Raw genomic sequence first — 57,671 nt, forward strand, 5'->3', positions numbered from 1 at the left:
ATTCCGAACCCGGAAGCTAAGCCTCACAGCGCCGATGGTACTGCAGGGGGGACCCTGTGGGAGAGTAGGACGCCGCCGAACAATCATTCAGAAGAACCCCCATCCGGAATCCGGATGGGGGTTCTTCGCGTTTCCGGGTCGTCTACCGCGAAAAAATCTTGGCCGGTGATGTCGAGAACCCGTGGCCTGCTCCGTCTCCGGGGTGAACGGCGGCCACAATGGGTCGCACCAGCACCGAGGGAGAAGCACGATGGCCAAGTACCTGCTGCTCAAGCACTACCGGGGCGCTCCGACGGCGGTCAACTGCGTGCCGATGGACCAGTGGACGCCGGAGGAGGTCACTGCGCACATCAAGTACATGCAGGACTTCGCGGCCCGGCTGGAGAAGACCGGCGAGTTCGTCGACGGCCAGGCGCTCGCGCCGGAGGGAACGTGGGTCCGGTACGACGGCGAGGGGCGTCCGCCGGTCACCGACGGTCCGTTCGCCGAGACCAAGGACCTCATCGCCGGCTGGATGGTGATCGACGTCGACAGCTACGAGCGCGCCGTCGAGCTGGCCGGCGAACTGTCGGCCGCCCCCGGAGCCGGGGGCAAGCCGATCCACGAGTGGCTGGAGCTTCGTCCGTTCCTGACCACGCCGCCGAGCATCACAGATTGACGTCGTGACGTCTCCGCTGAACGAGGTTCTGATCCGGAGCCTCACCCCGAGCGTGCTCGGCATCCTCGTCCGCCGCGGAGCCGACTTCGCGGCGGCCGAGGACGCCGTGCAGGAGGCGTTGGTCGAGGCGGTTCGCGGCTGGGAGGCCGATCCGCCGAGGGACCCCAAGGGCTGGCTGGTCACCGTTGCCTGGCGCAAGTTCCTGGACGCGAGCCGGGCGGACTCCGCCCGCCGTCGGCGTGAGGACCTCGTCGACCAGGAGCCGGAGCCCGGGCCCGCGGCGGAGGTGGACGACACGCTCCAGCTCTACTTCCTCTGCGCCCACCCGTCGTTGACGCCGTCGTCCGCGGTCGCGCTCACGCTGCGGGCGATCGGCGGGCTGACCACCCGCCAGATCGCCCAGGCCTACCTGGTGCCCGAGGCGACCATGGCGCAGCGGATCAGCCGCGCCAAGCGCACGGTCTCCGGCGTGGGTTTCGAGCAGCCGGGCGACGTCGCCACCGTGCTTCGGGTCCTCTACCTGGTCTTCAACGAGGGCTACTCCGGTGACATCGACCTCGCCGCCGAGGCCATCCGACTCACCCGGCAGCTCGCGGCGGCGATCGACCACCCCGAGGTGGCGGGCCTGCTCGCGCTGATGCTGCTTCACCATGCCCGGCGAGCCGGGCGGATCGCGCCGGACGGAAGCCTGGTGCCGCTCGCCGAGCAGGACCGCGGCCGGTGGGACACCGGGTTGATCGCCGAGGGCGTCGGGATCCTGCAAGCGGCCCTGGCCCGCGATCGGCTGGGCGAGTTCCAGGCCCAGGCCGCCGTCGCGGCGCTGCACGCCGACGCGCCCACCGCCGAGGAGACTGACTGGGTGCAGATCGTGGAGTGGTACGACGAGCTCGTGCGGCTGACCGACAGCCCGGTCGCGCGGCTCAACCGCGCGGTCGCGGTCGGCGAGGCCGACGGGGCGCGCGCCGGGCTGGCGGCGCTCGGGGAGTTGGACGACTCGCTGCCCCGCTACACCGCGGTGTCGGCGTACCTCCACGAGCGCGACGGCGATCTGGTGACGGCGGCCCGGTTGTACGCCGAGGCGGCGCACAAGGCGTCCAGCCTTGCCGAGCGCGATCACCTGACGCGCCAGGCCGCTCGGCTGAACGCCGGCCGCAACGGCTGAGTCAGCCGATCAGCCGACTGATCGGGTCAACTCACAGCCGGCCGGCGGCCTTCAGCGCCAGGTAGGTGTCCGCCAGCGCCGGGGCGATCCGGCTCGGCGGGGCGTCGAGGACGGTGACGCCGTGGCGGGTGAGCCGGTCGGCGGTGGCGCGGCGGTCGGCGCGGGTCTGCTCGGCGGCGGCGGCGCCGTAGACGGCCTCCAGGGTGCCGCGCCCGGCGGCGAGGACGTCCAGGTGCGGGTCGGCGACCGAGGCGAGGACGACCTCGTGGCGCTTGGTGAGCAGCGGCAGCAGCGGGCGCAGGCCGTCCTCGACGGGCGCCGCGTCCAGGCCGGTGAGCAGGACGATCAGCGAGCGGTGCGGCGTCATCCTGAGCGCCGTGGAGACCAGCGAGCGCATGTCGGTCTCGTGCAGCGCGGGCTCCAGGACGGCCATCGCGTTGGTGAAGGCGGGCAGGATCTCGTTCGCCGAGCTGCCGACCACGGCCGCGCGCTTGCGGGCGTCGTGGGCGAGCAGGTCGACCCGGTCGCCGGCGCGGGTGGCGAGCGCGGTGAGCAGCAGGGCGGCGTCGAGGGCGGCGTCCAGGCGGGGCGCGTCGCCGACCCGGCCGGCCGAGGTGCGGCCGGTGTCGAGGACGACGAGGATGTGCCGGTCGCGTTCGGGCCGCCAGGTGCGGACGGCGACGGTGTGGCGGCGGGCGCTGGCGCGCCAGTCGATGGAGCGGACGTCGTCGCCGGGCAGGTACTCCCGCAGTGAGTCGAACTCGGTGCCCTGGCCGCGGGTCAGTACCGAGGTGCGGCCGTCGAGTTCGCGCAGTCGGGCGAGTCGGGAGGGCAGGTGCTTGCGGCTGGTGAACGGGGGGAGCGCGCGGACCGTCCAGGGGACGTCGTGCGAGCCCTGGCGGGCGGCCAGGCCGAGCGGGCCGTGCGAACGGACCGTCACCCGGTGGGCGCGGTGGTCGCCGCGGCGGCTCGGGGTGAGCACGGAGATCGCCCGGCGGCGTTCGCCGGCGGGGACGGCGAGGGTGTGCCGGGAGGCCGTCTCGGCGGTGCCGGGGCACCAGGCGGAGGGGGCCCAGGCGTCGCGGACCAGGGCCCGGAGCGGCCGCCCGGCGGGGTTGGTGACGGTCAGTTCGACCGAGGCGCTCTCGCCGAGTCGGACGGTGGTGTCGCCGCCCCGGTCGATCCGCAGGCTACGGACGGGGGCGGCGAGCACCAGGTCGACCAGGACGGCGAGCAGGACCGCGCCGGTGACGAGTCCGATCCCGGCCCAGGAGGGCAGCAACAGGCCCACGACGAGCGCGCCGAGCGCGGCGAGCAGGGCGGTTCGCCCGGTGAGGGCCATGCGGATGCGCTCCTTCGGAAGCCCGTGGATTCGGGAGCCCGTCATTCCGGGTGCCCGTGGGCCGGAAGCCCCGGGACACCGACGGGCGGTGGATCTGAGGGCGGTGGGTCAGCGGGGGGCGGGCGTCTGCGCCAGGACGGCCTGGATGACGGAGTCGGCGGTGACGCCCTCCATCTCGGCCTCGGCGCGCAGCGCGACGCGGTGCCGCAGGGTGGGCAGGGCGAGCGCCTTGACGTCGTCCGGGGTGACGTAGTCGCGCCCGGCCAGCCAGGCCCAGGCGCGCGAGGCCGCGAGCAGGGCGGTGGCGCCGCGCGGGGAGACGCCGATGGACAGCGACGGGGACTGCCGGGTGGCGCGGCAGAGGTCGACGATGTAGGCGAGGACCTCGGGGGAGACGGTCAGCTCGGCGATCTGCGCGCGGGCGGCGGCCAGGTGCTCCGGCCCGGCGACCGGGCGGACGCCGGCGGCGGCGAGGTCGCGCGGGTCGAAGCCGGCGGCGTGCCGGGAGAGGACCTGGAACTCCTGGTCGCGGTCGGGCAGCGGCAGGATCAGCTTGAGCAGGAAGCGGTCCAGCTGGGCCTCGGGCAGCGGGTAGGTGCCCTCGTACTCGACCGGGTTCTGGGTCGCGGCGACCAGGAACGGAACGGGCAGCGCGCGCGGTTCGCCGTCCACGGTGACCTGCCGCTCCTCCATGGCCTCCAGCAGGGCGGCCTGGGTCTTCGGCGGGGTGCGGTTGATCTCGTCGGCGAGCAGCAGGTTGGTGAAGACCGGGCCGGGCTGGAAGGAGAACTCGGCGGTGCGGGCGTCGTAGACCAGCGAGCCGGTGACGTCGCCGGGCATCAGGTCGGGGGTGAACTGGATCCGCTTGGTCTCCAGGCTGAGCGCGGTGGACAGGGTGCGGATCAGCAGGGTCTTGGCGACGCCGGGGACGCCCTCCAGCAGCACGTGGCCGCCGCAGAGCAGTGCCACCACGAGGCCGGTGACGGCGGCGTCCTGGCCGACCACGGCCTTGCCGATCTCGGCGCGCAGGGCGGTCAGGGCCGCGCGCGGGTCGGTGGCGGGGATAGCGGGCGCCGTGGCGGGGGTGGCGGGTGCCGTGCCGGGGGTGATGCGGAGCTGGGCGGTTGCCTGTTCGGTCACGGGTTCCGTACCTGCCTTTCGAGGGCGTCGAGGTCGTCGGCGAGCCGCAGCAGCGCGGTGTCGTCGGTCGGGGGCGGGCCGTACAGCAGGGCCCGGACGTCCCCGGCGGGGTGTGCGGGGAGGCGGCCGGCCACGGCCGCGCAGAGGGCTTCGGGCTCGGGCGCGCCGGCCTGCAGCGGGACGCCCAGGACGGGGGCGAGGCGGTGGGCGGCGGCGCGGCGCAGGGCCTCGGCGGCCCGGCCGCGGGCCTTGGCCCGCCGGTAGAGGCGGGCGCGGCCTTCGGTGGTCTCGGCGGCGCGGACCACCACGGGCAGGTTCTCGCTGACCACCGGGCCGAGCCGGCGCCCGCGCCAGAGCGCGGCCAGGCCGGCGGCGATCGCGAGCTGGTAGAAGGCCCAGTGCCAGCCCTTGGGGATGTAGTCGTTGAAGTTCTTGTGGCGGGTGCCCTCGGCCAGCGGCGCGGAGTAGTCGGGAAGGTGCCAGGTGAGGCGGGGCTGCGAGCCGAGCAGGCCGAGCGCCAGCGAGGCGTTGCCGTCCTTGGCGAGTTCGCCGTTGGTCAGGAAGGTGCCGCTGCCCAGCACGATGACGTCGCCGTCCTCGGTCGGGGTGCTCACCAGCGGGTAGCCGTGGCCGTGCGAGTAGCAGCCCTCGCCGCGGCTGCCGCTGGTGTAGAGCATGCCGCCCATGGTGGCGCTGCCGGCCCGGACGGCCTCGGTGAGCGAGCAGCTCATGGGGGTGCTGCGGACGGGGGCGTACGGGACGCCGCCGTCCTCGTCGGAGGGGCGGATGCCGGGGACGAGCGCGGTGAGGGCGGCCGGGCCGGGGGCGATCAGGATCAGCCGCTTGTGCCCGGCGGCGGCGATGGCGCGCAGCTGGGCCTTGTCGAGCAGGTCGGGCTCGGGCAGCACCAGGGTGTCGGCGCCGCCGGTCGCGGCCGTGGGGTCGGTGGTGAGGTCGGTCTTGAGGCCCTGGTGTTCGAGCAGCGCGACCACGGCGTGGGTGCCGTCGGCATCGTAGGAGCGCGGGTCGGCCGGTGGGTAGCGGTGTCCCCGGCCGAGGGTGGCGATGCAGACGGCGCCGATCAGCAGGGCGACGAGGAAGACCAGGTACCAGCGGGCCCGGCGGAGCAGGCCGCGCCCGGTGGGGGCGAGGCTGGTCGGTGCGGGGGCGGCGGCGGGGGCAACGGGGGCGGTGCCGGTCATGCGGCTCCTCCGGTGGTCGGAGCCGGGGCGGAGGCCGTGACCGGGGCCTGGGCGAGGGCCGGGCGGGTGCGTTCCAGGGCCCGGTCGAGGTCCAGCAGCAGCTGGTACGCGGCCTGGTCGGCGGTCCGGTCGCCGTAGGCGATGTCGTCGAAGGTGCGGGCGGCCGCGGTCAGCGCGGCGGCGTGCTCGGGCAGGGCCCGGCCGGCCTCGGCGGCGGCCTCGTCGGCGGTGCGCCCGGGGCGGGTGTCGAGCAGGGTGCGTTCCTCCAGGGCCCGGACCAGCGCGCGCATCTGCTCGCGGACGGCCTCGGCCCAGCGCCCGGCGGCGGCGTGCCCGGCGGCGTCCGACCGGTACTGCGCGGCGCTGCGCGGGCCCTCGGTGCCGTACACGCCGAGGACGGTGCGGGCGGCGCGTTTGGGTGCGCCGAGGCGCCACCAGACGGCGGCGGCGATCAGTGCGGCGACGATCAGGAAGAGCACCAGTCCGGTGGTGCCGTCGGTGCCGTCGCCGGAGAGGCTGCCGAGCGCGTGGTTGATGCGGTCCCAGAACCAGTCGGTGACCCGTTCCAGGACGGACGGGTCGTTCTTGTGGTAGTCGGCGTTGAGCAGCTCCTCGCGGGCGGCGTCGCGGGCCGGGTCACGCGGAACGGTGACCGGGGCGCCGCCGGCGGCGAGGAGCTTGTCCCCCCAGATAGGCATCCGGCTCAGCGCCTCGCCGGGGTCTGGTCGGCCCGGCCGTTCCAGTCGGTGCCGCCCTGTTCGGGCAGGCCGGCGGCGCGGGCGAGCTCGATGTCCAGGGCCTCGCGGCGGATCCGCTGGTCGATGTAGACCAGCACGCCGACCGCGGCCATGAACGGGGTGGTGAGCGCGGAGGCGATGATCCCGGCGACGGCGACCACGACCAGCATGCCGATGGACTGTTTGCCCGGGTCCTCGAGGTTGTCGATGCTGCCGAAACCGAGCACCAGGCCGATGAACCGGGCCGGGATGAGCAGGGCCATCCCGATGACCACGGACAGCACCTTGCTCAGCAGGACGATGCCGAAGACCCGCCACCAGGAGCCGCGGACCAGCCGCCGCGAGCGGGACAGCGCCGTCACCACGCCCTGCTTCTCCAGCATCAGCGCGGGGGCGGCCAGGCTGTAGCGGATCAGCAGCCAGCCGGCGACCGGGACGGTCAGCAGGCCGACGAACGCCAGCAGGGCCTCCGTTCCGGGCGTGCCGGAGCCGCCGGCCCGGTAGCCGAGCAGCGGGGTGAAGCCGAGCAGCACCACGCCGGCGCTCATCAGGGTGGTGAGCACGGTGAGCCCGAGCAGCTGCAGCAGCCGGGGGCGGGCGTCGCGCCAGGCGTCCCCGGCGGTCACCGGCCGGCCGAGGACGGCCCGGCTGACCACCACGGTCAGCAGCGCGGTGGCGAGCGCGTTGAGCAGCAGCAGCACCGGCATCCGGGCCAGCAGGGTGAGCAGCTGGGTGGACGCTCCGGTCCTGCCGTTGACCAGCAGCTCGGAGGCGATCGCCCCGGCCTGGTCGACGACGGCGATGCCGAGCGAGAGGGTGAGGGCGGTGCGCCAGTGCCGGCGCACGGTGGTGACGGCTCCGTCGAGCAGTTCGCCGACGGAGAGCGGGCGCAGCGGGATGACCCCGGGCCGGGGGCTGCGCGGGGCGCTCCAGCCGTACGGGTTCGGGCCGCCGGGCGTCTGCCCGGCCGGGGCGGACTGTCCGGGCCGGGTGTTCCAGCCGGGGGCGGCCTGCGGTGGTGCCGACGGTCCGGGCACGGCGGCGGGCGCGTCGGCCGGGGGCCGGGTGCCGTCGCGGGGTGGCTCGGACGAGCTGGGCGAGGCCCAGCCCGGAGTGTCGGTCATCACTGCTCCTCGGAGGGCGTCACGGGCGCGGCTCCGGGCGGATCTTTCGCCCGCGCGCGGTGCCCATCGTGCCATGGGGCCCGAACAGGCCCCAGGGGTATCCGGTTGCTGATCGGCAACAGAGCTTTCCGGGAGGTGGGACGGCAGGTTCCGGACCGTTCGGAGGCGCTCCGGTGAGGGCTATTCGCCTGGTATGACCGGAATGCACCGGCGGGGGAGTTGGCCGTTGTGGAGCATTGGCACTGCTGTGCGGCAGGTCACAATCCGGTAATGAGAAGATGGACGCATGAAGGGACGCGTCCTCGTCGTTGATGACGACTCCGCACTGGCCGAGATGCTCGGCATTGTGCTGCGTGGTGAGGGTTTTGAGCCGTTTTTCGTCGCCGACGGGGACAAGGCGCTAGCCGCGTTCCGGGAGAGCAAGCCGGACCTGGTGCTGCTGGACCTGATGCTGCCCGGTCGGGACGGCATCGACGTGTGTCGGCAGATCCGGGCGGAGTCCGGGGTCCCGATCGTCATGCTGACCGCGAAGACCGACACGGTCGACGTCGTGGTGGGCCTGGAGTCCGGCGCCGACGACTACGTCACCAAGCCGTTCAAGCCCAAGGAACTGGTGGCCCGGGTGCGCGCCCGGCTGCGCCGCGCCGAGGAGCCGACCCCCGAGCAGCTGACCATCGGCGACCTGGTGATCGACGTGGCCGGCCACTCGGTGAAGCGGGACGGCCGCAGCATCCCGCTGACCCCGCTGGAGTTCGACCTGCTGGTCGCGCTGGCCCGTAAGCCCTGGCAGGTGTTCACTCGCGAGGTGCTGCTGGAGCAGGTCTGGGGCTACCGCCACGCGGCGGACACCCGCCTGGTCAACGTCCACGTCCAGCGACTGCGCTCCAAGATCGAGAAGGACCCGGAGCGCCCCGAGATCGTGGTGACCGTCCGCGGCGTCGGTTACAAGGCCGGACCCAGCTGACGTGACGGACCGGGTTGACGACACCCCGCCGGGTACCGCGACCGGCGGGGCGGGGGCCGTGCGCGGGGACGTGCTGAGTTCGACCACCCGCCGCCGTCGCGGCCCTTCCGGAGTCTTCGGCCTGATGAAGCGTCAGTTCCGCCGCCCCGTGCACCGGGTGTCCGCGCTGTACCGCCGCTCGATCCAGCTGCGCGTGGTCGCGGTCTCCCTGCTGGCCTCCATCGCGGTGGTCCTGGTGCTGGGCGTGGTCGTGGTGGCGCAGGTGCGCACCGGCCTGCTCGACACCAAGATCGACGCCGCCCGGGCGCAGGCCCGGATCGGCTTCCAGGTCGAGCAGAAGAAGATCGACGAGGCCCGCGACCTCAAGCTGCGCAACACCGCTGACCCGACCACCGAGGAGACCGGCACCTGGCTGCTGCGGCAGGTCAACGACCTGGCCGCGAGCGGGCAGACGGTCTACTCGGTGATCGCGATGGCCCCCGGCACCGGTGCCGTCGTCCCGGACACGGCAGGCTTCGCGCCGCGCTACTCGGGCGACATCCAGCCCAGCAGCGTCCCGGACACCCTGCGGGCCAAGCTCTTCGACGAGCCCGGCCAGATGTTCGACCAGCCGACCCGGATCCACCGCTCGCCCGAGAGCGGCGGCAAGAGCGAGCCCGGCTTGGCCCTCGGCATGCAGTTCGTCGGCCCGGCCGGGACCAGCTACCAGCTGTTCTACGTGTTCTCCTTCGGCCAGGAGACCGACACCCTCAACCTGATCACCGGCACCCTGGCGACCGCCGGCGTGTTCGTGGTGATCCTGATGGGCGGCATCGCCTGGGTGGTGGTGCGCCAGGTGGTCACCCCGGTGCGGATGGCCGCCGGCATCTCCGAGCGGCTCGCCGACGGGCACCTGGAGGAGCGGATGAAGGTGACCGGGACGGACGACATCGCCCGCCTCGGCGAGTCCTTCAACCGGATGGCCAACGCCCTCCAGGCGCAGATCCGCCAGCTGGAGGAGCTGTCCCGGGTCCAGCGGCGCTTCGTCTCGGACGTCTCGCACGAGCTGCGCACCCCGCTGACCACGGTCCGGATGGCCGCCGACCTGATCTACGACAGCCGCGAGGACCTGGACCCGATGGCGGCCCGCTCGGCGGAGCTGCTCCAGGGTCAGCTGGACCGCTTCGAGTCGCTGCTGGCCGACCTGCTGGAGATCAGCCGCTTCGACGCCGGCGCCGCGATCCTGGACGCCGAGCCGGTCGACCTGCGCGAGATCGTCGCCCGGGTGGTGGAGGCCGCCGACCCGCTGGCCCAGGCCAAGGGCAGCACGATCGTGATCCGCGGCGACGGCGAGCCGGTGCTGGCCGAGGTGGACTCCCGCCGGATCGAGCGCATCCTGCGCAACCTGGTGGTCAACGCGTTGGAGCACGGCGAGGGCCGCGACGTCGTGGTCCGGCTGGGCTCGGCCGACGGTGCGGTCGCGGTCGGCGTGCGCGACTACGGCATCGGCCTCAAGCCGGGCGAGGCGTCCCGGGTGTTCCACCGCTTCTGGCGGGCGGACCCGTCCCGGGTCCGCACCACCGGCGGCACCGGCCTCGGCCTGTCCATCGCGGTCGAGGACGCCCACCTGCACGGCGGCTGGCTCCAGGCCTGGGGCGAGCCCGGCGGCGGCTCGCACTTCCGGCTCACCCTGCCGCGCACCCGCGGCGGCGACATCAACCGGGCGCCGTTCCGGCTGGAGCCGGAGGACTCCCGCAACAACCGGGGCCTGGGCGCCTACGGCACGCCGTACCGGCGGGCGATCGCCCCGGCTGGCTCGACCGCGCTGTCCGCCGCCGAGGAGCAGGCGGAGGCGCCGGAGGGGCCCGGCAGCGGGTTGGGCAGCGGGCTCGGCGGGGTGCTGAACATCGGCCCCGGGCTGGGCCGCAACCGTCTGCCCGAGGGGCCGCGTGCGGACCCCTCGGACGTACGGACCGTGGGGGCCGGTTACGGCGCCACCGGCGCCCAGGTCATGGTGGACCCGACGCCTGGACGGCCGTCGGTGGCACAGCGGACGGCGGAGCCGGACGTGACGGGTGGGACGGACCTGGAGGGGTCGCAGCGTGCGAAGGACGAGCAGCAGGACTGAGCCGCGGCTCACGGCGGTGGCCGGCGCGGTGCTCGGCGCCCTGGTGGCGAGCGGCTGCGCGGCCATGCCGGACTCCGGCGGCATCACCAAGGTGGAGCTGTCCCAGGGCTCGGCCGACAAGAACCTGCAGGCCAGGATCTACCCGGTGGCGCCCGGCAAGGGTGCCAAGCCGCGTGAGCTGCTGACCGGGTTCCTGGACGCGGTGACGGCCGACGAGGGGTACGACACCGCGCGCAAGTACCTCACCGAGCGCGCCGCCGCGAGCTGGAACCCGGAGGCGGGCATCGAGGTGCTCGCCAGTACGACCATCAAGGAGCCCGGTCAGGCCGTCTCCGACGCCGACACCACGGTCTCCGAGACGGTGACCGGACAGATGGTCGCCAAGGTCGACGAGAAGCACTCGTACCTGCTGGTCGCCGGGCAGAACAACAACGGCTCCTCCGACTTCACCTTCGTTCGGGAGAAGGACGGCGAGTGGCGGATCGACACCCTGCCGCCGGGCGTGATCATGAACGAGGCCAACTTCCGGAACAGCTTCCGGCAGGTCGAGCGCTTCTTCTACACCGCTCCGGACCCGTCCTCCGGCAACGGCGGCCAGGAGGTACTGGTCGCTGACCCGATCTACCTGCGGCGCCGGATAGACCCGCTGACCGCGGCCGCCAAGGCGCTGGTCGCCGGACCCTCGAACTGGCTCTCGCCGGTGGTCCGGACGGCCTTCCCGGCCGGCGCCTCGGTCGACAAGGTCAGCATCGACGACAGCCGGGCGGCCCACGTACAGCTCGGCGGGGCGGACCTCGGCGAGCCGACGACCTGCCGCCGGATGGCCACCCAGCTCTTCTACACCCTCGCCGACCAGGGCAAGGGCCAGGTCGAGCGGCTGGAGCTGAAGGGCCAGCGCGGCTCCTGCACGGCCAGCCGCATCGACGCGCCCGCCACCGGCCCGGGCGCCCTGACCGCCCAGACGTCCGTCCAGTACTACCAGCGCTCCGACAACGGCGTCCTGATGGCGACCGACGACGGCCGCACCGGGGACCCGGTGCACGGCGTGCTCGGCAAGCCGCAGTCGAACCCGGCCGCCCAGCCGAGCTCCGTCGCGGTCAGCCGGGACGGCTCCTGGGCCGCCGCGATCAGTGCGGACGGCCACCAGCTCTACTCGGTGGCGCTGTCCGACAGCACCGTGGCGATGCCCGAGCCGCTGCTCAGCTCGCCGGTGAAGGCGGGCAGCAAGGACGAGGGCTTCGCCTCACCCAGCTGGGACGGCCGCGGCGACCTGTGGGTGGTGGACCGCAACCCGCAGGGCCCCCGGGTGGTCATGGCGCGCGGCAACAAGTCGTACACCGTGCCGGTCGAGGGGCTGACCGGGCAGACCGTGCAGGCGCTGCGGATCTCCTCCGACGGCACCCGGGTCGCCCTGGTGGTGAAGTCCCCGGGCGTGGCCACCAGCTCGCTGATGTTCGGCCTGGTGGTGCACGGCGGCACCACGGCGGCGCCGACCGCGAAGATCACCAAACTGCGCCCGACCGCGCCCTCGCTCACCGACGTGGCCTCGGTGTCCTGGGCGGAGAGCGACCAGCTGCTGGTGCTCGGCAACGAGGCGGACCGCCCCAAGCAGCTGTACTACATCAGCACCGACGGCTCGCAGAGCACGGACAGTCAGCTGCAGGGCGGCCTCGGCATGCTGAGCGTCTCGGCCTCGGAGTCCCGGGGGGACAGCCTGGTTCCGGCGCCGCCGGTGCTCGCGGTGGCCGAGGGCAAGGTCTACCGGCTGGTCAACAACCAGTGGCGGGAAGCCCAGTTGCTGGACAAGGCCCCCCGCTCCTTCTTCTACGCGGGCTGACGCGCGGCCAGGCGGACGGTTCGACGCGCGGCCGGGTGCGGGCCCCGGCCTGACGCACACCCCGGCGGATCAGCCCTCCGGCCGCACCGCGGTGGCCGCGACCGTGGCGGCCGCCCGGGCCGGCAGTCCGGCGTCGGCCAGCGCCCTGGCGGCCTCGGCCAGACTCGCCCCGGTCGTCACCAGGTCGTCCACCAGCACCGGCTGACGGCCGGCCAGGCCGCGCCGGGCGCGCGGCAGGACGGTGAGCGCCCCGTGCAGGTTGCGCCGCCGCTCGGCCGCGTTCAGCCCGGTCTGGTCGGCGACCGGACGGGCGTGCCGCAGCAGTGGTGCCGCCCGGGCGTCCAGGCCGGCCCGGCGCAGCGAGCGGGCGGCGGCCCCGGCCAGCCGCAGCGTCGGGTCGTGGCCGCGGGCGCGGACGGCCGCGCGGGCCGAGGGCATCGGGACCAGCAGCAACGGCGCGGCTCCGGCCCGGGCCCCCAGCGCGGAGCGCACCGCCCGTCCGAGCACCTCCCCGAGCGGCCCGGCCAGCCGCAGCGCGCCGCGCTCCTTGTGCACGAGCAGCAGCTGCCGGACCGGGTCGGTGTAGGGGGCGGCGGCGTGCGCCCAGGGCAGCAGGGTCGGGCCGGGGCGGGCGGTGGCCAGCGTGTGCCGGCAGGCCGGGCAGAGCTGGGTGCGCTCGGTGCCGCAGCCCGCGCAGTCGGCGGGGAGCAGCACGTCCAACAGTCCGGACAGTGCGTGGGCGAAGGATGTCCGGGCGGACGGCGGACGGGCGGGGGAGGGGGTCGGCGACACGGCTGCTCCTGGTGGCGGCAGGCACGGAGAGTCAGCAAAGGATGCGCCGTATGGGGGGTGTTGTCTAGGTATTTACCCATACTTCACTCGCAGGAGGGTAGACAGGGTGCAGCAGCTTGACCGCCTGCCCGCAGTATCGGGTCATACCCACCTCCTCGCCTGGGAGGCGAAATCCCCGCGTGAGGTGTTCGATAAGGCTCCAGGGGGTTTCAACCGTCCCTGATGGGGAGGAAGTGAGATGAGGGCCAGTCGTTTCCGCCGCTGGCGGCGGGGGCGGGGGCCGGCAGTGGATGGGCTGGTCCAGCTGGAGCTCAGTCCGGTCCGGTAGCACCCGGATCGGCGTCAGCACGAGGGATCGGAGTTCTGCGTGGACATCGTCGTCAAGGGCCGCAAGACCGAGGTGCCCAAGAGGTTCCGCGAGCACGTGGCCGAGAAGCTGGAGAAGGTCCAGAAGTTCGACGGCAAGGTGATCAGCCTCGACGTCGAGGTGTCCAAGGAGCACAACCCGCGGCAGGCCGACCGGTCCGACCGCGTGGAGATCACTCTCCGTACCCGGGGCCCGGTGATCCGGGCCGAAGCCGCCGCCGCCGACCCGTACGCGGCGCTCGACCTGGCGTCGGCGAAGCTCGACGCCCAGCTGCGCAAGTCCGCGGACCGGCGTCGGGTGCACAAGGGCGGCGCGAACGGCCGCACCCCCATCAGCGTCGCCGAGGCGACCGCGGCCCTGGCCGCGCTGCCGTCGACGACGGCGATGGAGGGCGAGACCAACGGAGCCGTCCGCAAGACCATGATGGGATCCCTGGAAGTGGAGGGCGAAGGCCCGCTGGTGGTCCGGGAGAAGACGCACTCGGCCGCCCCCATGGCGCTGGACCAGGCGCTCTACGAGATGGAGCTGGTCGGCCACGACTTCTACCTCTTCGTGGAGAAGGACAGCGGCCTGCCGAGCGTCGTGTACCGACGACACGGCTACCACTACGGTGTCATCCACGTGCAGCCCGACATGGCGGCCGGCGTGGCCAGCGGCGCGGGCGGTGCGATCGGTCGGTCCGACGACGAGGACTGACCGTCCGAGCAGTGATGGAGGGGTGACCCCGGCGGCAGCGGCCGCCGGGGTCACCGGCGTTCGGCGGCGGGGCGGGCCGCACGGCGGGGCGGGGCGGGCGCCGCGACGGGACGGGTTCGAACGGTGCTCGGACGCACTGGGGTCGCGGGGTCACCCGAAGCGGGGGAATCGGCGCCGGAGGGTGACCGTGGCGACGGCGGGGCGTGGAATGATTGGCGGACGACGACCCGCGAAGGGGGAGGAGCGGATGGGGGATCACTTCGGGCTGGGGCCCGGTGCGGGGCCGGTCACCGGAATGCCACCGGGGCCGGAGGAGGAGCCCGCGTACGAGCCGCGCCGGGGTGAGCCGATCCGCGTGCTGGTGGTGGACGACCACGCGCTGTTCCGCCGGGGGCTGGAGATCGTGCTCGCGGAGGAGCCGGACATCAAGGTCGTCGGCGAGGCCGGGGACGGCGCCGAGGCGGTGCTGAAGGCCGCCGACCTGCTGCCCGACATCATCCTCATGGACGTCCGGATGCCGCGTCGCAGCGGGATCGAGGCGTGCACGGCGATCAAGGACGTGGCGCCCAGCACCAAGATCATCATGCTGACGATAAGCGACGAGGAGGCCGACCTCTACGAGGCGATCAAGGCGGGGGCCACCGGCTACCTGCTCAAGGAGATCTCCACCGACGAGGTCGCCACCGCGATCCGCGCGGTGGCCGACGGGCAGTCGCAGATCAGCCCGTCGATGGCCTCCAAGCTGCTCACCGAGTTCAAGTCGATGATCCAGCGCCGCTCCGACGACCGGGACCTGGTGCCCGCGCCCCGGCTCACCGACCGGGAGCTGGAGGTGCTCAAGCTGGTGGCGACCGGGATGAACAACCGGGAGATCGCCAAGGAGCTGTTCATCAGCGAGAACACCGTGAAGAACCACGTGCGCAACATCCTGGAGAAGCTCCAGCTGCATTCCAGGATGGAGGCGGTGGTGTACGCGATGCGGGAGAAGATCCTCGAAATAGGGTGAGCCGGGGCCGCTACTCGGCGAGCAGCTTCTCCAGGGCCGGGCGCAGCCGCTCGTCGTGCAGCGCCCCGACCCGCACGGTGTCGCAGCCGACCCAGGCGGCGGCCTCGCGCAGGGCGGTGGCCAGCGCCTCGACGTGCCGGGCGCCGGATCCCCGGTCGCCGGTCAGCGAGACCTGGCGGGCGACCAGGGTGCGTCCCTCCCTCGCCGGGTCGACCCGGCCGACCAGGCGACCGCCGGTCAGCAGCGGCATCGCGAAGTAGCCGTGCACCCGCTTGTGCTTGGGGGTGTAGGCCTCCAGCCGGTGCGTCATGCCGAAGATCCGCTCGGTGCGGGCGCGGTCCCAGACCAGCGAGTCGAAGGGCGAGAGCAACGTGGTGCGGTGGCGCCCGCGCGGGGCGGTGGCCAGCGCGGCCGGGTCGGCCCAGGCGGCGGCGGTGCCGCCGTCCGGTCCCCAGCCGGCCACCTCGACCGGGACCAGCCCGCTGTCCTCGAGCACCGGGTCCAACTCCTCCGCGCGCAACCGGTGGTAGTCCAGCAGGTCGGTCCGGGTGGCCACGCCGAGCGCGGCGCCGGCCTGGGCGACCAGGGTGCGCACGCACTCCCGGTCGGACCGCTCCTGCCCGAACAGCGCGTCGGGGACGGCCTGTTCGGCCAGCGCGTAGACCCGCTTCCAGCTCCGGCGCTCGGTGCAGACCACGTCGCCGAAGGCCAGCGCCCGTTCGACCGCGATCTTGGTGTCGGACCAGTCCCACCACTCGGCGGTCCTCTTCGCCCCGCCGAGCTCGGTGGAGGTCAACGGCCCCTCGGCGCGCAGCTTGTCGAGCACGGCCCGGTACGTCTCGGGCGCGACCTGGTGGCCCCAGAGGTGGCCGCGGTCGCGGTAGCGGCGGCGCCGGAAGGCGAACAGCGGCCACTCCTCGACCGGCAGGATGCAGGCCGCGTGCGACCAGTACTCGAAGCTCGCGCCCGCGCCCCAGTACGCCGCCTCGACGGCCGGGCGGCCGACCGCGCCGAGGCGGGCGTACGGCACCAGCTCGTGCGAGCGGGCCAGTACCGAGATGGTGTCCAACTGGACGGCGCCCAGGTGCCGCAGCACCCCGCGGACCCCGGCGCGGCGGTCCGGTGCACCCAGCAGGCCCTGGGCGCGCAGGGCGATCCGGCGGGCGTCGTCGGCGCCCAGGACGGTGACGGGGGTGCGGTCGTCGGCTGCGGCGGTCATGCCGGCGAGCCTAGCCGGGGGTGCCGACAGCGGGCCCGGGCCGGGGCTCGGCCGGGCCCGGGGCCCAGCGCGGGTCCGCTCAGTCCGGGGCCGCTCAGTCCAGGTCGGACGGGAGCAGCGAGGCGACCCAGGAGTCCTGGAAGACGCCGCGCTGGTCGGCGTACGAGCGCAGGGTGCCCTCGTAGCGGTAGCCGACCCGCTCGGCGACGGCGCGGGAGCCGTCGTTGCCGACGTAGGCGAGCCACTGGAGGCGGCGCAGGCCGAGGTCGGTGAGGGCCCAGCGAGCGACCGCGCGGGCCGCCTCGACGGTGTAGCCGCGGCCGCGCTGCTCCTTCACCGTCCACCAGCCGACCGAGGCGGCGCTCGGGTCGGCGGCGAAGCGGGTGACCGCCTGGGCGCCGACCAGCCGCCCGGTGTCGCGTTCGACCACGCACCAGATGAACTCGCTGTCCTTGCCCAGGCCCTCGGGGGCCAGGGTGCGTACGAAGAACTCCGCGTCCTCGCGCCGGTACGGGACCGGCACGACCGTCCAGCGCTGGATCTCCTCGTCCTGGCAGGCGGCGAAGATCGCGTCGATGTCGGATTCCTGCGGGGCCCGCAGGACGAGGCGGTCGGTGGTGAGGGTCGTGAGTTCGCCGCGGGATTCTTCCATGAACGGATTATTTCGCCGATCGGGGAATGCCGGCATCCGAATACGCGGCCAACTCCCGGCCCCTTCGACCGTTTTGTCCCGGTGGACGGTGCTATCGGGCCATGTGCTCGGTCGGGTGACACGGGAATACCGTGCTGACGCACCTCCCGGCGCATTGGACTCCTCGCATACGATGGCCCGTGCGGTGGGGTGGACCCGCCGTGCAGTCGTCCAGTGCCAATACAGGCAAGGAGCCCGCTCAAGTGTCCGTCTTCGACAAGATCCTGCGCGCCGGCGAGGGCAAGATCCTTCGCAAGCTGCAGCGGATTGCTGCCCAGGTCAACTCCATCGAAGAGGACTTCGTCAACCTCACCGACGCCGAGCTGCGCGCGCTGACCGACGAGTACAAGCAGCGGCTCGTCGACGGCGAGTCGCTGGACGACATCCTCCCCGAGGCGTTCGCCACCGTCCGCGAGGCCGCCAAGCGCGTGCTCGGCCAGCGGCACTACGACGTCCAGCTGATGGGTGGCGCGGCCCTGCACTTCGGCTACGTCGCCGAGATGCGCACCGGTGAGGGCAAGACCCTCGTCGGCACCCTGCCCGCGTACCTGAACGCGCTGACCGGCAAGGGCGTTCACCTGATCACCGTCAACGACTACCTCGCCGAGCGCGACTCGGAGTGGATGGGCCGGGTGCACCGCTTCCTCGGCCTCGAAGTCGGCGTGATCCTGGGCAACATGACGCCGGCCGAGCGCAAGCGTCAGTACGCGATGGACATCACGTACGGCACGAACAACGAGTTCGGCTTCGACTACCTGCGCGACAACATGGCCTGGTCGAAGGACGAACTCGTCCAGCGCGGCCACAACTTCGCGGTGGTCGACGAGGTCGACTCGATCCTCATCGACGAGGCCCGCACCCCGCTGATCATCTCCGGCCCGGCCGACCAGGCGACCAAGTGGTACGCCGACTTCGCCAAGCTGGTGCTGCGTCTGAAGATCGACCGCGACTACGAGGTCGACGAGAAGAAGCGCACCGTCGGCATCCTGGAGGAGGGCGTCACCCGGGTCGAGGACTACCTCGGCATCGACAACCTCTACGAGTCGGTGAACACCCCGCTCGTCGGCTTCCTGAACAACGCCATCAAGGCGAAGGAGCTGTACAAGAAGGACAAGGACTACGTCGTCATGAACGGCGAAGTCATGATCGTCGACGAGCACACCGGCCGTATCCTGGCCGGCCGCCGCTACAACGAGGGCATGCACCAGGCGATCGAGGCCAAGGAGGGGGTGGAGGTCCAGAACGAGAACCAGACCCTGGCCACCATCACCCTGCAGAACTTCTTCCGCCTGTACGACAAGCTGTCCGGCATGACCGGTACCGGCACCACCGAGGCGGCCGAGTTCCACCAGATCTACAAGCTCGGCGTGGTGCCGATCCCGACCAACAAGACGCCGCTGCGCATCGACCAGCCCGACCTGATCTACAAGTCGGAGCCGGCCAAGTTCGCCGCCGTGGTCGAGGACATCGCCGAGAAGCACGAGAAGGGCCAGCCGGTGCTGGTCGGCACCGTGTCGGTCGAGAAGTCCGAGTACCTGTCGCAGGAGCTGCGCAAGCGCGGCATCCCGCACGAGGTGCTGAACGCCAAGCACCACGAGCGCGAGGCGCAGATCGTCGCGCAGGCCGGCCGCAAGGGCGCCGTCACCGTCGCCACCAACATGGCCGGTCGTGGCACCGACATCATGCTCGGCGGCAACCCGGACCACCTCGCGGCGGCCGAGCTGGCCCAGCGCGGGCTCTCCGCGGGCGACAACCCGGAGGAGTACGAGGCCGAGTTCCCGGCCGCGCTGGAGAAGGCCAAGGTCTCGGTCAAGGCCGAGCAGGACGAGGTCAAGGAGGCCGGTGGCCTCTACGTCCTCGGCACCGAGCGGCACGAGTCCCGCCGGATCGACAACCAGCTGCGCGGCCGCTCCGGCCGTCAGGGCGACCCTGGCGAGTCCCGCTTCTACCTGTCGCTGGGCGACGACCTGATGCGCCTGTTCAAGGCCGGCATGGTCGAGCGCGTGCTCTCGATGGCCAACGTGCCCGAGGACGTGCCGATCGAGTCCAAGATGGTCACCCGCGCGATCGCCTCCGCGCAGACCCAGGTCGAGCAGCAGAACTTCGAGATCCGCAAGAACGTCCTCAAGTACGACGAGGTGCTCAACCGCCAGCGCGAGGTCATCTACGGCGAGCGCCGCCGCGTGCTGGAGGGCGAGGACCTGCAGGAGCAGGTCGGCCACTTCATGGACGACACCGTCGAGGCCTACGTCAAGGCGGCCACCGGCGAGGGCTTCGAGGACGACTGGGACCTGGACAAGCTCTGGTCCGCGCTCAAGCAGCTCTACCCGATCACCCTGGACCTGGAGGAGCTGGAGGAGGAGGCCGGCGGCAGCGCCGGGCTGACCCCCGAGTTCCTGACCAAGGCCATCCAGGAGGACATCCAGGCCCAGTACGGCGCCCGCGAGGACCAGCTCGGCGAGGAGATCATGCGCGAGCTGGAGCGCCGGGTCGTCCTGTCGGTGCTGGACCGCCGCTGGCGCGAGCACCTCTACGAGATGGACTACCTCCAGGAGGGCATCGGCCTGCGGGCCATGGCGCAGCGCGACCCGCTGGTCGAGTACCAGCGCGAGGGCTTCGACATGTTCACCGCGATGATGGAGGGCATCAAGGAGGAGTCCGTCGGCTACCTGTTCAACCTGGAGGTCCAGGTCGAGCAGCAGGTCGAGGAGGTCCCGGTCGAGGACGCCCAGGTGGTGCTCGACAAGCTGGAGAAGGACGCCGCCCGCCCGGAGATCAAGGCCAAGGGCCTGGAGGCCCCCAAGCCCCAGCGGCTGCACTACACGGCCCCCTCGGACGAGGTCGGCGGCGGTGTCATCGAGGGCGACTTCGAGGACCTGGCGCCGGAGGACGAGGGCGACGGGCTGACCCGCGCCGAGCGCCGCAAGGCCGCCAAGTCCGCCAAGGGCCGCCGCCGCAAGGGCTGAGCCCACGGAAGGACGCCGGACAGGGCGCCGCACCCGTACGGGTGCGGCGCCCTGGGCCGTCCCGGGGCACCGTGCGGTCATCGGGCCTCCACGGCGGTGCACTGCCACTGCCCGGCCGGGCCGCGCTGCTCCAGCCGGAAGGCCACCATGTGGTGCCGCCGGCCGAGGTCGACCCGGACGCAGGCCTCGACCGCGTCGGGCGAGGGCGACCGGTCGTGCACCGGGCCGAGCCGGGGCCGGTCGGCGGAGCCGCCGCGGCGCAGCGCGCCGACCCGGACCAGCGAGGCGAGCTGCCCGTAGCCGTCCAGGCTGGTGTGCCGCATCAGCTGGCCGGAGGGCCGGGCACCGGTGAGCACCTCGACCAGCTGGTGGGCGAAGCGGGCGGCGAGCGCCCGGGGGTCGTGTTCGCGGGGCGCCACGGCGGCGGTGCAGGCGGCGCGCGGCCGGCGCGGTCGGCGCCCGGCCGGGTCACAGCCCCCGGGGGTGCGGACGCGGCGGTGCGGGCGGGCGGTGAGATGGGCGGTCACGGTGGCTCCCGGTAGGGGTGGTGCGGGTACGGACGGGTCCAGGCTGGCGGCGCCGCGCGCGGGGCGGCAACGCGTTTCCCGGCCGCCCGCGGCGCGGCGCGAAGTTCACCTATCCGGGTGAATTGACCAATGCGGCGACGGACCCGGCAGGCCGTCCGGCGGCGCCCCGGTTGACGCGCGGGGACGGTCCGTACGGCCCGAAAGGGGACGCCCCGGTACGGCGGATCGGGTGGTCCCGCCCTGGCCTCCCGTTGCCCGTGCGGCCGTCCACGGGCACCATCGGAGCCTGATCCGTTCCCGACGACGACGGGCGGCCGGGATGACGACAACCGGAATCACGACACGGACGGCGGCGGCCCCGACCGCCACCGCCGGGGGCGCGACCCGGCGCGGCCTGGTGCTGGGCGGCGGCGGGATGCTCGGCGCGGCCTGGACGGTCGGCGCGCTGTGCGCCGTCGAGGAGGTCACCGGACGGCAGCCGGGCGGGGCGGACGTCCTGCTCGGGACCTCGGCTGGCGCGATCCTGGCCGCGATGCTGGCCGGCGGCGTGCGCCCCGAGCAGCTGCGCGCCCACCAGTGCGGCCTGCCGATCACCGAGGGCCCGCTGGCCGGGGTGGCCTTCGACTACGGCACGGCGGTCGGCGGGCCGCTGCCGCCCCGTCCGCGGGCCGGGATCGGCTCGCCGGACCTGCTGCGGGACGCCGTCCGGCACCCTCGCGAGTACCCGCTGCTGACGATGGTCTCGGCGATGGCGCCGCACGGCCGGGGCTCGCTGGCGTCGGTCGGCGAGCTCGTGCGCGACCTGCTCGGCCCGGGCGGTTGGCCGGCCCCGGGAACGGCCGAGCCGGGCCCGGCCGCGTTGCCACTGCGAGTGGCCGCCGTGGACTACCGCAGCGGTCACCGGGTGGTCTTCGGCGACCCGGACGCCCCGGCCGTCGCCGTCGCCGACGCCGTGATGGCCTCCTGCGCGATTCCCGGCTGGTTCGCGCCCGTCCGGCTGAACGGCTCGGCGTACGTGGACGGCGGCTGCTGGTCGGCCACCAGCGCCGACCTGATGCTCGGCCGCGGTCTGGAGGAGGTGTACGTGCTCGCCCCGATGGCCCTACGGCTGGACCCGCACGCCGAGCGCTCCGACCGCGGCACCCTGGCCGTGCTGCGCGAGTGGCGGGACCGGGACCGGGACCGCCCGCGCGGCGTGCTGGCCCAGCTGGTCAGCCGCTACCGCCGGGCCGTCACCCGCCAGCTGCTGCGCGAGGCCGCGCTGCTGCGGGCCGAGGGCGTACGGGTGCGGCTGCTCGCACCGACCCTGGCCGACCTCGCGGTGATGGGCCCGAACATGATGGACCCGGCCCGTCGGGGCGAGGTGCTGGAGAGCGGCCTGCGGACCAGCCGGGAGGCCCTGCGGGCCGCGCGCTGATCGGGGTGGAGAGTGATCACGGCCGGCCCGGCTGAGCTTATTCTTGGGGCGCTGGAGAAGCTGTGCCGCTGGACGAACCCCGTTGGACGAACCGGAGAGTGCCACCGATGCGCGTGTACGTGCCCACCACCCTGACCGGCCTGGCGGCGGCGCACGAGGGCGGCGCCCTGGAGCAGTCCGCGGCGTACGCCGTGACCCCCGCGCTGCGCGAGTGGTACGTCAGCGACGACCTGGAGGAGCTGGAGTACGCGGCGCTGAACCGGGCCGCCCAGTCCTCGCTGCGGCTGCTGGCCGCCGATCCCCGGGCCCCGCGTCGGCGGGTCGTGGTGGCGCTGGACGTGGCCGACTCGGCCGTGCGGCCCTTCCCCGGTGACGAGTACCAGGACCAGGCCTCGCTGGGCCGGGTGGTGCTAGTCGGCCCGCTGAAGCTCGCCAAGGCCGCCTCGGTGCACGCGGACGTCGCCGACGACGAGGTGGTCGCGGACGTCACGGCGGCGGTGGCGGCGGTGGCCGCGGCCGACGCGGGCGACCAGGACGCCCAGTTCACCGTGGACGGCGCCGAGGACCACGACCTGCTCTGGTTCGCGACCCAGGAGATCCCCTCGCTGCTGGCCTGAGTGACCCCGGTCCTACCGGTGCGTCGTTCGTCCGGGTTACCGTCTGAACCCGTGCGCACTCACATCGTTTGGGACTGGAACGGCACCCTCTTCCACGACATGGACGCGGTCCTCGGCGCGAGCAACGCCGCGTTCGCGACCATCGGCGTCGGGCCGATGACCATGCAGCAGTACCGCGAGCAGTACGAGATCCCGATCCCGCGCTTCTACCAGCGGCTGCTCGGCCGGATGCCCTCCCAGGAGGAGTGGCTGAAGCTGGACGACGCGTTCCAGGACCGCTACCGCGAGCTCAGCCCGGCCTGCGGGCTGACCGACGGCGTGCTGGAGCTGCTGGAGGGCTGGGAGTCGGCCGGGCACAGCCAGTCCCTGCTGTCGATGTACACGCACGACAAGCTCGTCCCGCTGGTCGAATCCTTCGGCCTGACCGGCCGCTTCCTGCGGGTGGACGGCCGCAGCGGCCCGTCCGGCGGCCAGAAGGCGGAGCAGCTGGGCAAGCACCTGGCCGCGCTCGGGGAGCGGGTGGACTTGGCCCGCACGGTGCTGATCGGCGACGCCGCCGACGACGCCCTGGCGGCGCTGGGCGCGGGTGCCCACGCGGTGCTGTACACCGGCGGCTCGCACACCCGGGAGAAGCTGGAGCCGGTCGGCGTCCCGGTGGTGGACAGCCTGGCCGAAGCGGTCGAGCTGGCGGGCCGGCTCGCGGGCTGAGCCGCCGGCGGGCCGAACGGCCGAGGTGCTGTTCCGACGGCGGACGTGGCGGGCGCCACGTCCGCCGTTGGCGTGTCTGGACGGGCGGATCCGCCCGGCCCTGGTCAGGCTGGGGGTGACACCAGTGGAGCGACAGCCCGCAGCAGCCAGCAGGACGGAGCGGCCATGCCCATCGACGCAGTCACCGAGGTGCCGACCCCGGTCAACGAGCCGGTGCTGGCGTACGCGCCCGGCAGCCCGGAGCGGGAGCGGCTGGTCCGGCGGCTGGACGAGCTGGCGGCCGAGCAGATCCCGCTGCCGATGACCGTCGGCGGCGAGCAGCGCTTCGGCAGTGGCGAGCGGATCGACGTCGTCCAGCCGCACCACCACGCCGCCAAGCTGGGGGTGCTCGGCAACGCCACCCGGGAGGACGCCCGGGTGGCGGTGGACGCGGCCCTGGCGGCCGGGCGGCAGTGGCGCTCGCTGTCCTTCGACGACCGCGCGGCGGTCTTCCTGCGCGCCGCCGACCTGCTGTCCGGGCCCTGGCGGGAGACGCTCAACGCGGCCACCATGCTCGGCCAGTCCAAGACCGTGCAGCAGGCCGAGATCGACTCCGCCTGCGAGCTGATCGACTTCTGGCGGTTCAACGTCCACTTCGCCCGGCAGATCCTGGCCGAGCAGCCGAGTTCCTCCCCGGGCGTGTGGAACCGGGTGGACCACCGGCCGCTGGAGGGCTTCGTCTACGCGATCACCCCGTTCAACTTCACCGCGATCGCCGGGAACCTGCCCACCGCGCCCGCGCTGATGGGCAACACCGTGGTCTGGAAGCCCGCGCCGACCCAGACGCTGGCCGCGCACCATCTGATGCGCCTGCTGGAGGCGGCCGGCCTGCCGCCCGGGGTGATCAACCTGGTCACCGGCGACGGCCTGCAGGTCTCCCCGGTGGCCCTCGCCGACCCGGCGCTGGCCGGGCTGCACTTCACCGGCTCCACCGCCACCTTCCAGTCGCTGTGGCAGACCGTCGGCGCGAACATCGGCGGCTACCGCAGCTACCCGAGGATCGTCGGTGAGACCGGCGGCAAGGACTTCCTGCTGGCCCACCCCTCGGCCGACCCGGAGATCCTGAAGACCGCCATGATCCGCGGCGCCTTCGAGTACCAGGGCCAGAAGTGCTCGGCGCTCTCCCGCGCCTACCTGCCGCGCAGCGTCTGGCTGAGGATCAAGGACGACTTCCTGGCCGAGGTGGACGCCCTCACCGTGGGCGACGTCACCGATCTGTCCAACTTCATGGGCGCCCTGATCGACAAGCGCGCCTTCGAGAAGAACCGCATCGCGATCGAGCGCGCCAAGGCCGACCCGACCGTCGAGCTGGTGGCCGGCGGCCAGTACGACGACGCGATCGGCTGGTTCGTCCGCCCGACCGTCCTGGTCTCCTCCGACCACCGGGGCGAGATCTTCCGCACCGAGTACTTCGGCCCGATCCTCGCGATCCACGTCTACGAGGACTCCCGCTGGGAGGACGTGCTCGGGCGGGTCGACTCCGGCGCCCCCTACGGCCTGACCGGTGCGGTGATCGCGCAGGATCGTTACGCCATCGCCCAAGCCGTGGAGGAACTGCGCTTCACCGCCGGAAACTTCTACATCAACGACAAACCCACCGGCGCCGTCGTCGGCCAGCAGCCCTTCGGCGGCTCCCGGGCCTCGGGGACCAACGACAAGGCGGGCGCCGCCCAGAACCTGCTGCGCTGGACCTCGGCCCGCGCGATCAAGGAAACCTTCGTCCCGCCGACCCACCACGGCTACCCGCACATGGGCTGAGAGTGAACATGAGACTCCGGTTTGGACATGCTGTCCAGGACGGACCCGACATCCTTCGGGTTTGTGCCTCCCTGTCCCTGTGCACCTTCGATTGATCCGGTTAGGCTGGCTGACGTCGTCGGGTGGCTTGCAGGGCGAATGAGTCGTCCTACCCACTGGGAGGGCGTTTCATGCGTGCCATGAGCCCCTTTCAGTCGGATGGTGCGGCAGGATTGCGGTGACCCGTCGGTGTACATCCACACACCACCGAGTCACGCAACGGCGCGCGACAGGAGCCAAGAAGTCATGCAGACCAAGCTGGACGCAGCCAAGGCCGAACTGCTCAAGAAGGCAGCCGCAGCCGCTGAGAACAGCCAGGTGGGGGGAGCGGCGCCGGGGGAGGGTCTGAGCAACGGTGCTCTGACCGCGTACCTGCACCACTACTACCTGCACACCGCGCCCGAGGACCTGGTCGACCTCGACCCGGTCGACGTGTACGGCGCGGCCGCCTCCCACTACCGCCTGGGCCTCAAGCGCCCCCAGGGCACCGCCGAGGTGCGGGTCCACACCCCCTCGGTCGAGGAGAACGGCTGGTCCTGCGGCCACACCGTGGTCGAGGTCGTCACCGACGACATGCCCTTCCTGGTGGACTCGGTCACCAACGAGCTGTCCCGCCAGGACCGCGCGATCCACATCGTCATCCACCCCCAGCTGGTCGTCCGCCGTGACATCACCGGCAAGCTGCTGGAGATCCTGGACGTCGACGCCTGCTCCCGCAGCCAGGCCGCCGGCACCGAGTGGCCCGCCGACGCGACCGTCGAGTCGTGGATGCACATCGAGATCGACCGCGAGACCGACCGCGACGACCTGCGCTCCATCGAGACCAACCTGCGCCGCGTGCTCGGCGACGTCCGCGAGGTCGTCGAGGACTGGGGCAAGATGCGCGAGAGCGCGCTGCGCCTGGCCGACGAGCTGGCCGAGGAGCCCCCGAGCGGTCTGCCCGAGCAGGAGGTCGGCGAGGCCTGGGAGCTGATGCGCTGGCTCGCCGACGACCACTTCACCTTCCTCGGCTACCGCGAGTACGACCTGGTCGAGCACGAGGGCGAGGAGGTCCTCAAGGCCGTCGCCGGGACCGGCCTCGGCATCCTGCGCTCCGACCCGCACAGCCACGACGACCGCCACCACGCGGTCTCCGAGGCCTTCGGCCGCCTCTCCGCGCCGGTGCGCGCCAAGGCCCACGAGAAGAAGCTCCTCGTCCTGACCAAGGCCAACAGCCGCTCCACCGTGCACCGCCCGGCCTACCTGGACTACGTCGGCGTCAAGAAGTTCAACGCCGCCGGCGAGCCGATCGGCGAGCGCCGCTTCCTCGGCCTGTTCTCCTCCGCCGCCTACACCGAGTCGGTCACCCGCATCCCGGTCGTGCGCCGCAAGGTCCAGGAGGTGCTGGACGGCTCCGGCTTCTCCAGCGAGAGCCACGACGGCCGCGACCTGCTGCAGATCATGGAGACCTTCCCGCGCGACGAGATCTTCCAGACCTCGGCCGCCGAGCTGCTCTCCATCTCCACCAGCGTGCTCTACCTGCAGGAGCGCCGTAAGCTGCGCCTCTTCCTGCGCCAGGACGAGTACGGGCGCTACTTCTCCGCGTTCATCTACCTGCCGCGCGACCGCTACACCACGCGCATCCGGCTGCTGCTCACCGACATCCTCAAGGAGGAGCTGAACGGCGCCACCATCGACTACACGGTGTACGCCACCGAGTCGGTGCTGACCCGCCTGCACTTCGTGGTCCGGGTCGCCCCGGGCACCGAGCTGCCCCGGCTCACCGACACCGACATCGAGCGGATCGAGAACCGCCTGGCCGAGGCCGCCCGGTTCTGGATGGACGGCTTCCACGACCAGCTGCACCTGGAGCTGGGCGAGGAGAAGGCCGCCGAGCTCGGCCACAAGTACGCCAACGCCTTCCCCGACGGCTACCGCGCCGACTTCCCGCCGCGCACCGCCGTCTCCGACATCAAGCAGATCGAGTCGCTGCACGGCGAGGGCGACTTCCGCCTGAACCTGTACCAGCCGGTCGGCGCCGGCGACGACGAGCGCCGCTTCAAGATCTACCGGGTCGGCGGCCCGATCTCGCTCACCGAGGTCCTGCCGGTGCTCCAGCGCCTGGGCGTCGAGGTGCTGGACGAGCACCCGTACGCGCTGCGCCGCTCCGACGGCACCACCGCGTGGGTGTACGACTTCGGCCTGAAGCTGCGCGAGGCCACCGGGCTCACCGACGAGGCCCGCGAGCGCTTCCAGGAGACCTTCGCGGCCACCTGGACCGGCAAGGCCGAGAACGACGGCTTCAACGAGCTGGTCCTCACCGCCGGGCTGAACTGGCGCCAGGCGATGGTGCTGCGCGCGTACGCCAAGTACCTGCGCCAGGCGGGCTCGACGTTCTCCCAGGACTACATGGAGGACGCGCTCCGCAACAACACCCACACCACCCGCCTGCTGGTCAACCTGTTCGAGGCCCGGCTGAGCCCGAGCCACCGTTCGGGCGCCCTGGAGCTGACCGAGGCCGTCCTGGAGGAGCTGGCCGGCGCGCTCGACGAGGTCGTCTCGCTGGACGAGGACCGCATCCTGCGCTCCTTCCTGCACCTCATCAAGGCCACCCTGCGGACCAACTTCTTCCAGCACGACGGCACCGGTGAGTGGCACTCCTACGTGTCGATGAAGTTCGACCCGAAGGCCATCCCGGACCTGCCGGCCCCGCGTCCGGCGTTCGAGATCTGGGTCTACTCGCCGCAGGTCGAGGGCGTGCACCTGCGCTTCGGCAAGGTCGCCCGCGGTGGTCTGCGCTGGTCCGACCGGCGCGAGGACTTCCGCACCGAGATCCTCGGCCTGGTCAAGGCCCAGATGGTCAAGAACACCGTCATCGTCCCGGTCGGCGCCAAGGGCGGCTTCGTCGCCAAGCAGCTGCCGGACCCGTCGGTGGACCGCGACGCCTGGCTGGCCGAGGGCATCTCGTCCTACAAGACCTTCATCTCGGCGCTGCTGGACATCACCGACAACCTGGTGGCCGGCGAGGTCGTCCACCCGGCCGACGTGGTCCGCCACGACGAGGACGACACCTACCTGGTCGTCGCCGCCGACAAGGGCACCGCGACCTTCTCCGACATCGCCAACGGCGTCGCGGAGTCGTACGGCTTCTGGCTCGGCGACGCCTTCGCCTCCGGCGGCTCGGCCGGCTACGACCACAAGGGCATGGGCATCACCGCCCGCGGCGCCTGGGAGTCGGTCAAGCGCAACTTCCGCGAGCTCGGCGTCGACACCCAGACCGAGGACTTCACCGTCATCGGCATCGGCGACATGTCCGGCGACGTCTTCGGCAACGGCATGCTGCTCAGCGAGCACATCCGGCTGGTCGCCGCCTTCGACCACCGCCACATCTTCCTCGACCCGAACCCGGACGCGGCCGTCTCGTACGCCGAGCGCCGCCGACTGTTCGACCTGCCCCGCAGCTCCTGGGACGACTACGACAAGTCGCTGATCTCGGCCGGCGGCGGGGTCTTCCCCCGCAGCGCCAAGTCGATCCAGCTCAACGCGCACGTCCGGGCCGCCCTGGGCATCCAGGAGAGCCGCCTGACCCCGGCCGACCTGATGAAGGCGATCCTGCAGGCGCCGGTCGACCTGTTCTGGAACGGTGGCATCGGCACCTACGTCAAGGCCTCCACCGAGACCAACGCCGAGGTCGGCGACAAGGCCAACGACGCCATCCGCGTCAACGGCGAGCAGGTCCGCGCCCGGGTCATCGGCGAGGGCGGCAACCTCGGCTGCACCCAGCTCGGCCGCATCGAGTACGCGGCCTCCGGCGGCCCGGAGAGCACCGGCGGCTGGATCAACACCGACGCCATCGACAACTCGGCCGGCGTGGACACCTCGGACCACGAGGTCAACATCAAGATCCTGCTCAACCAGGTCGTCACCGAAGGTGACATGACGGTCAAGCAGCGCAACGTCCTGCTCGCCGAGATGACCGACGAGGTCGGCCACCTGGTGCTGCGCAACAACTACGCGCAGAACGTGGTGCTGGCCAACGCCGTCGCCCAGGCGCACAGCATGGTCAACGTCCACGCGCGGATGATCAACCGCTTCGAGGCGGCCGGCCAGCTCGACCGGGCCCTGGAGTTCCTGCCCACCGAGCGCCAGATCCGCGAGCGCCAGCAGAGCGGCCGCGGGCTCTCCCAGCCCGAGATGTCCGTGCTGCTCGCCTACACCAAGATCATCCTGGCCGACGAGCTGCTGGCCACCGACCTGCCCGACGACCCGTACTTCCGCACCGCGCTGCACGAGTACTTCCCGAGCGCGCTGCGGGCGAAGTTCGCCGACGCGATCGACAACCACGCGCTGCGCCGCGAGATCATCACCACGCTGATCGTCAACGACACGATCAACCGCGGTGGCTGCACCTTCGCCTTCCGCCTGAAGGAGGAGACCGGCGCGACCTACGAGGAGATCGCCCGGACGCACACCGCCGCGCGGGCCGTCTTCGGCCTGGAGGAGATCTGGGCCGAGATCGAGGGTCTGGACAACAAGGTCCCGGCCCGGGTCCAGACCAAGATGCGGCTGCACTCGCGCCGCCTGGTCGAGCGCGCCACCCGGTGGATGCTCAACAACCGCCGCCAGCCGCTCGACATCGCCGGCACCATCGAGTTCTTCCACGACCGGGTCAACCAGGTCTGGGGCTCGCTGCCCAAGCCGCTGCGCGGCGAGGACCTGACCTGGTTCGAGTCGATCTACAACGAGCTCGCCTCGGCCGGGGTGCCGGAGGAGCTGGCCACCCGGATCGCCGGCCTGTCCTCGGTCTTCCCGACCCTGGACATCACCGAGGTCGCCGACCGCTCCGGCAAGGACGTCGCCGACGTCGCCGAGCTGTACTACGACCTGGGCGACCGCCTGCAGATCTCGCACCTGCTCGACCGCATCATCGACCTGCCCCGCACCGACCGCTGGTCGTCGATGGCCCGCGCCGCGATCCGCGAGGACCTCTTCGCGGCCCACGCGGCGCTGACCGCCGACGTCCTGGTCTGCGGCCCCGAGGGCGCCACCCCCGAAGAGCGCTACAACGCCTGGGCGGACCTCAACTCCACCCTGCTGAACCGCGCCAAGAGCACCCTCGACGACATAAGGGGTTCGGACAACTACGAGCTGTCCAGCCTCTCGGTCGCGATGCGCGTCATCCGCACCCTGCTGCGCACCGGTTCGATGCGCTGACGGACGGTTGGAAGGAAGGGGCCCGCGTCCTCGGACGCGGGCCCCTTCCGCCTTTCTCGGCTCCGGTCGCCCGGGGCGGCTCCGGCGACCGTAGGCGTCGCCTCTTCGGGGTGGGCTCGGGTCCGGGGACGCGAGCCCACCCCACGTTTTCGGGCTGCCGCAGGGCCTACCGCGAGGCGGCGCGTTGGAGGGCGCTGGCGAGGAGGGCCAGGTCGGTGGGGCCGTTGCCGAGTTCGCGGACCGGGCGGCGGGCCGGTGGGGCGCCGAGTTGGAGGGGGTCTATCGCGACGACGGTGGGCCGCAAGGTCGCCGTGCGGGGGATACGGCCGCTGATCCGGGCGGTCTGGAAGGCGGTGACGCCGCCGTCGGGGCGGCGCAGGTAGCCGCGGCCGGGGGTGTCCTCCGGGAGGGCGGCCGCGTCGCCGAGGTGGATCAGCAGGTCGGAGTCGGCCGGGTCGTCGGTGCGCAGGGCGATCCGGAGCAGGGCGGCCTCGTCGACCTCGGTGCCGGCGCTCTCCTCCGGACGGCCGGTGGCGACCGCGAGGTGGATGCCGAGCGGGCCGCCGCGCCGGGCGACGGCGGCGAGCGCGCGGGCCAGCGGCCGGCCGGCCGGGGAGGTGGGGGAGAGCAGGGCCTCGTAGTCGTCGACGACGACGACCAGCCGGGCCGGGGCGGGGTCGGCGGGGGAGGCGGCCGGCCGGGCGTCGGAGGAGCCGCGCGGCTGGATGATCCGCGGGCCGCGGGTCGAGACGGCGCCGACCGTGGCGGGCACCGGGACCTGCGGGCGGTCCGCGGCCAGGCCCTGGCCGTCCAGGCCGTGCCCGTCCAGGCTGTGGCCGTCCAAGATGCGTGCCGCGTGCCAGGAGGCGAAGTCCAGCCCGTCGAACAGCCGCTCCCGCAGGGCGAGTTCGTCCTCCAGGGCCTCGGCCGCGAGCAGTGCGGCGCGCGGGTCGGCGGCGGCGTTGACCCGCCCGATGACGTGCGGCAGCTCGGTGCAGCCGTCCAGGCCGTCCTGCCCGTCCGAGCAGGCCCGGCCCTCGATGAGGGTGACGGTCAGCCGCTCGGGCCGCTCGGAGACGGCGAGCGAGGCGACCAGGGTGCGCAGCAGCTCGGTCTTGCCGGAGCCCCGCGCGCCGCCGATCAGCAGGTGCGGGCCGCCCGGGTCGGGAGAGGGGAGGGCGAGTTCGGGGTCGGCCAGGTCGAGGGTGCACAGCTCGTCCCGGGTGGTGCCGAGCAGCGCGGTGGCCGCGCCGATGCCGCCGGCGTGGGCGGCCCAACGGGCGGACAGCTTGGCCGGGGTGACGGTGTCGAGCTGGAGCAGGTCGAGCAGCCGCAGCGCGTCCGGCAGCGGCCCGCGGGCGGCCGGGGTGGCCTCGCGCAGCGGGGCGAGGACGCGGGCCAGCCGTTCGGCCCAGGCGTCGGAGACGGCGTCCAGCGAGACCTCGTGCAGGGTCTCCCGGCCGCGGGCCACCGGGCGGTCGATGGACAGGTGGGTGCCGACCTCGCCGGTGATCAGCGCGGTGGCACCGAGGCCGCGGGGGAGCAGCTCGGGCTGCTCGGCGAGGCAGATCGGGAAGATGCCGACCGCCGGGCCCTGGCGCAGCAGCAGGTCGAGCGCGTGCCGGGCGTCCTCGGTGGCCGGGCGGCCGTCCACCACGACCACGGTGGCCGGGTGGCCGCCGAGGCCGGTGGGGCCGCTGAGCCGGGCGGTGAGTTCGGTCAGCCGGGCGGTGGCCTGTTCGTCGTCGAGGCCGAGCAGCAGTCGGCAGTCCTGGCCCTCGGCGGGGCGCAGGTGGGGCAGCCACAGGGCCCAGGCCCAGGTGTCGACGCGGTCCTCGGGGCTGCGGGCCGGGTCGGCGTCGACCACGACCAGGCTCAGCCCGGTCGGCGGGTGCAGGGCGGCGAGCTGGGCGACGACGGCGCGGGTGAGCGCGTCCAGGCGTTCGCGCGGGCCGCTGAGGCCGAGGCTGCCGGCGGTCTGCAGGTCGAGGGTGACCGGGACGGCGGGCAGCATGGTGCCGGGCGTGGTGCCGGGGCCGCCGGGGCGGTCGGCGGTGCCCAGCCGCAGGGTGAGCGCGTCGGGGTGGCCGGGGCCGCGCTCCCAGAGCCGGGGGCCGGGGCCGACGGCGTTGAGCAGCACGGTGGCGAGGTCGGGCCAGCGCTCGCGCTGGGCGGCGGCCTGGCGCAGCCGCACCGCGGCGTGGTGGCGCTCGGCGCTCTCCTCGGGCGGTTCGGCGGTGCGGCCGGACAGCAGTGAGAGCAGGCCGAGGCCGCGCCCGTGGGTGGGCTCGGGGGCGGCGGGCGGCTCGATGACGGGCGGCGCGGGCCGGACCGGGCCGGGGGCGGCGAGCTGGAGGTGGCCGTTGCCGTCGGGCAGGGCGGCGCGGGCGGGCTCCCCGGTCGGTTCGAAGACCTGCAGGGTGGATTCGCCGATCCTCAGCAGGGCGCCGCTCTCCAGCGGGACGGCGGCCTCGGCCGGGCCGGGCGGGACGAGTCGGCCGTCCAGGGTGGTGCCGTTGGTGGAGCCGAGGTCGCGGACGGCGATCCGGCCGTCCTCGCCGAGGTGCAGGGCGAGGTGCAGCCGGGAGACGTCCGGGTCGTCGAGCGGGACGTCGACCTCGCCGGAGCGGCCGATCCGGATCTCCCGGCCGTGCAGGCGGTGGACGCCGCCGGCGTCGGGGCCGCCGACGATCCGCAGCTCGGCGGCGGCGGTGGTGTCGTCGGGGTCGTCGGCGGTCGGGTCGGGCTCGTTGAGGCTGAGGACGGCGCCGTCGAGCAGCGGCGGGTGGCCGAGCAGGGTGTGTTCGTCCACCCGGTGCGCCCCGGCGTACAGGTGCACATGGGTCGCGGCGCGTGGCCCGCGCACGCCCACGGCGCCCGCGAGCGCGCCCGCGATGGCGCCGAGTGCGGTGCCGACGGGCGCGGTGACCAGCACGTCCACGTAGGGGATGGCGGCGCCGGCGGCGGTCGGGCCGCTGCGCGGTCGGAGGACGGTCAGCCGGATCTGCATCTCGCCCGCGGGTCCCTTCTGCTGGTGTGATGCCTGGTACCGCTGCCCGGTGTCGTCGCGGTCGCACCGGGCGGTCGCGGCGACCCATTGGGCCACACGAGTGGCGAGTGTCCATCCTGCCATCCGGCGTGGACAGTCCGCGCACCGTACCGGATTTGACGATCTTGCGATCATCGCCATGGTGGAGGCGACGGTGAGTCAGGTCAACCGCCGCCGTGACGGCTCCGCGGCGGGCCCCGGCGAGCGGCTCCGGCCGGTCCCCCGGGATGCGTCGGGGCAGTCCCCTAGGGGATGTCCCCCAACCCTGCTCGGATGGTCCGCCGGTCACCTCAGAAACCCGAACGGACACCGTTAGAGTGGCCGCAAACACGGGCCCGGCAGGCTCACCGCACCGGCGGAGGAGCGCCCCGCGCGGGCGGCACGGCGAGGAGTGCGACAGGTGCGGCCAGTCGGCAGCAAGTATCTGCTTGAGGAGACCCTGGGGCGGGGTGCCACCGGGACCGTCTGGCGCGGCCTGGTGCGACCGGACGTCCAGGTGCCCGGCAGTGAGCCCGGGCAGCAGGTGGCGATCAAGGTGCTGCGCGAGGAGCTGGCGGCCGACCCGGACGTCGTGATGCGCTTCCTGCGCGAGCGCTCGCTGCTGCTGCGGCTGAGCCACCCGAACATCGTCCGGGTCCGCGACCTGGTGGTCGAGGGCGAGCTGCTGGCCCTGGTGATGGACCTGGTGGAGGGCCCCGACCTGGCCCGCTACCTGCGCGCCAACGGCCCGTTCAGCCCGATCGCGGGCGCCCTGCTGATGGCCCAGGTCGCGGACGCGCTGGCGGCCAGCCACGCGGACGGGATCGTCCACCGCGACCTCAAGCCGGCCAACGTGCTGCTCGCCTCCGTCCTGGTGGACGGCACCGAGCAGATGCACCCGATGCTGACCGACTTCGGCATCGCCCGGCTCGCCGACTCCCCGGGTGTCACCCGCACCCACGAGTTCGTCGGCACCCCCGCGTACGTCGCACCGGAGTCCGCCGAGGGCCGCGCGCAGACCTCCGCGGTGGACGTCTACGGCGCCGGGATCATGCTGTACGAGCTGGTCACCTGCCGCCAGCCGTTCCAGGGCGACAGCGCCCTGGCCGTCCTCCAGGCCCACCTGGCGCAGGAGCCGCAGCGGCCCAGCACCATGCCCGAGCCGCTCTGGACGGTGATCGAGCGCTGCCTGCGCAAGGACCCGGCCCAGCGGCCGAGCGCCACCTCGCTGGCCCGCGCGCTGCGGGTGGTCGCGGCCGGGGTCGGCGTGCACGCCTCCCCGGCGGCGGTGGACGAGGCGCTGGCGGTCGCCGCCCTGCTGCTGCCCGACCCGCAGCCGACCACCGTCCCCGGCGCCCTGTCGGCCGTCCCGACCGGACCGGGCGGGACGGGTGCCGAGGACCGCACCCAGGTGCTGCCGCCGCCCCCGGGCGGCCCGCAGTACGACCCGGCCGCGGCGACCCGGGTGATGGGCACCCAGCCGCCGCCCGCGCCCCCGTACGGCGGCCAGGACCGCACCCAGGTGATGCCGCCCACCGCCGTGCCCCCGCCCCCGCCCGGGGCGCCCGCAGGGCCGCAGGAGGAGGCGCCGCACCCGTGGCAGACCCAGCTGCGCGCGGCGCGCGACCGCAACCAGCAGACCCAGGTCGGCTACTTCGGCCCGGAGGACTTCGAGGACCCGCAGGTCGCCCCGCCGCCCTACCAGGCCGGCCAGGGCGCGCCCGGCTACCAGCCGCAGCCGCCGGCCGGCTACCGCCCGGACCAGCGCCGCCAGGGCCCGCCGCCCGGCTACTCCCAGCGCCCGCCGGTCGCCCCGCCGCCCTACCAGGGCGGTCCGGGCGGCCAGGGCGGCCAGCGGGGTCAGGGCGCCCCGGGCGCGCAGGGCGGCTACCGGCAGCCCCCGGCGGGCTACGGCCAGCCGCAGGGCGCCTACCCGCCCCCGCCCGCCCCGGTGCCGCGCCGGGCCGAGCCGCCCGCGCCGCAGCACCGGGAGCCCCCGCAGCGCCGCGAGGAGCCGCCCGCGCCGCCCCGCCGTGAGCCCGCCCCGCCGCGCGAGCGGCGTCCGCGCAGCCGCAACCGGATGTACATCCCGGGGCTCGGCTGCCTCAAGGGCTGCCTGATGGTGCTGCTGGTGCTGGGCCTGGCCGGCCTGGCGTTGTGGAAGTTCACCCCGCTGCCGCACTACTGGGACAACGTCGTGGGCTGGTGGGACTCGGCACGGGACTGGGTGAGCAGCATCTTCGGCAAATAGGCGCGGATCGCCTCCGGGGCAGCAGGATTGACGCTTTGTCGACAATTCGCGAGATTTCTCGCCCCGGAGTCCCGCCCAGGGGCGGTCAGGCGGCCCGCGCAGGGGGTCGGGGCGCGTAGGTTGGTCGCTGTTGTCCCGCCCCACCGAGCGCGCCCGGACCCCCGGAGCGCTCCCGCGCCGCCCACGGAGCAGCATTGGCACGCAAGATCGGCAGCCGGTACACCGTCCACCAGGTGATCGGCCGGGGTTCGGCCGGGACGGTCTGGCTCGGTGAGGGGCCGGACGGCCCGGTGGCGGTCAAGCTGCTGCGCGAGGACCTCGCCGCGGACCAGGTGCTGGTCGGCCGCTTCGTCCAGGAGCGCACCGCGCTGACCAGCCTCGACCACCCCCGGGTGGTCGGCGTGCGTGACATGGTGGTGGACGGCAGTGACCTCGCCCTGGTGATGGAGCTGGTCCAGGGCACCGACCTGCGCTCCCGGCTGGAGCGCGACGGCGCCCTCCCGCCGCAGACCGCCGCCTCGATCATCGCCGACGTCGCCGACGGCCTGGCCGCCGCGCACGCGGCCGGGATCGTCCACCGCGACGTCAAGCCGGAGAACGTCCTGCTCGACCTCGCGGCCGCCCCCGGCCCCGGCGGCGCCCCGCGCGCCAAGCTCACCGACTTCGGCGTGGCCCGCCTGGTCGACGCCCCGCGCCGCACCCGGGCCACCCGGATCATCGGCACCCCCGACTACCTCGCCCCCGAGATCATCGAGGGCCTGGAGCCGCGCGCAGCCGTCGACATCTACGCCCTCGCCACCGTGCTGTACGAGCTGCTGGCCGGCTCCACCCCGTTCGGCGGCGGCCACACCGGCGCGGTGCTGCGCCGGCACGTCACCGAGCAGGTGCCGCCGATCCCCGGCCTGCCGGACGGCCTGTGGCGGATCATCTCCGAGTGCCTGGCCAAGGCCCCCGCCTCCCGGCTGCGCGCCGCCGAGCTGGCGGCGCGGCTGCGCGAGCAGCTGCCCTCGCTGGCCGGACTGCCGGTGCTGGCGGTGCCCTCCCAGGGCCGCGCCCCGGCCGAGGAGCAGCTGAGCCCCGGCGAGGCCGTCTACGCCGAGGTCGACGCCGGTCCGGGCATCCACAAGCGCCGCCGCGGCCCGGCCGTCCCGCTGGTGCCCGGCGTCGCCCCGGACTCCACCCGGGACACCCACACCAGCCTGCGCCGCCCCTCGGCCGAGGAGCTGGCCGCGTACGCCGCCGAGTCCCGCGCCCAGCGCGCCGCCCCCGGCCACCGCCGGGACCGTCAGGCCCTGCTGCGCCGCCGCCGGCTGCTGGCCGTGCTGCTGGCCACCGTGCTGCTGCTGGCGGGCGCCGCCGCGGCCTGGACGGCCTTCGCGGCCACCGGGCCGGACCGTGGCCACCCGGCCCGACCGGCCGTGCACAGCACCGCCCCGCGGGCACCGTAGCGCGCCCCTGGACGGGGGTGTCGTCATGACCACTCCCGGAACCATTACCCTGGGGGGCGTGGCAGCCGTCGATCCTTCCGAAGAGCTCAAGAACCTCGATACGACCATGGGGTCGATCGAGGCCGTCCTCGACCTGGACAAGATCCGGGCCGACATCGCGGTCCTGGAGGAGGAGGCAGCCGCCCCCACCCTGTGGGACGACGTCGCGAACGCGCAGAAGGTGACCAGCCGGCTCTCCTTCCTCCAGGGCGAACTGCGCCGGGTCGAAGGCCTGCGCAGCCGAATCGACGACCTGGGCGTGCTGTTCGAGCTGGCCGAGGCCGAGGACGACGCGGACACCCGCGCCGAGGCCGAGGCCGAGCTCGTCTCGCTCCAGAAGGCGGTCGAGGAGCTGGAGGTCCGCACCCTCCTGTCGGGCGAGTACGACGCCCGCGAGGCGCTGATCAACATCCGTGCCGAGGCCGGTGGCGTGGATGCCGCCGACTTCGCCGAGCAGCTGATGCGCATGTACCTGCGCTGGGCCGAGCGGCACGGGTACCCCACCGAGGTGTACGACACGTCGTACGCCGAAGAGGCCGGCATCAAGTCCGCGACCTTCACCGTGAAGGCGCCGTACGCCTACGGCACCCTCTCGGTCGAGCAGGGCACCCACCGCCTGGTCCGCATCTCGCCGTTCGACAACCAGGGTCGCCGGCAGACCTCCTTCGCCGGTGTCGAGGTGCTCCCGGTCGTCGAGCAGTCCGACCACGTGGACATCGACGAGGGCGAGCTGCGGGTGGACGTCTACCGCGCCTCCGGCCCCGGCGGCCAGGGCGTCAACACCACCGACTCGGCGGTGCGCATCACCCACATCCCGACCGGCATCGTGGTCTCCTGCCAGAACGAGCGCTCGCAGATCCAGAACAAGGCGTCCGCGATGAACGTCCTCCAGGCCAAGCTGCTGGAGCGGCGCCGCCAGGAGGAGAAGGCGGCGATGGACGCGCTCAAGGACAGCGGCAGCTCCTGGGGCAACCAGATGCGTTCCTACGTGCTGCACCCGTACCAGATGGTCAAGGACGTCCGCACCGCGTTCGAGGCCGGCAACCCGCAGGCCGTGCTGGACGGCGACATCGACGGCTTCATCGAGGCCGGGATCCGCTGGAGGAAGCAGCGCGAGACCGCCAACGAGGCGTGAGGATTTCGGCCTCGATGAAGATCGAGCACAGCATCGAGGCCGGGATCCGCTGGCGCGAGCAGCGCGAGGCCGGCGCCGAGTAAGCGCCGGACACCACCCGGACACGGAGAAGGCCCCCGACCGCAGCGGTCGGGGGCCTTCTCCGTACGTCGTGCCTCGTCGGTCCTCAGGCCAGCGCCTGCCGCGCGATCAGCGCCACCGCGAGCAGACCGGCCAGCAGGGCCAGCAGCATCGCGGGGGAGAGCGCGGCGAACGGCCCCTGCTGCTCCTGCAGTCGGGCCCGGTTGGCGCGGCACACCGGGCAACGCCCCTCGCTGACGCGGCCGTTGCAGTTGGCGCACACCAGATGGTCGCAGGTCATGCGATCTCCTCCTCGCTGCTACAGCCAACGCGCCGGACGGGGCTTTGGTTCCTTTTCCTGCCCTGTACGGGGGAGCGGCCGAACGCGGTCGCCACCTCCACTCTGCCAGGTTCCGGCGGTTCCGGCTCCCGGGCTGTGAGATGGCTCGCAATATTCAGGGCATAACCAGACATTCTCCCCCAGATTTCGACCGCTGTCCTGGGCCGCCCCTGCGGGCCGGCCGCCGATTCGCGTATGGTCCCAGACCGGGAGCGGCCCTCCGCGCTCCCATCGCCCGCCCCAGGACCGGGCCTCCGGGGCGGACCGACCAAGGACTGGCGCCGCCTAGGATGGCCTCCGTGATGCAGCCGTGATCAGATTCGACAACGTCTCCAAGACCTATCCCAAGCAGAACCGTCCCGCCCTGGACAACGTCTCGCTGGAGATCGAGAAGGGTGAGTTCGTCTTCCTGGTCGGCTCGTCCGGCTCGGGGAAGTCCACCTTCCTGCGCCTGTGCCTGCGCGAGGAGCGCCCCAGCACCGGTGCGGTGCACGTGCTGGGCAAGGACCTCGGCAAGCTGTCCAACTGGAAGGTGCCGCACATGCGCCGCCAGCTGGGCACCGTCTTCCAGGACTTCCGTCTGCTGCCGAACAAGACGGTCTCGCAGAACGTCGCCTTCGCCCTGGAGGTGATCGGCAAGCCCAAGAGCGCCATCAACAAGGTGGTGCCCGAGGTGCTCGAGCTGGTCGGCCTCGGCGGCAAGGAGGACCGCATGCCGGGCGAGCTGTCCGGTGGTGAGCAGCAGCGCGTGGCGATCGCCCGTGCCTTCGTGAACCGCCCGATGCTGCTCATCGCGGACGAGCCCACCGGTAACCTCGACCCGCAGAACTCGGTCGGCATCATGAAGCTGCTCGACCGGATCAACCGCACCGGCACCACGGTGTTGATGGCCACCCACGACCAGGCCATCGTCGACCAGATGCGCAAGCGAGTCATCGAACTCGACAAGGGGCTGCTCGTCCGCGACCAGGCCCGCGGCGTCTACGGGTACCAGCACTGACCCACCAGCGCTGACCCGTAGGGCCGTCGGCCCGAACCGCCAGACCGAGCAGTACCGACCCTGGAGTTGTTTCCGCATGCGTGCCCAGTTCGTCCTGTCGGAGATCGGTGTGGGTCTCCGACGCAACCTGACCATGACCATCGCGGTCGTGGTCAGTGTCGCGCTCTCCCTCGCCCTCGCCGGTTCCTCGCTCCTGGTCCGCGACCAGGTGAACTCCATGAAGGGGTACTGGTACGACAAGGTCGAGGTGAGCATCTACTTCTGCACCAAGGCGGACGCCCGCAACTCGCCGCAGTGCGACAAGGGCGCGGCCACCGACCAGCAGGTCCAGGACATCAAGGACCAGCTGGACAAGATGAGTTCGGTGGTGCAGTCCTCCACCTACGAGAGCTCCGCCGACGCGTACAAGCACTGGAAGGAGATGAACCCGGACAACCCGCTCATCTCCGTCCTGGGCGCGGACGCCATGCCGCAGTCCTGGCGGGTCAAGCTCAACGACCCGACCAAGTACGACGTCATCCAGAGCGCCTTCGCCGGCAAGCCCGGCGTCAAGTCGGTCGAGGACCAGCGGAAGATCCTGGAGAACCTCTTCGGCCTGCTCAACGGTCTCCAGACGGCGGCCTTCGTGATCATGGTGCTGATGCTCTTCGTCGCCTTGCTGCTGATCGTCAACACCGTCCGGGTGTCGGCGTTCAGCAGGCGGCGCGAGACCGGCATCATGCGCCTGGTCGGTGCTTCGAACTTCTACGTCCAGATGCCGTTCATCGCCGAGGCCGCGTTCGCCGCGCTGCTCGGTGCGGTGATGGCCTCGGGCCTGCTGCTCGGCGGGCACTTCTTCGTCCAGCACTGGCTGGCCGACCGGGTGCAGTTCATCCACTTCATCGGCCTGAGCTCGGTGCTCGCGGTGATCCCGCTGCTGATCGTGGTGGGTATGGGCATGGCCGGCATCGCGGCGTTCTTCACGCTGCGCAAGTACCTCAAGGTCTGATCCTCACCGGATGCTTCGGCCCCGGACGGCACTGCGCCGTCCGGGGCCGTCGCCGTTCCGCGGTCCGCTGTTCCGGCCCGCCGCGCGCGATGCGGTGTCTACACTCCGGTGCCATGCTGCAAACTCCGCGCAGGGCACGCCAGGTGGCCACCCTCAGCCTGGTGTTCGGCGCCGTGCTGATCGCCGGTGCCGCCACCGGCGCCTGGGGCGACCCGAGCGCGCCGCCCCCGCACCGCGCCTCCGCCGACCTCGCCCAGGCCGCCGCCGGGCTCCCGGTGGACCCGGCGGGCACCGCGCTGTCCGAGCAGCAGGCCGAGCACCTGCTGGCGGCCGGCGGCGACCGCTGGGGCGCGTACTACAGCGCCCAGGAGTACGCCGAGTTCAGCCAGGGCCTGGACGGCCGCTACCTGGGCGTCGGCCTCTCGGTCGGCCGCGGCGAGGACGGCGTCACGGCGGTTTCCCAGGTCACCCCGTCCGGACCGGCCGCCGAGGCCGGGATCGCCCCCGGCGACCGGCTGCTGCGGATCGACCGGGACCAGGCCGACCGCCTGCCGGTCACCGAGGTGGTCGCCCGGCTGCGCGGACAGGGCGGCGAGCGCAGGGTCGGCTCCGAGGTCACCCTGGCCGTCCAGCGCGGCGACGGCCAGGTGCGCGAACTGCGGCTGCGGCGGGTGCTGCTGGACAGCCAGCAGGTCACCGCCGAGCGGCTGGACAAGGGGGACCTGCGGATCACCGTACGGGCCTTCACCAGCGGCGTGGCCGAGCAGGTGCGGGCGGCGCTGCGCGCCCCGCACACCGGCGTGGTGCTCGATCTGCGCGGCAACTCCGGGGGGCTGGTGGACGAGGCGGTCGGCACCGCCGGGATCTTCCTGGACGGCGGGGCGGTCGGCTCGTACCAGGAGCGCGGCGAGAAGCGGGAGTTGACCGCCCCGCCGGGCGGAGACCAGCGCACCCCGCTGGTGGTGCTGGTGGACGGCGGCACGATGAGCGCCGCCGAACTGCTCGCCGGCGCCCTGCAGGACCGCAGCCGCGCCGTGGTGGTGGGCTCCCGCACCTTCGGCAAGGGCACCGTCCAGCAGCCCAGCAGGCTCGCCGACGGCGCCGTGCTGGAGATGACCGTCGGCCGCTACTACACCCCGGCCGGCCGCTCGCTGGACGGCACCGGCCTCACCCCGGACGTCCCGGCCGCCGTCGGCCGGGACGCCGACGCGCTCGCCCTGCGCGTCCTCGCCGGGCTCGGCACCCGGGCCCAGGGCGCCGCCACCCCCGTGCCTAAAGCAGCTGCCCGACCGGGCCCCGAAGTGCGAGAATGACCGCGTTATGGCAAAGGAAACCGGACAGAAGCTGATCGCGCAGAACAAGAAGGCGCGACACGAGTACACGATCCTCGACACCTACGAGTGCGGCCTCGTGCTCACCGGCACCGAGGTGAAGTCACTGCGCGAGGGGCGGGCCAACCTGGTCGACGGCTACGCCTACGTCCAGAACCACGAGGCGTGGATCGACAACGTCTTCATCCCCGAGTACACCCAGGGGACGTGGACCAACCACGCGGCCCGGCGCAAGCGCAAGCTGCTGCTGCACAAGCTGGAGATCCGCAAGATCGAGACCAAGGTCCGCGACGCCGGCCACACCCTGGTCCCGCTGTCGCTGTACTTCAAGGACGGCCGGGTCAAGCTGGAACTCGCGCTCGCGGTCGGCAAGAAGTTGTACGACAAGCGCCAGACGCTCCGCGAGAAGCAGGACACCCGCGAGACGGCCCGCGCCGTGGCGGCGGCCCGACGGCGCCAGCGTTAATCAGCTGGACCCTCGCCCGTCGCCTCGCGTACTATGGCGTAAGCAACACGGACGGTCACCGTCCGAGCTGTTTCTCAAAAAAACATGGGGATGATCGGTTTCGACAGGGGATGTTGAAACAGGGGAAGCGAGCCGAGGAACGCGGCAATGATCTCGTTAACCACGTGTCGCAAAAAAATAATCGCCAACTCTAAGCGCGATTCCCAGCAGTTCGCTCTCGCTGCCTAATAAGCACCGATAGCGCTTGGGTGTCAGACCGGGGAGTTCCCGACCCGGACCCTGGCATAATCTAGGGAACTCAACCGTCCGCCCGGGCTGCGAGGGTGGATGGGAAATCAAACAGCAGCTGGGCCTGTTGGCGGCTTGTCCGTGTGACCGCCAGGGCCGAGAAAAGCACAGCGGACTGCGCTCGGAGAAGCCCTGAATTAACTCCACTGGACCCGGGTTCGATTCCCGGCATCTCCACCACCCCATGTTCACATCGAAGGCCGTCCACCGCTCCGCGCGGGGGGCGGCCTTCGAAATTTTTGCCGTTCCGGTGCGGCGCGGCCGCCCGTCCCGGCGTAGGATCATCCGTCCGCTCGTTTTCCGGAGCCGGATTCCGTCGTAACCCCCGAGGCCATGCAGAGCAACACGGACACCACCCCCGCCACCGACCACGAGACCGTCCGCGAGCGCGAGATCGCCGGTGAGCAGCAGCACCTCGACACCGTCTACCACCGGCTGGAGGAGAAGCTCGCCGAGGCGGAGTACATCCTCGAGGACGCCGCCAAGCGGGTCCAGGTCGGCACCCCCGGCGCTCTCGCCGAGCGCGACGCCCAGGTCTACCGGGCCGGCGCCCACCTCCAGCGGCTCAACAACGAGTTCGAGGACTTCCTGTTCGGCCGGATCGACCTCCAGCGGGCGGACGCCCCGGAGGAGCACGGCATCCCGTCCGACACCCCGCTCGACCCGGCCGACCCGGCCGTCGCCGAGACCCTCCACATCGGGCGCCTGGGCGTGCTGGACGCCGAGTACGGCCCGCTGGTGATCGACTGGCGGGCCCCCGCCGCCGCGCCGTTCTACCGGGCCACCCCGGTCGAGCCGGGCCGGGTGATCCGGCGCCGGGTGATCCGTTCCAAGGGCCGCAAGGTGATCGGCGTCGAGGACGACCTGCTGCGCCCCGACCTCACCCCCACCCTGAACGGCCGGGAGCTGGCCGTGGTCGGTGACGGCGCGCTGATGGCCTCGCTCGGCCGTGCCCGCAGCCACTCGATGCGCGACATCGTCTCCTCGATCCAGAAGGAGCAGGACGAGGTGATCCGCGCCGCCGCGGCCGGCGCCACCCTCGTCACCGGCGGCCCCGGCACCGGCAAGACCGCCGTCGCCCTGCACCGCGCCGCCTACCTGCTCTACCAGGACCGCCGCCGCTACGCCGGGGGCATCCTGGTGGTCTCGCCGACCCCGCTGCTGGTCTCCTACACCGAGGGCGTGCTGCCCTCGCTCGGCGAGGAGGGGCAGGTCGCGATCCGCGCGGTCGGCTCGCTGGTGGACGGCATCGAGGCCGGCACCTACGACACTCCGGAGGCGGCCCGGATCAAGGGTTCGGCCCGGATGACGCAGCTGCTGCGCCGGGCCGCCCGGGCGGCGCTGGAGCTGGGCGCCCCGCAGGAGCTCAAGGTGGTCGCCCGCGGCGAGGTGCTGAAGCTGGACGCGGGCCGGCTGAAGGCCGTCCGCGGCAACGTCGTGGGCTCCGGCGGCACCCCGCTGAACCTGCTGCGCCCGCGCGCCCGCCGGCTGCTGCTGGACGCGCTGTGGCAGGAGGCGACCAGGCACCTGCCCAAGCCCGCCGACCACTACGCCCGGGAGCAGCGCCAGGAGGAGAAGGAGTCCTTCGACGAGTACGTCTCGGACGAGGCGCCGTTCCTGGACTTCCTGGACGCCTGGTGGCCGGCCCTGACCCCGCGCGGGGTGCTCGGCACCCTCAAGCAGAGCCGGCACACCAACCGGATCGCCCGCCGCGCCGTCACCCCGGACGAGGCGAAGCTGCTGGCCGCCTCCTGGCGCCACCTGTCCCCGGCGGGCGAGGGCGCGCTGTCCGCGCACGACGTGGCGCTGGTGGACGAGCTGCAGGTGCTGCTCGGCGAGGCGGCCCGGCCCAAGGTCCGCGAGGTGGACGCGGTGGACCTGCTGAGCGGCCTGGAGGAGGTCACCACCTTCGCCGACCGCAGCGCCCGTCAGCGCGACCGTCAGCCGGTCGAGCGCAAGGAGTACGCGCACGTCATCGTGGACGAGGCGCAGGACCTCACCCCGATGCAGTGGCGGATGATCGGCCGCCGGTCCCGGATGGCCACCTGGACGATCGTCGGCGACCCGGCGCAGTCCTCCTGGCCGTTCCCGAAGGAGGCCCAGGCGGCGCTGGACGAGGTGCTCTCCGGCAAGCCGCGCCGCCGCTTCACGCTGACCGTCAACTACCGCAACCCGGCCGAGATCGCCGAGGTCGCGGCCAAGGTGCTGGCGCTGGCCGCGCCGGGCACGCCCTCGCCGAGCGCGGTGCGCCACGTCGGCGTGGAGCCGCGTTTCGCGGCCGTCACCGACCCCGCGCCGGAGGCCTTCGGCAAGGGCGCCCGGGCCGAGCTGGAGCGGCTGCTGGGGGAGGTGGACGGCACCGTGGCGATCGTGGTGCCGATGGACCGCCGGGCCGAGGCTGCGGGCTGGACCGAGGGCCTGGGCGAGCGCGTGGTGGCGCTGGGCAGCCTGGAGGCCAAGGGCCTGGAGTACGACGCGACGGTGGTCGCCGACCCGACCGGCATCGCCGGCGAGTCGGAGGCCGGGCTGCGGGTGCTGTACGTGGCGCTGACCCGGGCGACCCAGCGGTTGACCGTGCTGTCCGGCCCGGACGACCTGCCGGATGCGGCCGGCGTGCCCGCGCTGCTGCGCGACTGACCCGGACCAGCACGAAGGCCCCTCACCGACGGTGAGGGGCCTTCAGACGCTAATGACACCGACCCGCCATGCTCGCCTCGCGGCAAGTGGTCCCTCTAAGGGACGAAGGTTGGGCCCGGGGGCTTGGATCGAGCCGGTGTCCCGTCCAATGTAACGCATCGGCCCGGAGAGGCAAGGAGTCGGCGGCGGGAGACCTCGGACGGCGGGTCCGGGTTGTCGGATCCGCACACTCAATGAACGTTATTTCTGGGTACCCCTTGGAAGGTGCGACGATCGAGGTCTAGCATGCGCAGGCGATGCCTTCAACAAGATGTTGAGCCTGCGGGACAGACGGAAGAAGGATGCGTCGATGGCGACGGTGCCCAGTGTCTCCAACTCGATCACGGTGCGACTGGAGGTCCCGGCTCGCGGCAACGCGGTCAGCGCGATCACCACGGCCGTGGAGTCCTCCGGCGGATCGGTGACCGGCCTCGACGTCACCGCGTCCGGCCTGGAGGCGCTGCGGATCGACGTGACCGTGGCGGCCAGCTCGGTCGCGCACGGCGAGGAGATCGTCGAGAAGCTGCGGGCGATCGACGGCGTGTCGATCGGCAAGGTCTCGGACCGCACCTTCCTGATGCACCTCGGCGGCAAGATCGAGATGTCCTCGAAGCTGCCGATCCGCAACCGTGACGACCTCTCCATGATCTACACCCCGGGTGTCGCCCGGGTCTGCATGGCGATCGCCGAGAACCCCGAGGACGCCCGCCGCCTCACCATCAAGCGCAACAGCGTCGCGGTGGTCACCGACGGCTCGGCGGTGCTGGGCCTGGGCAACATCGGCCCGGCGGCCGCGCTGCCCGTCATGGAGGGCAAGGCGGCCCTGTTCAAGCGCTTCGCCGGGATCGACGCCTGGCCGATCTGCCTGGACACCCAGGACAGCGACGAGATCGTCGCCATCGTCAAGGCGATCGCCCCCGGCTTCGCCGGCATCAACCTGGAGGACATCTCCGCGCCGCGCTGCTTCGAGATCGAGGCCCGGCTGCGCGAGGCCCTGGACATCCCGGTCTTCCACGACGACCAGCACGGCACCGCGATCGTGGTGCTGGCCGCCCTCACCAACGCGCTGAAGGTGGTCGGCAAGGAGATCGGCGACATCCGTGTGGTGATGTCGGGCGCCGGCGCCGCCGGTACCGCGATCCTCAAGCTGCTGCTGTCGGCCGGTGTCGAGCACGCCACCGTGGCGGACGTGCGCGGTGTGGTCCACCAGGGCCGTGAGGACCTCAACGACAGCCTGCGCTGGATCGCCGAGCACACCAACCGCTCGGGCCGCACCGGCAGCCTCAAGGAGGCCGTGGCGGGCGCCGACGTGTTCATCGGCGTCTCGGCCCCGAACGTGCTGGACGGCGACGACCTGGCCACCATGGCCGAGGACGCGATCGTCTTCGCGCTGGCCAACCCGGACCCGGAGGTCGAGCCGAACGTCGCCCGCCAGACCGCCGCCGTGGTCGCCACCGGCCGCAGCGACTTCCCGAACCAGATCAACAACGTGCTGGTCTTCCCGGGCGTCTTCCGCGGCCTGCTGGACGCCCAGAGCCGCACGGTCAACACCGAGATGATGATCGCCGCCGCCCGGGCGCTGGCCACCACCGTCGCCGACGACCAGCTGAACGCCAACTACATCATCCCGAGCGTCTTCAACAAGGACGTCGCCAAGACCGTCGCCGCCGCCGTGCGCGAGGCGGCCCTGGCCGGCGCCCAGGAGGCCCCCGCCCCGGCCCGTCCGACCCCGGGCATCGTCGGCACCCTCGACACCGCCGCCTTCCCCACCGTCAAGCTCTGAGGGGCACCGTCAAGCTCTGACGGTCCGCCCGGCGACGTGTTGCCGATCGGTCAAATGTCCGATTAGCGGCCATACTCGCCCAAGCCCGCCCCGAACCCTTGCGACACAAGGGCGAGGGGCGTGTTTGGGCTTGTCGTGCCTAGGGCGTACGGTAGCCCTGCACGGGGCAGGCGTGTCCGACAAGTACGGAACGTCCCCCTGGTCTTCCGGCGAGTCGTCCCGACCGCCGCTCGCGCCCGGTCCGCCGGAGCCGACGGAGCGTCACACCTCCAACGGGCGGGCGATGTTCGGGTGGCCCGGCCGGGGCCCGATTGGCTTTCTCGGGGCCGGTCGGGGCAGGATTCGTTCCCAGGCGGGCGGGCGGGCCTTCGACGGCTCCGGCGCGCGGCATCGGGTACGGACCCGGCCTGCGACCACGCATTGCCTGCATGAGCACAGTGTGCGGACCTGCGGCCCATCCGGGTGCCCCCCGGTGGGAGCACCGATGGGCCCCCGCACACCGCAAGCGAACAGACCACAGGAGTACACATGAACCGCAGTGAGCTGGTGGCCGCGCTGTCCGAGCGCGCCGAGGTGACCCGCAAGGACGCCGACGCCGTTCTGGCCGCCTTCGCCGAGATCGTCGGCGAGGTCGTCGCCAAGGGCGACGAGAAGGTCACCATCCCCGGTTTCCTGACCTTCGAGCGCACCCACCGCGCTGCCCGCACCGCCCGCAACCCGCAGACCGGCGAGCCGATCCAGATCGCGGCCGGCTACAGCGCCAAGGTGAGCGCCGGCTCCAAGCTGAAGGAAGCCGCCAAGGGCTGAGTCACCCCTTGAACGCCCGAGAGGCCGGGCTCCCCGCTGGGGAGCCCGGCCTCTCGCCGTAGACCCGCTCGTCAGGCGTCGACCAGCTGCTCGCTCGGCAGCTCCACGTGGGCGCCCAGGTCGCGCAGCTTCTCCATGAAGTTCTCGTAGCCGCGGTTGATCAGGTCGATGCCGTGCACGGTCGAGGTGCCCTCGGCCGCCAGCGCCGCGATCAGGTACGAGAAGCCGCCGCGCAGGTCCGGGATGACCAGCTCGGCGCCCATCAGCTTGGACGGGCCGGAGACCACCGCGGAGTGCAGGAAGTTGCGCGCGCCGAAGCGGCACGGGGTGGCGCCCAGGCACTCACGGTAGAGCTGGATGTGCGCGCCCATCTGGTTGAGCGCGCCGGTGAAGCCGAGGCGCGACTCGTACACCGTCTCGTGCACGATGGACAGCCCGGTGGCCTGGGTCAGCGCGACCACCAGCGGCTGCTGCCAGTCGGTCTGGAAGCCCGGGTGCACGTCGGTCTCCAGGGCGATGGCCTTGAGCTCGCCGCCCGGGTGCCAGAAGCGGATGCCCTCGTCCTCGACCTCGAAGGCGCCGCCGACCTTCCGGAAGGTGTTGAGGAAGGTCATCATCTCCAGCTGGCGGGCGCCGCGGACGTAGATGTCGCCCTTGGTGGCGAGCGCCGCGCAGGCCCAGGAGGCGGCCTCCAGGCGGTCCGGCAGGGCGCGGTGGGTGTAGCCGCCCAGTTCGTCCACGCCGGTGATCAGGATGGTGCGGTCGGTGCCCAGCGTGATGATCGCGCCCATCTTCTGCAGCACGCAGATCAGGTCGACGATCTCCGGCTCGATGGCCGCGTTGCGCAGCTCGGTGACGCCCTCGGCGAGGACGGCGGTGAGCAGCACCTGCTCGGTCGCACCGACCGAGGGGTAGGGCAGCTCGATCTTGGTGCCGCGCAGCCGCTGCGGGGCGACCAGGTAGGTGCCCTGCGGGTGCTTCTCGATGGTGGCGCCGAACTGGCGCAGCACCTCGAAGTGGAAGTCGACCGGGCGGCCGCCGATGTCGCAGCCGCCGAGGCCGGGGATGAAGGCGTGGCCGAGGCGGTGCAGCAGCGGGCCGCAGAACAGGATCGGAATCCGCGAGGAGCCGGCGTGCGCGTCGATGTCGGCCACATTGGCACTCTCGACGTGCGAGGGGTCGAGGATCAGCTCGCCGTCCTCGTCACCGGTGCGCACGGTCACGCCGTGCAGCTGCAGCAGGCCGCGGACCACCTTGACGTCGCGGATGTCCGGGACGTTGCGCAGTCTGCTGGGGCCCTGGCCGAGGAGGGCGGCGACCATGGCCTTGGGGACCAGGTTCTTCGCACCGCGGACGCGGATCTCGCCTTCGAGCGGGTTTCCGCCGTGGACCAGCAGGACGTCGTCGGTCATCGTTCTCGCAATCCGGGGTGCCAGAGGGGTGGGACGGGCTCCGGTCCGGAGCCGCCGGTGGACCGGTGGTACGGCGTACGGGCGCGTTCGGGCCCCCGGAGAATCCGAGTCGGCACCGTAGAAGGGCGTCCACCATCCGTAGATGGTAGTAGGCGTCCCGATGGTTCCCGTTTGCCTCTCCCGTGATGGTGCTCTCCCCGGGGCCGCCCCCGCCCGCCGGTGCGGCCGTACGGGTGGTTTTTCGGCGTGGCGGGGTTTCGAGTGTTGCGGTGTCCGACCGGTGCCGTTCTGCGGGATCATGTGTGGCATGACGGCGGCCCATTCGCACGGAGGCCGGTCACACACCGGCCGTCTGCTCGTCGCGACGCCCCTGCTCACCGATCCGAACTTCGCGCGGGCGGTGGTGCTCCTCCTCGACCACGACGCCGAGGGGGCGCTCGGTGTGGTCCTCAACCGGCCGACGCCGGTCGAGGTGGGCAGTGTGCTGGACGGCTGGGGCAGACTCGTCGGGCAGCCGGCGGTGGTGTTCCAGGGCGGGCCGGTGGCGCTGGACTCCGCGCTGGGCCTGGCCGTCGCGCCGGGGGAGCCGGGCACCGGCGACCCGCTGGGCTGGCGGCGGGTGCACGGCGCGATCGGCCTGGTCGACCTGGAGGCGCCGCCGGAGGTGCTGGCCGGCGAGCTGGGGAGCCTGCGGATCTTCGCCGGGTACGCCGGCTGGTCGCCGGGCCAGCTGGAGGCCGAGCTGGAGAGCGGCGCCTGGTACCTGGTGGACTGCGAGCCCGGGGACATCTCCAGCCCCGAGCCGGAGCGGCTGTGGCGCTCGGTGCTGCGCCGCCAGCGCGGGCCGCTGGCGCTGCTGGCGACCTACCCGGACGACCCGACGCTGAACTGAACCCCGCCCGGTTGTCCGGTCCGCCCGCGCGACACTGGCCCGGTTTCCGGGGGCGCCCATAGACTTGTCACCTATGAGCACTCTTGAGCCCGAGCGCGGCCTCGGCACCGGCACCCTGGTCGAGCCCGTCCCGCAGGTGTCCCACGGGGACGGCGACCACGAGCGCTTCGCGCACTACGTCCAGAAGGACAAGATCATGGAGAGCGCGCTCTCCGGATCCCCGGTGGTCGCGCTGTGCGGCAAGGTGTGGGTGCCCGGCCGCGACCCGAAGAAGTACCCGGTCTGCCCGATGTGCAAGGAGATCTACGACGGCATCGGCAAGCCGCAGGGCGGCGACGGCGACGACAAGTAGTCCCCGGCGGCCCCCGCTTCCGACGAACGCCGGGGAACGCCGATCCGCATAGCACCGGGTTCCGCGGTGGTCTATGCCAATCGTTCCGGGCGCGGGCAGGATGTCGGTATGGACCTCATTCCCGCGCCTTCGAGTGCCGTCCGCCGCCCGGACGAGGACTTCCCGCTGGACGCCGCCACCACGCTGACCGCGCCGCCCGGGCTGGCCGACGCCGAGCGCTGGCTGCGCGGCACGCTGTCCGCCGCGACCGGGCTGCCGTTCGGCCCGGGCCGGCCGGGCGCGGGCATCGAACTGGTCCAGGACGACGCGCTGGCCGCCGAGGCGTACCGGATCACGGTGCGCCCCGGCCACGCCCTGCTCGCCGCCGGCGGCCCGACCGGTGCGCTGTGGGCCGCCCAGACCCTGCGGCAGCTGCTCGGGCCGGACGCCTACCGGCGCTCCCCGCTGCGCCGCGAGGGCTGGGTGCTGCCCGGAGCCGACATCGCGGACGCCCCCCGGTTCGGCTGGCGCGGCGTGCTGCTGGACGTCGCCCGGCACTTCCTGCCCAAGTCCGACGTGCTGCGCTTCGTCGACCTGCTGGCGGCGCACAAGCTCAACGTGCTCCACCTGCACCTGACCGACGACCAGGGCTGGCGGGTGGAGATCAAGCGCTACCCGAGGCTGACCGAACGCGGCGCCTGGCGGGAGCGCTCGATGGTCGGCTACCGGGCCGGCCGGCGCCGCGACGACCGCCCGCACGGCGGCTACTACACCCAGGACGACCTGCGCGAGATCGTCGCCTACGCGGCCGCGCGCGGGATCACCGTCGTCCCGGAGATCGACCTGCCCGGCCACACCCAGGCCGCCGTCGCCGCCTACCCCGAACTGGGCAACACCGACGTGGTGGACACCGCCGCGCTCGGGGTGTGGACGGACTGGGGCGTGAGCCACCACGTGCTCAACGCCTCCGAGGAGACCCTGCGCTTCTTCGAGGGCGTGCTGGAGGAGGTCCTGGAGCTGTTCCCGTCCGAGTTCATCCACCTCGGCGGCGACGAGTGCCCCAAGGAGCAGTGGAAGGACAGCGCCGCCGCGCAGGCCCGGATCCGCGAGCTGGGCCTGGCCAACGAGGACGAGCTGCAGAGCCACCTGATCCGGCACTTCGACCGCTGGCTGGCCGGGCGCGGCCGCCGGCTGATCGGCTGGGACGAGATCCTGGAGGGCGGGTTGGCACCCCATTCGGCGGTCTCGTCCTGGCGCGGCTTCGGCGGCGGGATCGCGGCCGCGAAGGCCGGGCACGACGTGGTGATGTGCCCCGAGCAGCACGTCTACTTCGACCACCGGCAGGCCGACGGGCCGGACGAGCCGATCCCGGTCGGCTTCGTGCGCACCCTGGAGGACGTCTACCGCTTCGAGCCGGTCCCGGAGCAGCTGGACGGGGCCGCCGCCCGGCACGTCATCGGGACCCAGGCCAACCTGTGGAGCGAGTTCGCGGACAGCGCCCGGGACCTCGACTACCGGGCCTTCCCCCGGCTGGTCGCCTTCGCCGAGGTCGCCTGGTCCGACCTGCCCGCCGCGCCGGCCGAGCGCGACTTCGCGGACTTCGAACAGCGGCTGGCCGGGCACCTGAGGGTGCTGGACGCGCTCGGCGTCGAGTACCGCCCGGCCGACGGCCCGCACCCCTGGCAGCGCCGGCCCGGGGTGGTCGGCCGGCCGATCGACGGACCGCCGCCGGTGCGGTGATCGCCGCCCCGCTGCGAAATGGGAGCGCGGGAACTTATGGGTGGTCATCTGACGTCAAGAACAGATGAACATCTGCCCTGGCCCGGCCCGGGTCGGGGCAGATACCGCCCGGTATCCGTCCCAATCGGGCAGTCCCGTTCACCGGTCCCGAAATGATCATCGAGCATTGTGTGCCAGAGTTGCCCAACCCGGCCCGATCGCCCGTACCCTACGGGCCAGGCCGGGCTGCTGACGCGGACAGGACGGCCACGGCCGCGGGCGGCAGGCGATCGATGAGCAAGTGGAGCACGGTGGGACCCAGGTGAACCGGACGATCATGCTGCCGGCCTCGCTCGACGAGGCCGTCGACGCGCTGGCCGCCGCCCCGGCCGCGGTACCGGTGGCCGGAGCCACCGACCTCATGGAAGCCGTCAACGCCGGCCGGCTGCGCCCCGCCGCCCTGGTCGGCCTCGGCCGGATCACCGAACTGCGCGGCTGGCGCTACGAGGACGGCGGCACCGCCGTCCTGGGCGCCGGACTCACCCACGCCCGGATGGACCGCCCCGACTTCGCCGCGCTCATCCCCGCGCTCGCCGACGCCGCCCGCACCGCCGGCCCGCCGCAGGTCCGCAACGTCGGCACCCTCGGCGGCAACATCGTCACCGCCGCCCCGGCCGGCGACACCCTCCCGGTGCTCGCCGCGCTGGAGGCCAGCGTCACCCTGACCCGGGCCGGCGGCAGTCGCGAGGTGCCGGTCAGTCACCTGCTCACCGGCCTCGACCCGGTGCGCCCCGGCGAACTGCTCACCTGGGTACGGGTCCCGCTGCTGCACGCGCCGCAGGTCTTCCTCAAGGCCACCGGCCGCAGCGGCCCGGCCCGCGCCACCGCCTCCGTCGCGCTGGTCCTCGACCCGGCCCGGCGCGCCGTGCGCTGCGCCGTCGGGGCCGTCGCCCCGGTGCCGCTGCGCCCGCTGGAGGCCGAGGCCTGGGTGGCCGGGTGCATCGACTGGGACGGCAGCCGGGAGATCGACCCGGCCGCCACCGCCGCCTTCGGCGAGTACGTGGCCGCCGCCTGCGTCCCCGACAACTACGGAGCCGAGGGCGCCTGGGAGGCCGTGACCGAGGGGCCGACCGCGGCCGCCGTTCGGCTGCGGCGTACCGTATCGGTGCTGGCCCGACGGGCACTGGGAAGGGCGCTGAAGTGACCACAGACCCCATCGAGACCCTCGACGCCGACCCGCTCGGCCTCACCCCGCAGGTCACCCGCGAGCTGCGCCCGTGCGCCTCCTACACGCTGCGGGTCAACGGTTTCGAACGGCCCGTCACCGACGCCTGGATCGGCGAGAGCCTGCTCTACGTGCTGCGCGAGCGGCTCGGCCTGGCCGGCGCCAAGGACGGCTGCGAACAGGGCGAGTGCGGCGCCTGCTCGGTGCAGGTGGACGGCCAGCTGGTGGCCGGCTGCCTGGTGCCCGCCGCGCTGGCCGCCGACAGCGAGATCAACACCGTCGAGGGCCTGTCGGCCGGCGGCGGCGCGAGCGACGTCCAGCAGGCGCTGGCCGCCTCCGGCGCCGTCCAGTGCGGCTACTGCACCCCCGGCATGGCGATGGCCGTGCACGATCTGCTCCAGCGCAACCACCGGCCCACCGATGTCGAGGCCCGGCAGGCGCTGTGCGGCAACCTCTGCCGCTGCACCGGCTACCGCGGGGTGCTGGCCGCCGTCCAGACCGTCGCGGACGCCCGCGCGCTGGAGGCCGAGGAAGCGCAGGAGGCCGCCGCCGAGCAACCGGTGGGCGAGGCCCCGGCCGAGGCGCCGGTCGGGCAGCCCGCCGCCGTCGAGCCGGAGCCGGCCGTCGAGCCGCCGGTCTACGCCGACGCCGAGGCCTGGATCGAGCACGTCCCGCAGCCGGCCGCCGAGCCGGCCCCCGTCCCGGCCCAGGCCGACCCCGGGTACGGCGAGGGCGGCTACGACACCGGCGTGTACGACACCTCCGCGCTGGCCGCGATGCCGCCCGGCATCCCCGCCCAGGCCGCCGACGACCATGTCTACTACCCGCCGCAGGGCTACCCCGAGCAGGCCTACCAGGCCACCCCCGCGCACGGCACCTACGTGCCGGCCGGCTTCCCGGACGGCCACCAGCCGCAGCACGGCTACGACACCGGCTACGACGCCCCGGTCTACGAGCCGACCCCCGCGCACGGCACCCCGTACGCGGACCCGCACGGTGCCCCGGCCGAGGGCGGCGCCCCGTACACCGCCACCCCCGCCCACGGCATCCGCCTCCCCGAGGACGACCACGCATCATGACGTCGCCTACCGACATCGGCGCAGCAATCCAGCAGGACGGCGGCGAGGGCGGCGCGCCGGAGCCGTTCGGCCTGGGCAGCTCCCCGCTGCGCAGCGACGCGCTGCCCAAGGCGCTCGGCATCTACCCGTACGCGGCCGACCTGTGGGCCGAGGGGCTGCTGTGGGGCGCGGTGCTGCGCTCGCCGCACCCGCACGCCCGGATCCGCGGCATCGACACCTCGGCCGCGCTCGCCCTGCCCGGCGTGCACGCCGTGGTCACCGCCGCCGACCTGCCGCCGGGCCCGGACGGCACCCCCGACGGCGCCCCGGCCGGCCCGATCGTCGCCGACCGGCCGGTGCTGGCCTCCGGCGTGGTGCGCCACCACGGCGAGCCGATCGCCGCGGTGGCCGCCGACCACCCGGACACCGCCCGGCTGGCGGTCGGCCTGATCACGGTCGACTACGAGCCGATGGAGGCCGTGACCGACCCCGAGCAGGCCTTCACCGCGCCGCCGCTGCACCCGGACGGCAACCTGTTCCGCCACCTGCCGCTGCGCACCGGGGACCCGGAGGCGGTCGGCGAGATCGTCGTCGAGGGCCTCTACCAGGTCGGCCGGCAGGACCCGGCCCCGCTCGGCGCCGAGGCCGGCCTGGCCGTACCGCGCCCGGACGGCGGCGTCGAACTGCACCTGTCCTCCACCGACCCGCACGGCGACCGCGACCGCACCGCCGCCTGCCTGGGCCTGGAGCCGGACCGGGTCCGGCTGGTGGTCACCGGCGTGCCCGGCGCCACCACCGACCGCGAGGACCTCGCTTTCCAGGTCACCCTGGCGCTGCTGGCGCTGCGCACCGGCCGCCCGGTGAAGATGACGCTGACCCGCGAGGAGTCCTTCCACACCCACACCTCGCGCCACCCCGCGCTCCTGCGCTACCGCCACCACGCCGACGCCGAGGGCACGTTGGTCAAGGTCGAGGCGCAGATCCTGCTGGACGGCGGCGCCTACGCGGACGTCTCCGCCGAGGCGCTGGCCGCCGCGACGGCCTTCTCGGTCGGCCCGTACGTCTGCCCGAACGTGTTCGTGGACGCCTGGGCGGTGCGCACCAACAACCCGCCGGCCGGGCGGATGCGCGGCGAGGGCGCGCTGCAGGCCTGCTTCGCGTACGAGTCGCAGATGGACCAGTTGGCCGCCCGGGTGGGCGTGGACCCGGTGGAGATCCGCCGTCGCAACGCGATGTCCACCGGCGACCCGATGCCCACCGGGCAGGCCGTCACCTGCCCGGCGCCGGTGAAGGCGCTGTTGGACGCGGTGGCGGCCGAGCCGCTGCCGGCCCTGCCGGTGGACGACCCGGACGCCGAGTGGCTGCTGCCGGGCGGGCCCGGCGGCGCCGGGGACCCGGCGGCGGTGCGCCGCGGCATCGGCTACGCCGTCGGCATGGTGCACATGCTGGGCGCGGAGGGCGAGGACGAGGTCTCCACCGCCACCGTGCGGGTCAGCGGCGACCACGCCACGGTGATCTGCGCGGCCGTCGACGCCGGGCAGGGCTTCGCCACGCTGGCCCGGCAGATCGTGCAGACCGTGCTGGGCGTCAGCGAGGTCTACATCGCGCCGGCCGACAGCGACCAGTCGATCGCCGGGCCCTCCGCCCGCGGCCGGCACACCTGGGTCTCCGGCGGCGCGGTGGAGCGGGCCGCGCTGATGGTCCGCCACCAGCTGCTGCAGCCGATCGCGGCCAACTTCGGGATGTCGGCGGAGCTGCTGCAGATCGCCGACGGCAAGATCACCTCCTACGACGGGGTGCTCGGCATGCCGGTCGCCGAGGCGCTGGAGGGCAAGGAGCTCTGGGCCACCGCGCAGTGCCGCCCGCACCCGACCGAGCCGCTGGACGAGTCCGGGCAGGGCGACGCCTTCGTCTCCATCTCCTTCTGCGCGATGCGCGCGGTGGTGGACGTGGACATCGAGCTGGGCGCCGTCCGGGTGGTCGAGATGACCGTCGCCCAGGACGTCGGGCGGGCGCTGAACCCGCGGCAGATCGAGGACCGGATCGAGGCCGGCGTGGCCCAGGGCGTGGGTCTGGCGCTGATGGAGGACCTGCAGACCTCGGGAGGGGTGCTGCTCAACCCCTCACTGACCGGCTACCGGCTGCCCACCTCGCTGGACACCCCGGAGGTGCGGATCGCCGCCCTGCTGGAGGAGCGGGACGTGGTCGCCACCTTCGGCGCCAAGGCGGTCAGCGCCGTTCCCGCGGTGGTCGCTCCGTCGGCCGTCGCCGCCGCCGTCCGGGCCGCCACCGGCCTGCCGGTCGGCCGGCTGCCGATCCGGGCGGAGGACGCGGTCACGGCCTGACCCGAAAGGCCGGCCCGAAAGGCCGGCCCGAAAGGCTGATCCGAAAGGCTGATCCGAAAGACTGACCGGAAAAGCCTGGCCCGAAAAGCGCGAAGGGAATTGCCGGTCGACGTTCCGAGTCGACCGGCAATTCCCTTTCCCGAGGCCGTGGCGGGAATTGAACCCGCGTTCACCGCTTTGCAGACGGTCCCCTGAACCACTCGGGCACACGGCCAGTGAATTCAGGATGGCGGAGCCGGCGAATGGGGTCAACGAAGTTTTGTAAATTCTGTATGGCAATGTGTGCTACCGTCGAAGGCGGTGGCTGTTTTCCCGCCACCCCGGACGAGCGCGTCGTACCCGGTGACGACAGGACGACGCAGTTCAGCGGCAATCCGGCCGCTGTGGACTGCGGAGGTACGGCCGTCATGGCTTGGCTCGTTCTGATCGTCTCGGGTCTCCTGGAGACCGTGTGGGCGGTGGCCCTGGAATCGTCCAAGGGTTTCTCCCGCCTCGTTCCCAGCCTCGTGTTCGGCGTCGCCCTGCTGCTCAGCATGGGCGGGCTGGCGTACGCGATGCGCACCATCCCGATCGGCACCGGGTACGCGGTCTGGGTCGGCATCGGCGCGGTCGGCGCCGCGCTCTACGGCATGGCCGCCCTGGGGGACCCGGTGACCGTGGCCCGGATCGGCTGTCTGCTGCTGATCGTCTCCGGCGCGGTGGGGCTCAAGGTGCTGCACTGAGCCCCGGTCCGCCGCCCCG

Annotated in this window: 42 protein-coding genes, 1 tRNA gene, 1 rRNA gene, 1 other RNA gene and 1 riboswitch; of the genes, 32 read left to right on the top strand and 13 right to left on the bottom strand. The window is 73.0% G+C overall.

Translation table 11 applies throughout. The annotated features are described in order from the left end of the window. The 3 genes from rrf to ACIRYZ_RS31390 form a co-directional block, all read left to right on the top strand. Positions 1-81 (top strand): 5S ribosomal RNA (gene rrf, locus ACIRYZ_RS31380); the annotation flags it as partial. A gap of 169 nt (positions 82-250) precedes the next feature. Then, a complete protein-coding gene (locus ACIRYZ_RS31385; RefSeq protein ID WP_402950773.1) occupies positions 251-658 on the top strand; it encodes a YciI family protein in 408 nt (135 codons plus the stop codon). A gap of 16 nt (positions 659-674) precedes the next feature. Further along, the gene (locus tag ACIRYZ_RS31390) at positions 675-1,820 is read left to right on the top strand and encodes an RNA polymerase sigma factor (protein ID WP_402950954.1); all 1,146 of its coding nucleotides are present in this window, start codon (positions 675-677) and stop codon (positions 1,818-1,820) included. A 31-nt stretch (positions 1,821-1,851) separates the two neighbouring features. Here the strand turns inward: ACIRYZ_RS31390 and ACIRYZ_RS31395 are convergent, their stop codons facing one another. From ACIRYZ_RS31395 to ACIRYZ_RS31415, 5 genes are all read right to left on the bottom strand, one after another. Continuing rightward, a complete protein-coding gene (locus tag ACIRYZ_RS31395; RefSeq protein ID WP_402950776.1) occupies positions 1,852-3,162 on the bottom strand; it encodes a DUF58 domain-containing protein in 1,311 nt (436 codons plus the stop codon). Between the two features lie 108 nt (positions 3,163-3,270). Continuing rightward, on the bottom strand, positions 3,271-4,227 hold the full coding sequence (locus ACIRYZ_RS31400; protein ID WP_380613683.1) for an AAA family ATPase: 957 nt from the start codon (positions 4,225-4,227) through the stop codon (positions 3,271-3,273). Between the two features lie 71 nt (positions 4,228-4,298). After that, positions 4,299-5,504, bottom strand: a complete 1,206-nt coding sequence (locus ACIRYZ_RS31405) for a DUF4350 domain-containing protein (protein ID WP_402950779.1) — start codon at positions 5,502-5,504, stop codon at positions 4,299-4,301. After that, entirely contained in the window at positions 5,501-6,202 is a 702-nt protein-coding gene (locus ACIRYZ_RS31410; protein ID WP_402950782.1) for a DUF4129 domain-containing protein, read from the bottom strand. Before ACIRYZ_RS31410 ends, ACIRYZ_RS31405 begins: the two co-directional genes overlap by 4 nt. Before the next feature lie 5 nt (positions 6,203-6,207). Beyond that, positions 6,208-7,365, bottom strand: coding sequence for a hypothetical protein (locus ACIRYZ_RS31415; protein WP_402950784.1), 1,158 nt, complete (start codon positions 7,363-7,365; stop codon positions 6,208-6,210). A gap of 286 nt (positions 7,366-7,651) precedes the next feature. Here ACIRYZ_RS31415 and mtrA point away from each other — a divergent pair, with 286 nt between their 5' ends. The 3 genes from mtrA to ACIRYZ_RS31430 all read left to right on the top strand — a co-directional run bounded on the left by mtrA (position 7,652) and on the right by ACIRYZ_RS31430 (position 12,273). After that, on the top strand, positions 7,652-8,329 hold the full coding sequence (gene mtrA, locus ACIRYZ_RS31420; protein WP_030283937.1) for an MtrAB system response regulator MtrA: 678 nt from the start codon (positions 7,652-7,654) through the stop codon (positions 8,327-8,329). Between the two features lie 124 nt (positions 8,330-8,453). Continuing rightward, positions 8,454-10,436: an MtrAB system histidine kinase MtrB gene (mtrB, locus tag ACIRYZ_RS31425; protein ID WP_402950957.1), complete on the top strand. Its 1,983-nt coding sequence runs from the start codon at positions 8,454-8,456 to the stop codon at positions 10,434-10,436. Further along, a complete protein-coding gene (locus tag ACIRYZ_RS31430; protein ID WP_402950786.1) occupies positions 10,411-12,273 on the top strand; it encodes an LpqB family beta-propeller domain-containing protein in 1,863 nt (620 codons plus the stop codon). The genes mtrB and ACIRYZ_RS31430 overlap by 26 nt, the downstream gene beginning before the upstream one ends. 69 nt (positions 12,274-12,342) lie before the next feature. Here the strand turns inward: ACIRYZ_RS31430 and ACIRYZ_RS31435 are convergent, their stop codons facing one another. Continuing rightward, entirely contained in the window at positions 12,343-13,065 is a 723-nt protein-coding gene (locus tag ACIRYZ_RS31435; protein ID WP_402950789.1) for a ComF family protein, read from the bottom strand. A gap of 367 nt (positions 13,066-13,432) precedes the next feature. Here ACIRYZ_RS31435 and hpf point away from each other — a divergent pair, with 367 nt between their 5' ends. Beyond that, positions 13,433-14,128, top strand: coding sequence for a ribosome hibernation-promoting factor, HPF/YfiA family (gene hpf / locus ACIRYZ_RS31440; protein ID WP_387613721.1), 696 nt, complete (start codon positions 13,433-13,435; stop codon positions 14,126-14,128). 247 nt (positions 14,129-14,375) lie between these two features. Next, positions 14,376-15,134 carry a response regulator gene (locus ACIRYZ_RS31445; RefSeq protein WP_402950792.1) on the top strand — a complete coding sequence of 253 codons (759 nt, stop codon included), beginning with the start codon at positions 14,376-14,378 and terminating at the stop codon, positions 15,132-15,134. 10 nt (positions 15,135-15,144) lie between these two features. Here the strand turns inward: ACIRYZ_RS31445 and ACIRYZ_RS31450 are convergent, their stop codons facing one another. Beyond that, positions 15,145-16,353, bottom strand: coding sequence for a winged helix-turn-helix domain-containing protein (locus tag ACIRYZ_RS31450; protein WP_402950795.1), 1,209 nt, complete (start codon positions 16,351-16,353; stop codon positions 15,145-15,147). Positions 16,354-16,447: 94 nt separating this feature from the next. Then, positions 16,448-17,005, bottom strand: coding sequence for a GNAT family N-acetyltransferase (locus tag ACIRYZ_RS31455; RefSeq protein WP_402950798.1), 558 nt, complete (start codon positions 17,003-17,005; stop codon positions 16,448-16,450). Positions 17,006-17,247: 242 nt separating this feature from the next. On the opposite strand from ACIRYZ_RS31455, the gene secA reads away from it, so the two are divergent. After that, a complete protein-coding gene (secA, locus tag ACIRYZ_RS31460) occupies positions 17,248-20,010 on the top strand; it encodes a preprotein translocase subunit SecA (protein WP_402950801.1) in 2,763 nt (920 codons plus the stop codon). Positions 20,011-20,087: 77 nt separating this feature from the next. On the opposite strand, the gene ACIRYZ_RS31465 is transcribed toward secA, so the two are convergent. Further along, a complete protein-coding gene (locus ACIRYZ_RS31465; RefSeq protein WP_402950804.1) occupies positions 20,088-20,537 on the bottom strand; it encodes an Rv3235 family protein in 450 nt (149 codons plus the stop codon). A gap of 319 nt (positions 20,538-20,856) precedes the next feature. Between ACIRYZ_RS31465 and ACIRYZ_RS31470 the strand changes: the two genes are divergently transcribed. The 5 genes from ACIRYZ_RS31470 to ACIRYZ_RS31490 all read left to right on the top strand — a co-directional run bounded on the left by ACIRYZ_RS31470 (position 20,857) and on the right by ACIRYZ_RS31490 (position 30,308). Then, positions 20,857-21,954: a patatin-like phospholipase family protein gene (locus ACIRYZ_RS31470; protein ID WP_402950807.1), complete on the top strand. Its 1,098-nt coding sequence runs from the start codon at positions 20,857-20,859 to the stop codon at positions 21,952-21,954. Positions 21,955-22,061: 107 nt separating this feature from the next. Then, positions 22,062-22,571 carry a DUF6912 family protein gene (locus ACIRYZ_RS31475; protein WP_402950810.1) on the top strand — a complete coding sequence of 170 codons (510 nt, stop codon included), beginning with the start codon at positions 22,062-22,064 and terminating at the stop codon, positions 22,569-22,571. Positions 22,572-22,622: 51 nt separating this feature from the next. Continuing rightward, positions 22,623-23,279, top strand: coding sequence for an HAD family hydrolase (locus ACIRYZ_RS31480; protein ID WP_402950812.1), 657 nt, complete (start codon positions 22,623-22,625; stop codon positions 23,277-23,279). A gap of 171 nt (positions 23,280-23,450) precedes the next feature. Then, positions 23,451-25,076, top strand: a complete 1,626-nt coding sequence (gene pruA, locus ACIRYZ_RS31485; protein ID WP_402950960.1) for an L-glutamate gamma-semialdehyde dehydrogenase — start codon at positions 23,451-23,453, stop codon at positions 25,074-25,076. 285 nt (positions 25,077-25,361) lie between these two features. Then, the gene (locus ACIRYZ_RS31490) at positions 25,362-30,308 is read left to right on the top strand and encodes an NAD-glutamate dehydrogenase (protein WP_402950815.1); all 4,947 of its coding nucleotides are present in this window, start codon (positions 25,362-25,364) and stop codon (positions 30,306-30,308) included. 166 nt (positions 30,309-30,474) lie between these two features. On the opposite strand, the gene ACIRYZ_RS31495 is transcribed toward ACIRYZ_RS31490, so the two are convergent. Next, the gene (locus ACIRYZ_RS31495) at positions 30,475-33,414 is read right to left on the bottom strand and encodes an FtsK/SpoIIIE domain-containing protein (RefSeq protein ID WP_402950818.1); all 2,940 of its coding nucleotides are present in this window, start codon (positions 33,412-33,414) and stop codon (positions 30,475-30,477) included. Positions 33,415-33,757: 343 nt separating this feature from the next. On the opposite strand from ACIRYZ_RS31495, the gene ACIRYZ_RS31500 reads away from it, so the two are divergent. From ACIRYZ_RS31500 to prfB, 3 genes are all read left to right on the top strand, one after another. Beyond that, positions 33,758-35,587 (top strand): protein kinase, encoded by a 1,830-nt coding sequence (locus ACIRYZ_RS31500; RefSeq protein WP_402950821.1) that lies wholly within the window; start codon positions 33,758-33,760, stop codon positions 35,585-35,587. Between the two features lie 194 nt (positions 35,588-35,781). Then, complete coding sequence (locus ACIRYZ_RS31505) at positions 35,782-37,035, top strand: serine/threonine-protein kinase (RefSeq protein WP_393029941.1); 1,254 nt, start codon at positions 35,782-35,784, stop codon at positions 37,033-37,035. Between the two features lie 58 nt (positions 37,036-37,093). Continuing rightward, complete coding sequence (gene prfB / locus ACIRYZ_RS31510; protein WP_393029944.1) at positions 37,094-38,209, top strand: peptide chain release factor 2; 1,116 nt, start codon at positions 37,094-37,096, stop codon at positions 38,207-38,209. A gap of 166 nt (positions 38,210-38,375) precedes the next feature. Here the strand turns inward: prfB and ACIRYZ_RS31515 are convergent, their stop codons facing one another. Next, positions 38,376-38,570, bottom strand: coding sequence for a hypothetical protein (locus ACIRYZ_RS31515; protein ID WP_329929192.1), 195 nt, complete (start codon positions 38,568-38,570; stop codon positions 38,376-38,378). 349 nt (positions 38,571-38,919) lie between these two features. On the opposite strand from ACIRYZ_RS31515, the gene ftsE reads away from it, so the two are divergent. From ftsE to ACIRYZ_RS31555, 8 genes are all read left to right on the top strand, one after another. Further along, complete coding sequence (gene ftsE / locus ACIRYZ_RS31520; RefSeq protein WP_380611500.1) at positions 38,920-39,609, top strand: cell division ATP-binding protein FtsE; 690 nt, start codon at positions 38,920-38,922, stop codon at positions 39,607-39,609. Between the two features lie 76 nt (positions 39,610-39,685). Next, complete coding sequence (gene ftsX, locus ACIRYZ_RS31525; RefSeq protein ID WP_350741098.1) at positions 39,686-40,597, top strand: permease-like cell division protein FtsX; 912 nt, start codon at positions 39,686-39,688, stop codon at positions 40,595-40,597. Between the two features lie 113 nt (positions 40,598-40,710). Next, positions 40,711-41,910, top strand: coding sequence for a S41 family peptidase (locus tag ACIRYZ_RS31530; RefSeq protein ID WP_402950825.1), 1,200 nt, complete (start codon positions 40,711-40,713; stop codon positions 41,908-41,910). Positions 41,911-41,917: 7 nt separating this feature from the next. Further along, the gene (smpB, locus tag ACIRYZ_RS31535; RefSeq protein WP_393029952.1) at positions 41,918-42,394 is read left to right on the top strand and encodes an SsrA-binding protein SmpB; all 477 of its coding nucleotides are present in this window, start codon (positions 41,918-41,920) and stop codon (positions 42,392-42,394) included. An 86-nt stretch (positions 42,395-42,480) separates the two neighbouring features. Further along, positions 42,481-42,862, top strand: a transfer-messenger RNA (tmRNA) gene (gene ssrA, locus ACIRYZ_RS31540). A 153-nt stretch (positions 42,863-43,015) separates the two neighbouring features. Next, on the top strand, positions 43,016-45,319 hold the full coding sequence (locus ACIRYZ_RS31545) for a HelD family protein (protein WP_402950828.1): 2,304 nt from the start codon (positions 43,016-43,018) through the stop codon (positions 45,317-45,319). 349 nt (positions 45,320-45,668) lie between these two features. Further along, positions 45,669-47,141, top strand: coding sequence for an NAD-dependent malic enzyme (locus ACIRYZ_RS31550; RefSeq protein WP_402950830.1), 1,473 nt, complete (start codon positions 45,669-45,671; stop codon positions 47,139-47,141). 528 nt (positions 47,142-47,669) lie between these two features. After that, entirely contained in the window at positions 47,670-47,948 is a 279-nt protein-coding gene (locus ACIRYZ_RS31555) for an HU family DNA-binding protein (RefSeq protein WP_280680124.1), read from the top strand. A 71-nt stretch (positions 47,949-48,019) separates the two neighbouring features. Here the strand turns inward: ACIRYZ_RS31555 and murA are convergent, their stop codons facing one another. After that, complete coding sequence (murA, locus tag ACIRYZ_RS31560; protein ID WP_402950833.1) at positions 48,020-49,360, bottom strand: UDP-N-acetylglucosamine 1-carboxyvinyltransferase; 1,341 nt, start codon at positions 49,358-49,360, stop codon at positions 48,020-48,022. A 298-nt stretch (positions 49,361-49,658) separates the two neighbouring features. Here murA and ACIRYZ_RS31565 point away from each other — a divergent pair, with 298 nt between their 5' ends. The 6 genes from ACIRYZ_RS31565 to ACIRYZ_RS31590 all read left to right on the top strand — a co-directional run bounded on the left by ACIRYZ_RS31565 (position 49,659) and on the right by ACIRYZ_RS31590 (position 56,930). Next, positions 49,659-50,252 (top strand): YqgE/AlgH family protein, encoded by a 594-nt coding sequence (locus tag ACIRYZ_RS31565; protein WP_387613768.1) that lies wholly within the window; start codon positions 49,659-49,661, stop codon positions 50,250-50,252. 73 nt (positions 50,253-50,325) lie between these two features. Beyond that, positions 50,326-50,604: a DUF3039 domain-containing protein gene (locus tag ACIRYZ_RS31570; RefSeq protein ID WP_196947467.1), complete on the top strand. Its 279-nt coding sequence runs from the start codon at positions 50,326-50,328 to the stop codon at positions 50,602-50,604. 108 nt (positions 50,605-50,712) lie between these two features. Next, positions 50,713-52,323, top strand: a complete 1,611-nt coding sequence (locus ACIRYZ_RS31575; protein ID WP_402950838.1) for a beta-N-acetylhexosaminidase — start codon at positions 50,713-50,715, stop codon at positions 52,321-52,323. Positions 52,324-52,639: 316 nt separating this feature from the next. Further along, positions 52,640-53,506: an FAD binding domain-containing protein gene (locus ACIRYZ_RS31580; RefSeq protein ID WP_402950962.1), complete on the top strand. Its 867-nt coding sequence runs from the start codon at positions 52,640-52,642 to the stop codon at positions 53,504-53,506. Continuing rightward, entirely contained in the window at positions 53,503-54,606 is a 1,104-nt protein-coding gene (locus ACIRYZ_RS31585; RefSeq protein WP_402950841.1) for a 2Fe-2S iron-sulfur cluster-binding protein, read from the top strand. The genes ACIRYZ_RS31580 and ACIRYZ_RS31585 overlap by 4 nt, the downstream gene beginning before the upstream one ends. Beyond that, positions 54,603-56,930, top strand: coding sequence for a xanthine dehydrogenase family protein molybdopterin-binding subunit (locus ACIRYZ_RS31590; protein WP_402950843.1), 2,328 nt, complete (start codon positions 54,603-54,605; stop codon positions 56,928-56,930). Before ACIRYZ_RS31585 ends, ACIRYZ_RS31590 begins: the two co-directional genes overlap by 4 nt. Positions 56,931-57,072: 142 nt before the next feature. On the opposite strand, the gene ACIRYZ_RS31595 is transcribed toward ACIRYZ_RS31590, so the two are convergent. Beyond that, positions 57,073-57,144 (bottom strand) — tRNA-Cys (locus tag ACIRYZ_RS31595). Between the two features lie 83 nt (positions 57,145-57,227). Beyond that, positions 57,228-57,293: riboswitch (guanidine-III (ykkC-III) riboswitch) on the top strand. 44 nt (positions 57,294-57,337) lie between these two features. On the opposite strand from ACIRYZ_RS31595, the gene ACIRYZ_RS31600 reads away from it, so the two are divergent. Further along, a complete protein-coding gene (locus tag ACIRYZ_RS31600; RefSeq protein ID WP_393029972.1) occupies positions 57,338-57,652 on the top strand; it encodes a DMT family transporter in 315 nt (104 codons plus the stop codon). Positions 57,653-57,671 lie beyond the last annotated feature (19 nt).

It is taken from the genome of Kitasatospora sp. NPDC101155, from assembly GCF_044768305.1.
Classification (GTDB): domain Bacteria; phylum Actinomycetota; class Actinomycetes; order Streptomycetales; family Streptomycetaceae; genus Kitasatospora.

Bases quoted from the DNA above. Each gene is read 5' to 3' on its own strand.
- ACIRYZ_RS31385 (WP_402950773.1), top strand. From the start codon at position 251: ATGGCCAAGTACCTGCTGCTCAAGCACTACCGGGGCGCTCCGACGGCG.
- ACIRYZ_RS31395 (WP_402950776.1), bottom strand. From the start codon at position 3,162: ATGGCCCTCACCGGGCGAACCGCCCTGCTCGCCGCGCTCGGCGCGCTC.
- ACIRYZ_RS31405 (WP_402950779.1), bottom strand. From the start codon at position 5,504: ATGACCGGCACCGCCCCCGTTGCCCCCGCCGCCGCCCCCGCACCGACC.
- ACIRYZ_RS31410 (WP_402950782.1), bottom strand. From the start codon at position 6,202: ATGCCTATCTGGGGGGACAAGCTCCTCGCCGCCGGCGGCGCCCCGGTC.
- ACIRYZ_RS31415 (WP_402950784.1), bottom strand. From the start codon at position 7,365: ATGACCGACACTCCGGGCTGGGCCTCGCCCAGCTCGTCCGAGCCACCC.
- mtrA (WP_030283937.1), top strand. From the start codon at position 7,652: ATGAAGGGACGCGTCCTCGTCGTTGATGACGACTCCGCACTGGCCGAG.
- mtrB (WP_402950957.1), top strand. From the start codon at position 8,454: ATGAAGCGTCAGTTCCGCCGCCCCGTGCACCGGGTGTCCGCGCTGTAC.
- ACIRYZ_RS31445 (WP_402950792.1), top strand. From the start codon at position 14,376: ATGGGGGATCACTTCGGGCTGGGGCCCGGTGCGGGGCCGGTCACCGGA.
- ACIRYZ_RS31450 (WP_402950795.1), bottom strand. From the start codon at position 16,353: ATGACCGCCGCAGCCGACGACCGCACCCCCGTCACCGTCCTGGGCGCC.
- ACIRYZ_RS31455 (WP_402950798.1), bottom strand. From the start codon at position 17,005: ATGGAAGAATCCCGCGGCGAACTCACGACCCTCACCACCGACCGCCTC.
- ACIRYZ_RS31470 (WP_402950807.1), top strand. From the start codon at position 20,857: ATGACGACAACCGGAATCACGACACGGACGGCGGCGGCCCCGACCGCC.
- ACIRYZ_RS31475 (WP_402950810.1), top strand. From the start codon at position 22,062: ATGCGCGTGTACGTGCCCACCACCCTGACCGGCCTGGCGGCGGCGCAC.
- ACIRYZ_RS31490 (WP_402950815.1), top strand. From the start codon at position 25,362: ATGCAGACCAAGCTGGACGCAGCCAAGGCCGAACTGCTCAAGAAGGCA.
- ACIRYZ_RS31515 (WP_329929192.1), bottom strand. From the start codon at position 38,570: ATGACCTGCGACCATCTGGTGTGCGCCAACTGCAACGGCCGCGTCAGC.
- ftsX (WP_350741098.1), top strand. From the start codon at position 39,686: ATGCGTGCCCAGTTCGTCCTGTCGGAGATCGGTGTGGGTCTCCGACGC.
- ACIRYZ_RS31530 (WP_402950825.1), top strand. From the start codon at position 40,711: ATGCTGCAAACTCCGCGCAGGGCACGCCAGGTGGCCACCCTCAGCCTG.
- smpB (WP_393029952.1), top strand. From the start codon at position 41,918: ATGGCAAAGGAAACCGGACAGAAGCTGATCGCGCAGAACAAGAAGGCG.
- ACIRYZ_RS31545 (WP_402950828.1), top strand. From the start codon at position 43,016: ATGCAGAGCAACACGGACACCACCCCCGCCACCGACCACGAGACCGTC.
- ACIRYZ_RS31550 (WP_402950830.1), top strand. From the start codon at position 45,669: ATGGCGACGGTGCCCAGTGTCTCCAACTCGATCACGGTGCGACTGGAG.
- ACIRYZ_RS31555 (WP_280680124.1), top strand. From the start codon at position 47,670: ATGAACCGCAGTGAGCTGGTGGCCGCGCTGTCCGAGCGCGCCGAGGTG.
- murA (WP_402950833.1), bottom strand. From the start codon at position 49,360: ATGACCGACGACGTCCTGCTGGTCCACGGCGGAAACCCGCTCGAAGGC.
- ACIRYZ_RS31565 (WP_387613768.1), top strand. From the start codon at position 49,659: ATGTGTGGCATGACGGCGGCCCATTCGCACGGAGGCCGGTCACACACC.
- ACIRYZ_RS31570 (WP_196947467.1), top strand. From the start codon at position 50,326: ATGAGCACTCTTGAGCCCGAGCGCGGCCTCGGCACCGGCACCCTGGTC.
- ACIRYZ_RS31575 (WP_402950838.1), top strand. From the start codon at position 50,713: ATGGACCTCATTCCCGCGCCTTCGAGTGCCGTCCGCCGCCCGGACGAG.
- ACIRYZ_RS31580 (WP_402950962.1), top strand. From the start codon at position 52,640: ATGCTGCCGGCCTCGCTCGACGAGGCCGTCGACGCGCTGGCCGCCGCC.
- ACIRYZ_RS31590 (WP_402950843.1), top strand. From the start codon at position 54,603: ATGACGTCGCCTACCGACATCGGCGCAGCAATCCAGCAGGACGGCGGC.
- ACIRYZ_RS31600 (WP_393029972.1), top strand. From the start codon at position 57,338: ATGGCTTGGCTCGTTCTGATCGTCTCGGGTCTCCTGGAGACCGTGTGG.